Here is a 57,671-nt window from a genome sequence, read left to right as displayed (position 1 = left end):
TTTATAATTATATAATAAAAATCTTTAATCTTATACCCGCTGTAAGAGAGCGATAGCTCAAAGTTTTTTTTATTAAAATCCAATTTTTAATCCAATAACCCACCGTAGGTGTGTTAAGGGCAATCTTCGAGCCTTCATTTCATTTTAGACTTTTTAGACAATCTAAACTAAATATAATAAATTTGTGTTATAATATCATTGTAAATAGAATAACAAGGAGGAAGAATTATGAAAAGCATAGAGGATATAGCATCTGAAAAATTTGAATTATGGTTTAAATATGCTGATTCTTCTTTAAAATTAGAGATGGAAAAAATGAAAAATAATAAAGATTTAGTTTTAGATAGTTTCTTTAAAGATTTAGAATTTGGAACTGGTGGTTTGAGAGGAAAAATTGGTGTAGGAACAAATAGAATGAATATACATACTGTCGCCAGAGCAACACAGGGGTTTGCAAACTATTTAAAAAAAGTATGTAGATTTCCATCCGTAGTGATTGCATATGATACAAGAAAATATTCATTAGATTTTGCAAAGATGGCAGCGTCAGTTTTAGCCGCAAACGGTATTAACGTATATATATTTAAAGAAGTTACCGCAACTCCTATACTCTCATTTGCTGTAAGATATTTGAAAGCTACAGGGGGTATAGTAATTACTGCAAGTCATAATCCACCAGAATATAATGGTTATAAGATATATACTTCTGATGGAACTCAGGCTGTTCCAGATGTTGCAAATAGTGTAATAAAAGAAATAAATAAACTTGACTACTTTGAAGATATAAAAACAATAGAATTTAAACAGGGATTACATGATGGTAGTATTAATTGGGTATCTGAAGAGGTTTTTGATGAATATTTAAATACTCTTGAAAGTTATTTAAGATTTTTAGAACCACATTTAAAAAATAATATAAAAATTGTATATACTCCTTTACATGGTACCGGATTAAAACCTGTAAAAGAATTACTTGGTAGATTAGGTTTTGACTTAAAAGTAGTTGAAAAACAAGCTATGCCAGATCCGAACTTTTCTACAGTAAGAGTTCCAAACCCTGAAGAGAAAGATGCATTTAAATTAGCATTGGAATATGCAAAAAAAGAAAATGCCGATTTAGTAATGGCAACTGATCCTGATTCAGATAGGCTTGGTATATATATTAAAGAAAATTCAGAATATATTGATTTTACCGGAAATCAAATAGGTATTATGTTATCTCACTATATATTAACAAGAATGCAATCTTTAAATATATTACCAGAAAATGGAGTTATTATAAAAACAATAGTAACCACAGATATGATTAAATCAATAGCGAAAGATTTTAACGTGGATGTTGAAGAAACATTAACAGGATTTAAGTTCATAGGTGAAAAATTAGAAAAGCATGCGAGTTTAGGAGATAAAAAATTTATTTTTGGATTTGAGGAAAGCTATGGATATTTAGCAAATGACCATGCAAGAGATAAAGATGCGATAATTGCAGCGGGATTAGTTGCATTAATGGTTTCTCGTAATATTAATGAAGGTAAAACATTGAATAATTATTTAGAAGAATTGAGAAGAAAATATGGATATTATTTCGAAGAAAACATATCCTTCACATTTGAAGGATTAGAAGGATTAAAAAAGATAAATAACATAATGCAAAGGTTAAGAGATGTACCTCCAGCAGAAATAGGGGATTTAAAATTATTAGAGCTAAAAGACTATTTAAAAGAAAATAACGAATTTCCAAAATCTAACGTTGTTGAATTAAACTATAGTAATAAATTAAAAATTATTGGAAGGCCATCAGGTACAGAACCAAAAATAAAATTTTATTTATTGGTTAAAGGTAAGAATGAGAATGAAGTAAAAGAAATCATATATTCCGCAAAGGAAGCAATTAAGATAATGATAGAATTTTGAGGTGGAAATATGGAACCTAATCTGTTATTAATTACAAATAATGGAGATTTTTATGTTCCCAAAAAATGTGAATTTATAGATCATAAAACTATTAAAATAATATTGTATGGCGATGAAGACCTGAATAATATAAAAAACTTTAATAATGGTATTTTAGGTTATTTCATTTTAAAAGAAAAAAGAGGTAATTTAGTAGGATTAAAAAGATTTTTAAAAATTGATAAAAGAATTGCTTCATATTTAAAAGTTTCATTTGTAGATTTTCTTTCTGAGGAAATTAGAGAATTATATGGTGATTATATAGAAATAATATCAGAATTTATTGGACTTTATGAAACAATACATGAATTTAATGCGCTTATAAAAACAAAAAAAGTAAGAGAAAATTATGAAGATTGGCTTGAAACATTTGTTAAAGATATAGATGATACTCATAAAGAAACTTTGAAAATGTACATTTCTAAATTTGCTAATTTATATCTAATTAGAATATATGAAAAATTATTTTCAAAAAATATAGAATTATTGGAAAAACAGGAAAAAGAAATAGCTTATAAATTATTAGAAACAGGTGTTTTAAAAGAAAAAGGTGTATTATAATGGAGGTAAAAAATGCGAAGAGTTGCTGCAGTAGTTGCATATGATGGTACAAAATTTAACGGGTTTCAAGGACAACCTAAGGTAAGAACAGTTCAGGGAGAATTTGAAAAAACACTAAAAAGGATATTTAAGCAAAAAATTATTTCCTGGGGAGCTGGAAGAACGGATACTGGCGTTCATGGTTATGGTCAGATTATAGCTTTTGATGTTCCAAACGAAAGAATGACTTTGAAAAATATAAAAGATGCATTGAATGCCAATTTACCAGAAGATATATATGTTCGTAGTGTATTTGATGTTCGCAAAAAATTTTCTCCACGGCATGAAGCGAAAAAAAGGATTTATCATTATTATATTTATCAAAATAATGAGCCAAACATATTTTTAAGAGATAGAGTATGGTGGTTTCCATACAATTTAAATATTAATAAAATGAGAGAAGCTGCAAAATATTTAGAAGGAGAACATGATTTTACGACTTTTAAAACAGGCAATGATGAAAGAAACCCTGTAAGAACCATATATAGAATCAGAATTTTAAAAATGAAAAATAATATAATACTAATAAGAGTAGAGGGACAGTCATTTTTGAGAAGAATGGTAAGAAATATTGTAGGTGCTCTGGTAAAGGTGGGAACAGAAAGTTGGAATCCAGAATATATAAAGGAAATATTGGAGGCGAAAAGTCGATCAAAAGCGCCAGCCTCAGCACCACCGCAAGGTTTGTATTTTTATTCGGTGTTGTTTTAATTTCAATTATAATATTTTCGAAAGAAAAAATAGGGCTAATATACAAAGGCCCTACTTCTTTGTTTTCCAACATATTTTATGAAGTTTATAAATATGCTGACATTGAAACTCCTCCATCAACAAATTTAAAAAGGCTTGAAATAACCGTTCAAGCCTCAAATATTAGTATTGAATATAATAATAAACAATATAATGGATATTTAGATGAATATAAAAAAATAATAAAAAAAATTTTTAAAAACGAATTCATAAGAAGAATTTATCTAATAGCAAATGATTGTCAGATGTTTGATGAGACAGGTAATATTGTTTCTTCTGCTTTTTTTAATTGGTCAGAACAATTTAAAGTGAAAATATTAAAAGATAATTTTGAAATTGAAGTGCCGATTAAATTATCTATAGGTAATACCTTTCAAAAAATTCCTGAAAGATGGATAAAAGTTGATTTTATAGGTTATACAGGAGACGCGACATTAAATGGGAACCATATAGAAATAAATAATAAAATATCTTTACCTCCTAATATTTATACTTTAGAAACACCATATGAAACATTAAAATTTAATCTTGAAAATATTTATAATGAATACACAGTGTATCTAACTTCTGAAACTATAACAAAAAAAATAGAGTTTGAAAAAATATTGGGAATTTTTGATTTAAAAAGCGGAGTAGAAATAACTGGAAAAAATAAAAGTGTATGGATATCTAAAAGTGATGATAATATTATAGTAAAAGAAAACAGCTTATTTGTTTCTCCATATGGAATTTTAGAAAAAAATAAAGGGATTCAGTTTCATGGTATGCCGATATATGCATATGAAGATAATCACACAATATATATAATAACCTCATATGGTGAAATTCTAACGATGGGTTTAAGAAATATAATTAAAGATATGGGAAGATCTCCAGCTTCTATAACAAATGAAAATAATAAATTATTTGTAAGTACATTTGGTGGAAAAAGATATATAATTGATTTAAAAACGGGTGGATTATATAATGATAATCAAAATCTGGAAATAAAAAATACTATAAAAATTTATACAGAGAAAACTATATATCTGAAAAATAAAAGTATTATTATACAGAATAACAAAATAAAAGTAGTAAAAAAAGTAAGTGAGGAATAATGATGGAAATCAGACTAGACCAATTTTTAGTAAAAAACAATTATACAGAATCAAGAGAAAAAGCACACAGATTAATAAAAGATGGAAAAGTAAAAGTAAATGATAAAATAATATTAAAACCATCAAAAAAAGTAAAAATAGAAGATAGAGTGGAATTAATTGAACCGGAAAAATATGTAAGTAGAGCTGCTTATAAATTATTAAAAGCAATTAATGAATTTAAAATCAATGTAAATCAAAAAATATGTATGGATATTGGTTCTTCAACAGGTGGATTTACACAGGTATTACTGGAAAATAATGCAAAAAAAATATATGCAATCGATTCTGGCACTAATCAATTGCACAAAAAGTTAAGAAATAATTCAAAAATTATATTAATGGAAAATACAAATGCAAGATATTTAAAAAAAGATGACTTTGAACCAATTGATTTTTTTACATGTGATGTATCCTTTATATCTATAACAAAAATTATTGATTCTATAAAAAAAATAATAAAAGATAACGCAGAAGGAGTTGTATTAATAAAACCACAATTTGAATTGGAACCATCAAAATTAATTAAAGGTGTTGTAAAAGAAAATAAATTCAGAAAAGAAGCTATAAATAATGTTATAAAAGTATTTGAGGAAAAAGGATTTTTAATTTTAGGTATAGTTGAATCCCCAATAAAAGGTAAAGAAGGAAATATAGAATATTTAATGTATGTTAGAAATACTATATAATATTCTGATTAACCTTTTTTTAACCATAAAGAAAAGTAATCAACGTTTTTTGCTGTTATAATACATAAAAATTAATACTATGAAAAACTTTTCCTATATAATTCCAGTAATATGGACTGGAAGTCTCTACCGAATGGCCGTAAACCATTCGACTATAGGAAAGGGGGTAGGTGTATAATATACGCTCCTCTTTTCTTATAGAGGAGCGTTTTTTATTAGGAGGTGTATATGAAAAAAGTACTTATTATTGATTATGGTTCTCAATATACACAATTATTAGCACGTAGAGTGAGAGAATTGGGTATATATTCTGAAGTTATACAGCATGATGAAAAAGCAGATGGAGATATCGGAGCAATAATTTTATCCGGTGGTCCAATGAGTGTAAATGATGAAAATGCTATTTTATTATCTGAATGGATTTTAAAATCTAATAAACCCATATTAGGGATATGTTATGGATTCCAGTTATTAAGCAAAAAATTCGGGGGGAAGGTTGAAAAAACAGAAATTTCAGAATATGGAAAAACAGAAATAGAAAATTTAAAAGGCGAATTATTTGACGGAATAAAATCTAAAATAACAACATGGATGAGTCATGGAGATTCCGTTACAGAATTACCTAAAAATAGTGAAGTCATAGCTAAAACAAAAAATAATATAAATGCAGCTATAAAATTTTCAGAATATATATATGGACTTCAATTTCATCCAGAAGTTAAACACACTGAATATGGAAATAAAATTATAGAAAATTTTCTTTTTAAAATTGCAAAATTAGAAAAGAATTGGTCTTTGAATTATTTTGTTGATGAGAAAATAAAGGAAATAAAAAATGAAATAAAAAACAAAAAAGCAATAATAGCGCTTTCTGGAGGTGTTGATTCTTCTGTAGCAGCTGTACTTGTTCACAAAGCAATAGGAAATAATTTAAAAGCCGTTTTTGTAAATCATGGGTTATTAAGGCTTAATGAAGAAACAGATGTGAAAAATATATTCAAAGAATTAATGGGAATAAATTTAAACATAATTGATGCTAAAAAAAGATTTTTAGAAAAACTAAGTGGAATAATCGATCCTGAAAAGAAAAGAAAGATAATTGGAGAAGAGTTTATAAGGGTTTTTGAAGCAGAGTCAAAAGGAAAATTCGAATATTTAATTCAGGGAACAATATACTCTGATGTTATAGAAAGTGCTGCTTCAGGGAAAAATACAGCAAAAATAAAAAGTCATCATAATGTTGGCGGATTACCAGAAAATATAGATTTAAAAATAATAGAACCACTAAGAAATTTATTTAAAGATGAAGTAAGAGAACTTGGTAAAATATTGGGAATACCGGATCACATATTAAATAGACATCCATTTCCAGGTCCTGGATTGGCAATTAGAATAATAGGAGAAATTACAGATGAAAAATTGAGTATATTAAAAAAAGCAGATTCTATATTTATAGAAACATTAAAAAAATATAATTGGTATAACAATGTGTGGCAGGCATTTACTATATTAACTCCGATAAGAACAGTTGGGGTAGTTGGGGATGAAAGAAATTATGATTATGTTCTTGCTATAAGAAGTGTTGATAGTGTTGAAGGAATGACAGCAAATTGGTCAAAAATTCCATATGAAATATTAGAAAAGGTTTCTAATAGAATTACAAATGAAGTAAAAGGAATAGGTAGAGTTGTTTATGATATAACTTCAAAACCACCCGCAACAATTGAATGGGAATGAAAGGAGATAGATTATGTTTAGAGAAACATTGACTTTTGATGATGTATTATTACTCCCTAAGTATAGTGAAATTACTCCATCACAGGTGAATACAAAATCATTGCTAACAAAAGATATATATTTAAAAACTCCATTTTTATCCGCAGCAATGGATACTGTTACTGAAAGCCAAATGGCAAAATCACTGGCTCATGTAGGCGGAATTGGTATAATTCATAAAAATATGTCAATAGAAGAACAGGTGCATGAAATTGAAAAAGTTAAAAAATCGGAAAATGGTATAATATATGATCCAATAACAATATATCCTGATACCACTATTCGTGAAGCAGAAAATTTAATGCATGAGTATAAAATTGGAGGTCTTCCCGTTGTTGATAAAAAAAATAAATTATTGGGTATATTAACCAATAGAGATATGCGTTTTGAAACAAATTTATCAAAAAAAGCTAAAGAATTGATGACATCATTTAAGGAGTTAATAGTAGCCGGGCCACATATAACAATAAAAGAAGCTAAAAAAATATTACATCAAAATAAAATAGAAAAATTACCGATAATAAATGAAAAAAATGAACTAATAGGATTAATAACAATAAAAGATATACTATCAATTATAGAACATCCTGATGCATCTCGAGATGAAAAGGGGAGATTATTAGTTGGCGGGGCAATAGGGATTTCTGATGCTTTAGAAAGAGCCAATGCATTAGTAAAAGCCAATGTGGATGTATTAGTGTTGGATTCAGCACACGGACATTCGAAAAATATTATTGATATATTAAAAATGTTAAAAAAAGAATTTCCAAAGATACCAATTATTGCTGGTAATATTGCAACAAAAGAGGGAGCGTATGATTTGATAAAAGCTGGAGCGGATGCTTTAAAAGTAGGAATAGGTCCCGGGTCAATATGTACAACTCGAATTGTTGCTGGTATTGGAGTTCCGCAATTAACTGCGATCTTAGATGTAGTATCTGTTGCAAAAAAATACAATATTCCTGTAATTGCTGATGGTGGAATAAGGTATTCAGGAGACATTGTAAAAGCTTTAGCTGCAGGTGCAAATACTGTAATGCTTGGAAGTTTATTTGCTGGAACAGAAGAAGCGCCTGGAGAAACAATATTATATCAAGGAAGAAAATATAAAACTTATAGAGGCATGGGATCCATTAGCGCTATGAAAAAAGGTAGCAAAGATAGATATTTTCAAGAAAATATCACAAGAACTGATAAATTTGTTCCTGAAGGTGTTGAAGGAATGGTCCCTTATAAGGGTAAAGTGAAAGAAGTTGTATATCAACTATTAGGTGGATTAAAATCAGGTATGGGATATATAGGAGCAAAAGATATTGATGATTTACATGAGAAAGCCGAATTTATAAAAATAACCTCTTCAAGTATTAAAGAAAGTCATCCTCATGATATATCGATAACTAAAGAATCACCTAACTATTCAATAAAATAAAAAAGATAAATCCCAAATGGGATTTATCTTTTTCTAAAATTACTGAAAGATTTTTATTATAATATCTTTATGAATTATTTAGCTGGATAATATGGTTTATAAAATTTTGGATTATAATGTGGTTTATAATTATATCCAAAATAATAATTTGGATATAATGGATAGTGTTTATACATACGTAATCTTATTTCATATAATCTTCGAGCTATTTCTTTTCTTAAATCAAGTATTCTATTTTTATATTCTAATTTTACAGGTATAAAATATTTGGCATTTTTCAATTCTACATAATAGCCATATAATGCAATATTCGTTCCATTTTCAAACCAATTGAATATTCTCGGTACATTTGGAAAAACAGCTTTAAAATTTTCTTTGTCTTTAAGTGACATAAAGAAAAATCTATCATTTTTTGTTACAACAACATTTTCTATGGTTCCCTTAATTTCAAACAATTTGTTATCGTTTAGTATAGGCATTTTAGTAAAAGAAAACATAGAAACACTTAATAAACTTAAAATTAAAACGACAAGTATTTTTTTCATAAAAAACACCCCTTTTGTGATATTATTCAATGATATTTTATATTACGTTCCTTAAAAATTCCTTAGAATTGAGGGGTGATTTCAAATTTAATTTTCAAATTTCATTTTAATTTCTTCGAATCTCTTATCAATTTTTTCCTTTTCTTCTTTTGCTATTACCAACTTTTCTTTTGCCAATAATAACAAATCTAATCCTTTTTTATAAATTTCCAGAGCATATTCAATATCCAATTCACTGCCATTTTTTTGAAATATTTGAGAAATTAATTCAAGCATTTCTGTTATTTCTTTAAATGTTTTTTTCTTTAACTCTGTTTTTGTCTTTTGGATTTTTTAGAGAATACACCTTATTATTAAATATAAGAAATAAAAAATTTACTCAGATGTAATTTTTTTTTTTTTTTTTTTTTTGCTAAAATAATCGTAAACTGAATAAATGAAAATAAAAATTTTAAATCATATATAATATAAAAATAAATAAGTCAAAAAATTTTGCGGGGGTTTTAGTTAAAAAAATCACATTATTATTAAAAATAGTCTTAATTAAGGAAACAGGAGAATAATCATCTTTACTAACCCCAGAAGCATTGCTTGGTAAATGCTAAGGAAAAAGTTATAAATTAAATAAAATCATTCTGCTTATGCAGCATGATTTGAAAATTCAGAAATAATAGACCAATCAATATGATAAAAAATAATAAGGATATAAATATTATATTTATTATAAGCAAAATTAAGATAAAAGTGAATAGTTTTATTTTACCGAATTAAATAAATGTTTAATTCAATTATATTATAAGCCATGGAGGAAAACCTCTTTTCGAGACAATATGAAAGTATTGTAAACAATATAATTTTAGAAATTTTGAAGGATACTATATTAAATCATGAAAGGAGGTGGATTAAATTGTTAAAAGGATATTATTCGATATCAAAAACTCCTATTATTGCATCTGAATGTTATTTCTGCCAGGGAGCTATAGTTGTTTGTGCAATAACTTGGTAAAAATTTGAAAGGGGGGAAGGATTAATGTTAAAAGGGTATTATCTAGTTAATAAAAGTCAAGATCCTATATTAGCCTGTGCATTTTGCCAAAATGCTATAGTTGTTTGTGGAATTGTATGGTAATAATAAGTGTTCTAGAAGTTTTTTTGTGAAATTAAAAAAATCAGATGGCGTCTTCCAATAAAACTTTATTTGTTATAAAAATATAAATTGGAAGACGCCCATGGATAAAATTTAACTAAATTAAATTTATTTATACGGGGGGACAAAATGAAAAATAAAATATTGTTGTTATCTCCAAAAGTTGATTTAATAAAAACAAATAAAGGAGCTATACTGAAGTATATAGGTGGAAGTAATTTGATTTTTTTAAGTCAGACAGAAGCATTTTTTTTATCTTTATGCGATGGAACAAGAAATATAGAAGAGATAATATGTGAAATATCTAATTTGTATGAAATGCCATATGACATAGTAGAAAGTGATTTACTCAATTTGATAAATAAATTTATAGAAGCTAATATAATAAATTTTTTACCTCAAAAATTAGAAAAAAGATTATCCAGAAATAACGAAAATGAATTTATTTTTATTCCAGAAATCGATAATCCTATAATTATACCTAAAAAAATAAATAGTATAGGGTTTTCATTAACAGATTATTGCCCTTTAAATTGTAGTTATTGTTTTGGTAAATTCAGTCCTAATACATCTAAGAAATATTTACCTACTGAAAAAGTTATTTCAATAATAGAAGAAGCTGAAGAATTGGGGAAAGTTGAATATGTATCATTATCTGGAGGAGATCCCATTGCTCATCCAGGATTATCTAAAATTATTAATTTTTTAGAAGAGAAAAGAATAAATTATGAGGTTTCAACAAAAGGTACTATATTGACAAAAGAAAAAATTATTGAATTAGTTGAAGCTGGGTTAAGAAATATACAAATTAGTATAGACACATGGGATCATCAAAAATGGTCACAGTTAACAGGCTTAAAGAAAGAAGAATTTAATAAAGTAATAGAAGCATTTTATTGGTGTAATGTATTTAATATAAAAACACGTGGAAGAATTACATTAACAAAAAAAAATCTATATGATTTAGAAATTTTATTTCAAAAACTTCCATTTTTAGGAGTTGAAGAAATAAGGGTTGTTCCTTTATTGCCTGTTGGAAGAGGGAATATCTCTAACACTTTGAATGAAGAAGAATTAAATTATGCTTTATCTTTAAAGATGAAATATGAAAAAATATATAAAGGAAATATTAAAATTGTTTATGGACTGCAAAAATATACTGGTGATATAACTTGCGGCGGTGCGAAAGTCGCCATGCAAGTGTGTTCTGATGGTGAAGTTATATTATGCGATGTTGTTGAAGGTATAGATAAATCAGCGTTTAGTTATGGTAATGTATTTAAAAAATCTGTAAAAGAAATATGGTTTTCTAAAGAAGCGAATAAATTTAGGTACAATTTAGAAATAAAGGAATGTATTAATTGTAATAAATTTAGTATATGTAATGGTGGTTGTAGAGCGGTAGCATATAAATATTATGGAAATTTTTATAAACACGATCCAAGATGTTTAAAATTTTCTGATAATAAAGAAGGTGATTTATTTATATGGGAGAAAAAGGAAACATTGAAAAATTAGAAAAAAAAGAAATTTATTATTTTTTATTTACCTTATTTAAAAGATATTGGAAAAGACAGATAATAGCAATACTTTTTATAAGTTTGATGGCAGTGTCTATATTAGTCTTTCCGATATTAATAAAATATATGATAGATACAGTAATTCCAGCAAAAAACTTTCAAATATTGTTTAAATATATATTGGTGATGATTTCAGCTCTTTTAGGAATATCAATAATAACATATTTTGGAGAAGTAATATTTGAAATTAATGCATTGAAAGCAAAAAGAGATATAAGAAAGGAAATAACAATAAAATTAACAAAACTACCTTATGAATTTTTTGTGAAAATAAACTCTGGTGAATTGATTTCAAAATTAATGTCTGATCTTGAAATGGTTGGCGTTGTTGTTTCACAGGTATTTCCAGTATTTGTATTATCAGTATTACAAATATCAGGAATAATTATTATGATGTTTTATCTAAATTGGAAACTTACAATGGTACCAATATTCTTGACTTTATGTTCATTATTATTTTTGAAAATAGTAAATACAAAAGCAGAAAAGGTCTCTATTATTGAAAGAAAAAACTTCGGCGAAATATCAAGTGTATTAATAGATATTATAAATAATATTAAAACTATAAAGGTAATGTCATCATATAAATGGATAGAGAATATGATAAATAAATATCTTGATAGTCATTATAAAATAGGGAAAAAATTTGCAAAATTGATAAAATTAACCGGGGCAATAGGTAATTCTATAAATGGAGTAATAACTGTAGGTGTATTTAGTTATGGAGGATATTTAATAATAAAAGATGAGATAACTTTGGGAACATTAATAGCATTCTGGACATATATACAAACGTTAATGACACCTTTGCAATTATTAATGAAAGTGAATATGGTGCTGAGAAGTTCATGGGGAGGAATAAAAAGAGTTATTGAAATAACAAAATATAAAGAAGAAACTGTTGTAGAATCAAAAGAAGAAAAAGATATAAATTCTATTAGGCTTGAAAAAATTGAGTTTAGTTTTGATAGTGAAAAAATTTTAAATTCAATAAATTTGGATTTGATAAATGGGAAAATTACATGTATAACAGGTGAAAATGGCGCAGGGAAAACAACACTGTTCAATGTATTAATGGGCTTATATAAGACTAAAAATGGAAAGGTTATGTTGAATAACACTGAAGAAATAGATAATAATATTTTAAGAGGAAATATAGGTTTTGTTGAACAGGAACCAGTTTTATTTAAAAATTGTACAATAAGAGAAAACATATTAATGGGTAGAGAAATTTCAGAAAAGAGATTAAAAGAAATCTTGAAAATAACAGGTATAGAAAAAATGGTGTCAAAATTTGAAAAAGGTATAGATGAAAAAATTCAAAATATAAGTTTATCTGGAGGACAGAAACAATTAATTGCAATAGCAAGAGCATTAATAACTAATCCTCAAATCATATTACTTGATGAATTTACATCTGCAATGGATTCAAAAAATGAAAAATTAATACACGATATTTTGATAAAATTAAAAAAAGAAAGAAAAATAATAGTAATAATAACACATCGTGATTCTACATTAAAAATATGTGATGAAGTATATAAAATAAAAAAAGGAAATCTAATAAAAGTTTAAAAACTTCAAATGAGGCGAAAGCCTCATTTGATTTTTATGTCTAATAACATGTCCAAAAAGTAAGAGAAGCGATAACTCGCAAATTACCTTTTTTCCTTTAGATTTTTATTCATAAAAATCTAAAGTGTAAAATGAAGTCGGTCAATTTTACACGAAGGGGTGATTTCAAAGCTAATTTTCAAATTTCATTTTAATTTCTTCGAATCTCTTATCAATTTTTTCCTTTTCCTCTTTTGCTATTACCAACTTTTCTTTTGCCAATAATAACAAATCTAATCCTTTTTTATAAATTTCCAGAGCATATTCAATATCCAATTCACTGCCATTTTTTTGAAATATTTGAGAAATTAATTCAAGCATTTCTGTTATTTCTTTAAATGTTTTTTTCTTTAACTCTGTTTTTGTCATTTTCAAAATTTCATCAATATTCATTTTAGATCCTCCCTATAGTATTTAATTTCTTTTATATCACTTTTAACTTCCCCATCCTTTAGTTTAATCTCTAATTCTTTATTTTTATCCAGATCATATACGCTTGAAATTATTTTGGATTTCTGAATAATAACGCCTCCTCCACTTAAAAAAGAGCTAAAAGGACTATTTTTAGTTATTTCAACATAATAATCATTAATTTTTTTCAAATTATAAGATTCAAGTAAATCAAAATCTTTTTTTATATTTTTTTCAAAAGCAATATTTTCATTATATAGAACATTTATTTTATTATTTATATGTTCTGATACATAATTAATAAAATTTAATTCCCTGTACAACCAAGTTTCAAATGAAGATAATATATTTTGAAAATTAGTTAGTGAATTAATATAAAAGTTCATTTTATTTTTTTCTTTTTCAAACAGATGATTAATAGTTGAATTTATATTGTTTAGTATATTTTTTGAAAAAAATTCAGCATGTGAAAATATATTATTAACCATATAATAAATTTTTTGAAAATTTTCATTTATTTGATTATTAAAATTTTCTATTTGATTAACGATAGCTCTCGCTACTTCGGTAGGTGTAGAAAAATTTATATAAGAAACATAATCGGGTATAGTTATATCCTGTTCATGACCAATACCAGTTAAAACAGGTATTGTATTATTTACAATAGCGATTTTTTCTGCTAAATCATAATCATTAAAATACATTAAATCAGATTGAGCACCACCGCCTCTTATAATTACAATAATATCATAATCTATTTTAGAATTCAGGATTAAATCTAATGATTTATTAATACCTGTAGGGACTTCTACTCCCTGCATTGGTGAGGAATAAAGATGAATTAAAGGTGGTGAAGAAAGTTTATTGATGTTTTTTATAAAATCGCCATATCCAGCAGCGGTTTGAGATGAAATAATAGCAATTTTTCTTGTAGGAGGTAAATCATCTAATTTATTTTTTCTTTCCCTTAATAACCCATTTATTTTTAATTTATTTATAATAGCTTTTTTTCTTTTTTCCAGCTTAGATTCTCCAATGGGGACAAGAGATTGTAATCTTATGGCTAAAGAAGCTGAAGTAGGCCAGAAAGAAAGTTTCCCATAAAATTTCCAGTTTTTATTTTCTAATTCTTTGATATTTTTCAAACCAAGACTATTTAAAAGTGTTTTTATATGATATCTTGATAAAAATACACTTATTTTAAAAGTTTTTCCTTTGTCATTTCTTTGAGAAACTTCTATAAATAAATCACCAGCACTGCTTGTTTTTGCCTTTGAAATATCCCCATTAAATATTATAATAGAATTAAAAAGTTCTGTTTCATTCAATTCCATCTGAATCCAATTAAACAAATCTATTAAATTTTCAAAAATTTTTTTATTTTCAGATATTTTCACTTTCTCCCTCTTTTCCGGATAACACGATTGTTATTTCACCCTTAATATTTCTTTCTGAAAAATGAGCAATGGCTTCTTTAATAGTTCCTCTGAATAATTCTTGATGAATTTTTGTCATTTCTCTTGCTATAAAAATGTCTCTATTACCAACTATTTCTAATATTTCTTTTAAAGTGTTATTTAGTCTCTGTGGTGATTCAAAAAAAACAAAAAGAATTCCAAGATCTTTAATTTTTCTAAGAAGACGTCTTTTGTTTTTACCACGAGGCAAAAACCCCTGAAACATATATTTTGAACCAGGAAATCCGCTTAAAGCAATTGCAGCAGAAGGTGCATTTGGACCTGGTATGATATCTATTTCCACATTATCTTCCCAGCATTTATTTATTAATTGATAACCAGGATCAGATATTACAGGCATGCCTGCATCACTTACAAGAGAACAAATATTTTTTTCTTTAATAATTTCCAGAGCTTTTTTAAGAACTTTATTAGCGTTATATTCGCTAAAAGTAAATAATTCTTTTTTCCCAATATCAAGATTATTTAATAATTTTATAGTTACTCTTTTATCTTCTACAAAAATAATATCTGATTTCTTTAATATCTCAACAGCTCTTAAAGAAATATCTTTCAGATTTCCTATAGGTGTTCCTATTATATACAATTTTCCCATATTACCACCTTCCTTATTAAAAAAAACCCGCATAAGCGGGTTATATGGTGTCGGGGACGGGACTTGAACCCGCATGGATGAATATCCATATGATTCTGAGTCATACGCGTCTGCCAATTCCGCCACCCCGACATATTATTCCTGTAATTCATATATATTCTTATTATTAGAAACTATATCATAGGTTAAAGCTTTTAAAGAAATGGTGAAATCCACATTTTCAACAGCAATATTTTCTGGCAAACTTAAAGAAGTAGGTGCAAAATTTAATATCCCTTTTATGCCTGTTTCTACTAATTGTTCAGCAACTTTTTGTGCAACTTCTGCCGGTACCGCTAAAATAGCAATTTCTATTCCTTTTTCAGCACATATTTTTTTCATATCTTTCATATCATAGACTAAGATTCCAGCTGATATTTGTTTCCCGATTTTTGTTTTATCTTTATCAAAAGCAACTTTTATAAAAAAACCATTTTTTTCTAAACCAGTATAATTAGCAATAGCTGATCCCAGGTTTCCAACTCCAACAATAGCAACACTCCATTTTTTATTAAGCCCTAAAATAGATTTAATTGAATTCATTAGTTTATCAATATCATACCCCACACCACGTTTTCCAAATTCTCCAAAATAGGACAAATCTTTTCTAATTTGACTTGCTTTAATATGTAACGATTCTGCTAATTCTTTAGATGAAGTTCTTTGGACTCCCGATGATTTTTTATTTTCCAAACATCGATAATACATCGCGAGTCTTTTAATAGTTGGTTTTGGAATTTTTGGATTTTTCATAATTTACCTCCAATCACTTTTTAATCACTATATTAAGCAATTTACCTTTTACAAGAATTACCTTTTTTATCTCTGAATTTTCAATGTATTTTTTTACTTTTTCATCTTCAAATGCTTTATTTTTAATCATTTCTTCAGTTGAATTTGCATCAACTATTATTTTTGATCTTACTTTACCATTTATCTGAACAACAATTTCTAATTCATCAACTTCTAGAGCTTTTTTGTCTACATCTGGCCATTTCGCATTGACAACAAATGTATTATGGCCCATCATATGCCATAATTCTTCTGATAAATGAGGTGCAAAAGGAGATAAAAGAATAATAAAATCTTCTGCAACTTCTTTTAATAATTCTTTATTCCAGTCTTTTTTTGAGATATTATTTATATATGAATTAAGTTCATTAATTAATTCCATCATACCACTAATTGCAGTATTAAATTGAAAATTCTTTTCTATATCATTTGTTATTTTTCCAATCATTTGATGCAATTTTCTTCTTAAAGATTTTTCTTCTTTTGTATTTAGTTTCATATTTTTTGTGTCAACATTTTTTGTTACTTCTATTATTTTAGACATTGCAATCCATACTTTATTCATAAATCTAGCAATACCTTCTAAACCTGCATCATTCCATTCTGCATCTTTTTCTGGTGGCCCCATAAATAGCATATATAATCTTAGTGTATCTGCTCCATACTTTTCAACCATTTCATCTGGAGAAACAACATTACCTTTTGATTTTGACATTTTTGCTCCATCTTTATATATCATTCCCTGAGTAAATAGATTGGAGAATGGCTCAACAAAATTAATATACCCAAGGTCATATAATACTTTTGTTATAAATCGTGAATATAATAAATGCAAAATAGCATGTTCAACACCACCAATATATTGGTCAACTGGAAGCCAGTAATTTACATCATCTGAATCAAAAGGCTTATCATTCATCTTAGGATTAATATATCTTAAATAATACCAACTACTATCAACGAATGTATCCATTGTATCAACTTCTCTTTTTGCGGGTCTTCCACATTTTGGACATGTAGTATTAATAAATTCATCGGTATAAGTTAAAGGGCTTTTTCCTGTTGGCTCAAAAGTAACATTTGTAGGAAGTTTTACGGGTAAATCTTTTTCTGGTACAGGGACAGTTCCACATTTTTCACAATAAATTATAGGTATTGGTGCTCCCCAGTATCTTTGTCTTGATATCAACCAATCCCTTAATTTATATTGAATGCTTTTATTTCCTATATTATTTTTTTCAAGCCAATCAATAATTTTTGGCAAAGCTTCTCTATTTTTCATGCCATCAAATTTATTAGAATTTACCATTATTCCATCATCGGTAAAAGCTTCTGTTAAATCTTCTTCGAGAAAATTTTTGTTTTCTGGTTTAATAACAACTCTAATTGGCAAATTAAATTCTTTGGCAAATTCAAAATCTCTTTGGTCATGTGCAGGGACAGCCATAATTGCTCCAGTACCATACTCAAATAAAATATAATTAGCTACATAAATAGGTATTTTTTCTCCGTTTACTGGATTAATTGCATAACTTCCTGTAAAGGCCCCATCTTTCTTTGCACCTTGTGCAATTCTCTTAAATTTATCTTCTTTAGTTACTCTGTTTAAAAATTCTTCTACTTCTTTCTTTTGCTCTGGAGTTGTTAATTCTTCAACAATAGGAGATTCAGGAGCTAAAGCCATAAAAGTTACACCCCAGAGAGTATCCGGTCTTGTGGTGAAAACAGTTAATTCTTTTTCTGTACCGTCAATTTTAAACTTAACTTCAGCTCCTACACTTTTTCCAATCCAATTCTTTTGCATAATTTTAACATTTTCAGGCCATCCCTCAAGTTTTTCAAGATCATTTAATAACTTTTCAGAATAATCTGTTATTTTAAAATACCATTGTTCTAACTTTTTCATTTCTATTTCTGTACCACATCTTTCACATTTTCCATTAACAACCTGTTCATTGGCTAAAACAGTTTTACAGCTTGGACACCAATTAACAGCAGCATGTTTTTTATAAGCTAAACCTTTTTCATATAATTTCAAAAATATCCATTGGGTCCATTTATAATAATCTTCTTTACATGTTGCAATTTCTCTATCCCAATCATAACTAATTCCAATCTTTTTAATTTGCTTTTTTATAATTTCAATATTTTTAAAAGTCCAATCTCCAGGATTTACATTATTTTTTATAGCAGCATTTTCTGCTGGTAATCCAAAAGCGTCATATCCAAAGGGATGTAAAACATTAAATCCCTGCATTTTTTTATATCTAGCAACAACATCGCCAATTACATAATTTTTTACATGACCAACGTGTATAGTTCCAGATGGATATGGGAACATTGTCAAAACGTAATATTTTTTCTTATCGCTTCTTTGTGAAGTCTTAAAGATATTTTTTTCTGCCCATTTTTTTTGCCATTTTTCTTCTATATTTTTATGATCGAATTCCATTTTATAACCTCCTATATCCAAGTGATAACTTTCTCATATATTATACCAGAATTTTTAGAAAATTTAAAGTACTTAAATTATTTTCCCCTAATTGTCGGAATATATAAATTTAAATCTTCAGAAATATTTTCAAGCTTTGCTGATGGCATTTTTTTAAGTCTTCTTTGACCGGGTTCCTGTATTAAAAAAAAGATATTATCAGGATTTGCAGTTTGAATTTTTGCATTATAAGGAATATTTATCGTATAAGATGTTCTTATAGAAGGGTCCTTAAAAAAATAAAATTTATATGGAGCCAATCCCGGTTTTAACATTCCCTGAAATATATACTTGCCTTTTTCATTTTTTATACCAATCCATATTTCTCTTGAGCCTACGATATATAGCTGGAAATAACCAACATTCTGATCTTCTTGAGCAAGGGTTAATAATTTCTCTAAATCTTTTAAATGTTTTTCTAAATTGCTTTTGTAATTTATAAATTTTTCAACAATTCCATTTGGTTCAAAATATTTATTTAAATCTTCTAATTTTGTATTTAATTGGGATATTTTATCATTAACTTTAGTGTTTTGTCTATTGAATAAATTTTCCATATAATTTTGAAATTTTGAAAGTTTTATTTCACTTCCTATTGACATTATTATTGAAATAATAGATAAAGTAATAGCAATATATAACAATATTCTTGTTATTTTCATTATTTACCTCCTATATCTATAGTAGCATTAACGTATTTCATTACCCTATTTGCAATTTTTTTAAATTTTTGTATAGTATTGTCCACTTTCTTTTTTGCGACATTGAGCTTATCAGAAATTTCATCATAAGAATTGTTATCTAACCACATCTTCACAATATTTTTTTCCAGATCTTTCATTTGTTCAATTGACCTTTCAAAGATATAATTATAGACTACAGATTGGTATAAATCTGTTTCAGATGGAACTTCAAAATAATAATCTGAATCTTCAGAATAGTCTTCAAACATGGATTCTATACTAACAGCATCCGATAATACTTTATTTTTTAATCTATTTAAATAGGTTAAAAATGATTTTATTTCAGATGATATATTAAGATAGGCAAAGGTTGAAAATTTTGTTTTATTATTTTCATCAAATGAATAAACTCCCTGTATTAAACCAACAAATCCTATTTGAACAAGATCCTGAAATTCAGCCCACGCACCATAATATTTTGAAGCAATAGACTTAATCATGGGTTCAAATTTTACCATGATCATATTCATTGCTTCTTTATCGCCTGATTGAGCTAATTTAATTAGTGATTCAACACGTAAAGTTCTTAATTTATATTTACTCATTATTTCACGACCATATACATTAAATGTTCTGCTGTATCATATAAAACTTTCGAAAATTTCAGTTCCAATTCAAATACATCGGCCCAATATTTGGAAAATTCTAACTCGTTCTCCCAAGGAAAAGCCATAATTCCATATATTGATATTTTACTAAAATAGTTCGATAACAATTTTTCTAAATCATTTTTCGTATATAAAGTTGAATTAAAAGACATAAATTTTGAAATTCCAACATTTACTTTTTTTTGTTTTTTCATTACTTCTATTATATCAAAATCTTTTGAAAAAAAAGCATCGATAATAAATTTATTTAAATTATCAACAGTTCCAATTAAAATTCCACCTTTTTTTAATACTCTATTTATTTCATATAGGAATTTTTCATCGTTTTCTGAATAACTTAAAATATCACCCATAGCGAGAATTATATCAAATGATTCATTTTCAAATTTTAAATTTTCAGCAAAATCATTAATTATATTTATACTATTTTTAAATTTGCTTTTTAAGATAGAACACATTTTTGGAGATGGTTCTACAGCATATACATCAAATCCTTTATTTAAAAAGATATTAGTCCAATATCCAGTTCCAGCACCGATATCAAGAACTTTTCCGCTGACAAATTTCAAATTTTCAAAAATTATCTTTTCGGATAATAAATTATGCATTTCCCAATATGGGTCTTCATACATTTTTTCATAATCATTGGCAATTTTATCATAATATTCCCAGGATTTCATAAAGTATCCCCCTAATATAAAATAAAATCCCCGATAATTCGGGGAGTTACTGGAGCAGGTGATGGGACTCGAACCCACAACCTCTGCCTTACCAAGGCAGCGCTCTAACCTGTTGAAGCTACACCTGCAAACCCAATATATTATACAATAAAATATTAGTTTAGTCAAGTTTAAAAAATTTATTCAATTTTTTTAATATTATAAAAATCCCTCTAAAAGAGGGATTTTAAAATTCTTCAACTATAAATACTTCGTCACCTGTTTTTATTAAAGCAGCATTCGCTTCATCAGTATCAACATGAAATTCCAGAGCATATTTTGGACTTACTCTTATTAACACGTCACCAAATATTAATTTTCTATCACCTTTTTCAATAGCAACATATACTAAATCTTTATCTTTGACATTATATTTTTCAGCATCTTCAGGAAGCATATGAATATGTCTTTTAGCTAAAATTAAACCTTTTTTCGTTTCAACTTCACCTTTTGGACCAATAATTTTTATTCCAGGAGTTCCATCTAAATCACCTGAATCTCTAACAGGAGGTTTCACTCCTAATTTAAAGGCATCTGTTTGAGAAATCTCTATTTGAGTTTCTTTTCTAACAGGTCCTAAAACTCTAACTCTTTCTATTTTTCCTTTTGGACCAACTAAAGTAACAACTTCTTCTGCTGCATATTGACCTGGTTGTTTTAAATCTTTTATAGGATGCAACTCATAACCTTCACCAAATAATACCTCTAAATCTTCTTTTGATAGATGAACATGTCTGTTTGAAACACCCACTATAATTCCTGTTTTTTTTAATTTCATACCAACACCTCCGACTATATAATATTACCTCTTTTTGGTGTAATTAAAGGTTTTCTAATTATTAATTCAATATTTTTAGGTTTAACAACCTCTATATTCAAAGGGCCTCTTCTTACAGAAATCCAACCTAACCCAGGTATAGCTAATTCTTCATTTTCTTCAATTGAAATAATTTCTTTTTCATAATCAATATTTTTTAATGGATAGTCTTTTTCATATGGAGGATAAATAATTTCCCCAATATGATTTTTTAATAAATCATCTACTCTTTCCTCTTTGGTTTGATGAAAAGATATTCTTTCTGGGGCAAATATCAAGAAAATAGGTTTCAAACTATTTTTAGCTAAAGATAAAATTTTAAATCTGAAAAGTGCACTTACAAATATAACTTTACCGATATCTGGTTTAAAGGTTTTTCTACTAATAGTTTTATGAGGTATCATTTCCACCTGAGTATATATGTCAAAAAAGTCTGTAAATCTTTGTTTAGTCTCTATTCCTGGAGTATCATATAAGTATATATTATGGTTAATAATTTTTCTTTTAACAATTCCTAATGTAGTTCCGGGAAATGAACTTGTTGTAATTTTTACATCAGTCATGTTATTTAAAAGTGATGATTTACCGACATTTGTAGTACCAACTACAAGAGCTTTTTCTATCTTTTGTTCTTTTAGTAACTTTATTAATCTATTTATACCAAAATTCCTTTTCGCACTTATTAAGCGAATATTATCTTTTTTAATATTAACATTGTCTTTAACCCTGTCGTAAATCCAGTCTTTTAATTCAGTAAAAGCTACACTTTTTGGCAATAGATCAACTTTGTTAATTATTAAAAATAGATTTTTATTTTTTACTAAATTTAATATATCTTTATCAAAAGTACCTTCAAAATCAATAATATCGATAACCCATAAAACTGTATCAAATTCATAGATAATACTTTTTAATTGATTGTAAAAATTTTTGTTTATGGAAACAGGAATTAGTTCACCATAATGTTTTAATTTAAAACACCTTTGACATAAAGCTTTTTCTTCATTGCCTATGAACTTTTCATAAACATGTTCCGGTAAGAAACCAGGAATTTCCGGATTTTCTGTTTGTATTTCAACCCCACATCCATGACATTTCATAAAACCACCTCCAATTTAGCGAATCTATTTTAAGATTACGATGTCTAAAAAGTCAATTCACTCAGGCAGCTTGATTGCTAATCCTTAAAATTATTCATTCTCAGCCGTCGTTCAGATTTTTCATCCATGAAAAAGCTTCACTCAAAAAAACGTCCTGTTTTTTTGACGGCTTTCATTCATAATTTTAAGGGCAATCTTCGAGCCTTCGTTTCATTTGAGACTTTTTAGACAGCCTATTTTAAGATAGAAAAAAATATTAATCCCAGATATTCATGTATTGCCATAGCATTTGCTCGTAAAGAATCTATATCAGGTTTAAAATCTATCCATGTAATTTTATCCCGTGTTATTAGATAATTTGAAGGAACTGGAACTATTTCGATATTACTATTAATAAAGTTTTTAAAAATTTTGTATGATCTTGGCAAATGAATAGCAGAAGTAACTAAAAATATTCTATTTATTTTCATATTATTAATTAAAGATTTTACATATTTTGCATTTTCCTCGGTTGTTTGTGCATCTGGTTCGATAAAAATATTTGAGGGATTAACACCAAATCTAACAAGATAATCTCTCATTACTAAAGCCTCTGGAATATAATCTGTATTTGGTGGTTTTCCGCCAGAAATAACAATAGGGTAATTTGTTTTTTTATATAATTCATAGCCTGCAAAAATTCGTTTAAAGGCTTGATCTGACATTTCACCTAAAGAAGGTGAAATAGGTGTTTTAGGTATAGCTCCTCCACCTAAAATTACAATGATAGAAGGGATATTAACTTTGTTTTCTTTATATGGCTCAAACGCATTTTCTAAAGGATAAACTAATATTCTTGAGGTTATTTGAATAGAAAAAAGATAAATTATTATAGAAGTAAATATAATCATTTTATTTGATTTTTTCGATTTTTTTATTCTGAAATTTAATAAAATAATTAAAGTAATAAACAGGCCCGGCAATTCGATAAATGATTGAATGATTTTTCTAATCCATAGCATATTACTACCTCCATTAAAAATCAAGTATCATCTCGTAAAATCCATTTATATCAAAATATTTTTTCCATAATAGTGGGATTTTATGAAATTTAATAGTTTTAAAACCTAATTTTTCATAAAGTTGTTTTGCTCTTATATTCTTTTTTATAACAAATAATTTAACTCCTTTTAATTTTTTCTTTTTAGCGTAATCAAGCAAATAATATATGATTTTTGTCCCGATACCCAAACCTCTTTTATCTGGAATAACAACAATATCATCTAATAATAAATACTCTCCACATTTTTGCGTATTAAGTAAACAAATACCTCTAAAGATGACTTTTAAAGTTTCAAATTTATATTCTTTTAAAATATCAATAAATTCTAAATTCAACCATGAAAAACCTTTATATTTTATAGCAGCTATTCCCATTATATTATTATTGTCATCTCTTGAAATAAGAATTTTATCGAATAATATATATTTTTTGAGTAATTTTAAAGATTTTGTTTTAGTTAAAAAAACAGGTTTAAATTTTTCATAAAAGGTATTATATAGTAAAGTTACTATATAATTCTTTTCCTCTTCATTATGAATACCAAATGATATTTTTACTTCTTTCATAATTTCACCTCATGGTAAAAAGAAATATACCATCATATATTAATTATATCATTATTATGTTTATTTATTTTAAAATTTTGTGTTCAAAAATCCAATATAATCAGAAAAGAATAAAATCAATTTGTGGTATAATATAAATGAATTTCAAATTAAAAATTTGGAGGGGATATGAATGAAAAAGGGATTTGTATTGGTTTTGGCCATTTTTATGTTTTTTCTAACTTCTTGTAGTATAATGAATTCAACCCCTTTTTCTCAACCTGAAAATCAAAAAGGGGCCGCTTACCATGATTTTAAAGGATTTGGGATTATAGATTATAAAGCTTTCCCTCAGGTTGCACAAGCTAAATTAGCTGCTCTTGAAGCTGCAAGGCAAGATGCTTATTCTAAAGCTGTAGAATATATTTATGGAGTTTATATTGATTCAAAAACAACAGTTAAAGATTTTGTTTTAAAAGAAAAAAATATTGAATCATCGTTATGGGGAGTAATTAGAGGAGCCCAACAAATAGATGAAGGTTTTAATATGACAGAGGGAATGGCATATGTAACTATTAGAATATTTAGAAAAGATATTGAAGAACTATTAGGTAAAAAATTAAAAAATTTCTAATATGGGAGTGAGTTTTTTTGAAATTCTTATTTTTACACAAATTTAATTCATATTGGGATAAAAAATTAAATGAATTAAAGTTAGATTATCCTGATATTGAGATTATTTTTCCAGAAAAAGAAAAATTATCAAAAGAAGAATTATTAAAAGATGTGGATGCAATAATCGGCGGATTTATTACAAAAAAAGAGCTTGAATTTGCTAAAAAATTAAAAATTATTTTTGTCCCTTTTGCTGGTGTTGAACAATTACCATTAGATGATTTAAAAGAACGAAATATTATTATTTCAAATGCTCATGGAAATGGAAAGTATGTTGCAGAAAGAGCTGTCGCTTTAGCATTAGCTTTGCTTGGAAAAATTATTTATTTTCATAATGATTTAAAAAAAGGAATTTGGCATGGTTTTACTGTTGGTGAGTCTATTTTTGAATCATGGAATTCAATTCAAGGAAAGAAAATTGGAATCATGGGATTTGGGGCTATAGGTCAAAATATAGCTGAATTTTTAAAACCGTTTAATACAAAAATTTATATTTTAAAAAATAATAAAATTGCCAAATTACCGAAAAACGTAGATAAAATTTATTATAATGTTGATAAAATTATTGAAGATAGTGAAATATTATTTTTAACTCTTCCTTTAACAGAGAAAACTTATGAGATTATTAACGAGGAACGATTGATGAAAATGAAGGATAAATTTTTAATAAATGTGGGTAGAGGGAAATTAATTCATGAGGAAGGTTTATACAACGCTTTAAAAAATAGAATTTTAAAAGGCGTTGCTTTGGACGTATGGTTTAATTATCCAACTTCAAAAAACAAAAATGTAATGCCTTCAAACTATCCTATTTGGGAGTTTGATAATGTAATTCTTTCACCTCATGTTGGTGGATATTCATATCATGCTACTACTGCAGGAATTAATTATACGATAGATAGTATAAAAAAATATTTAAAAGAGGGTATGCCGCTTTCAATTGTTGATTATAATAAAAAATATTGATAAATTAAGAGGTGATTTTTATTAAAGAATATATACCTGTCCCCAAAGATATTGAATTAATTGAAATATTCGGTACGCATGATAGCAGAATTAAATATTTGAAAAATAAATTTGATGTAAAAATATCTTATGTGGAGAATAAAATTGTTCTTAATAGTGAAAAAAAGAAAAATATAAATAAGGTAAAAAAAATTTTAAAAGAGGTTGTTGATATTACTTCCAATGGTCATTTGCTTGATTGGACAGAATTTCAATATATTGTTTCTTTATACGAAACTGAAAATGATTTGACAAAATCACAAAAAACAAATTACAATCAAGTTGTTAATACAACAGTGAGTGGTGTGCGAGTGCAGGCAAAAACTCATGGACAATCAGATTATATAAAAATCATGAAAGAAAACGATATAGTTTTTTGTATTGGTCCAGCTGGAACTGGAAAAACCTATTTGGCAGTTGCAATGGCAGTAGAATTTTTAAATACTGGAAGAGTTCAAAGAATAATATTAACAAGACCGGCTGTTGAAGCAGGCGAAAAACTTGGGTTTTTACCGGGAACATTATATGACAAAGTTGATCCTTACTTAAGACCTTTATATGATTCACTTATGGATTTTATAAGTGCTGATAGAATTATAGAATATAAGGAAAAAGGTATTATTGAGGTTGTGCCCCTGGCTTATATGCGAGGAAGAACTTTAAATAATGCGTTTATTATACTTGATGAAGCTCAAAATAGTACGTATTATCAAATGAAGATGTTTTTAACAAGAATAGGTTTTAATTCAAGAACGGTTATTACAGGGGATATTACTCAAATTGACCTTGATAATAAAAAAGATTCTGGATTGCTAATTGTTCAAAAGGTATTAAAAAATATTAAAGGGATCTCTTTTATAGAACTAACTGAAAATGATGTTGTAAGAAATCCTTTAGTTAAAGAAATAATAAAAGCTTACGATAAATATGAGAAAACTAAAGGTGAAGAATATGGAAAAAAATAAACTATATCAAAATTTTTTCTTTTTTGCCAATTTTATGTTTTTATTTTTGATTACAGAAATTTTATTATGGCGTGATTTTACATGGAGTTTTTTATTCAACTTCATAATAGTTTTTTTTCCTTTTTGGTATTTAATAATTATGTATTTAATAAGAAAAGATAGAACTTTTAATTTACACCCGTTAAATTATTGGTTCGCATTTATTATAATCCTGGATTTAGGTATAATTTTAAACATATTTTCATTAAAATATTTTTCCGATCCTGCAGTAACACCTTTATTTATTGTTGTAACAATTACACTTATGATGAATTTTTATATAGGCTTTTTATCTTCTTTAGTTTTTTCTTTTTATTTTTCATTTTTGTTTGGGTTTCCTTTAAAAACATTTATTACACTTTTTGTTATAGGAATAATAAGTGCATATTTAAGTAAGAATTTATATTCAAGAGTAAGAATGGTAATTCCTTTTTTGGGCGCAACTATTTCACAGATTATAATATATTTAATTTATAATAATTTTGATTTTGAAGCTATTCCACAAGTTTTTATATCAAATTTGATACAGATGCTTTTTCTTTTAGGTGTATTGCCATATCTTGAATATATTACACGTGTTTATTCCGATATAGGCCTTTTGGAATTAGGAAATTTGAATCACCCATTATTACGAAAATTATCTTTGAATGCATCTGGTACGTATTATCACAGTTTAATTATTGCTAATCTAGTTGAAAGTGCATCTGAAGCAATAAATGCTAATCCTATACTATTGAGAGTAGGTGCATATTTTCATGATATAGGTAAATCATTAAGACCTTTATTTTTTACAGAAAATCAAAAAGGTTTTAATCCACATGATAGAATAAACCCAAAACTAAGCGCTTTAATTCTCAATCTTCATGTAATAAAAGGTAAAGAATTAGCAAGAAAATATAAACTACCAATTTTGATTGAAGATCTGATTGTTCAGCATCATGGAACAAGAATAAAACGCTATTTTTTTCATAAAAGTATAGAATTAAAAGAAAACCTTTCACCCGATTTATTTAAGTACCCCGGTCCTATACCTCAATTTAAAGAAGCTGCAATATTAATGATTGCAGATAATATTGAAGCAATGACCAGGAGTATGCAAAAAATAAATAAAAAAAATATTGAAGAAAAAATTGATAATTTGATACAGGATTTATATTTTGAAGGACAATTAGATGATTGTGGACTAACTTTAAAAGAAATCAACAAAATTAAAAATGCTATGGTTAATACAATTTTAAACATGAATCATTCAAGAATTAGTTATCCAGAAATTCCAAAAGAACTTCTAAAAGAGGTGTCAAAAAATGAAAATTAATATTTTTGATAATCAGGAAATTGAAAATATTGATATAAAAAAAGTAGAAAATATCACAAAAAAGGTTTTATTATCTGAAATTGGTGAAGGAGATTATGAGTTAAATATAGTTATTACAGATAACGAAACTATAAAAGAATATAATGAAAAATATAGAAATAAAATTGGGCCAACAGACGTTTTATCCTTTGAATACGGTGTAAATGAAGATATAATAGGTGAAATTATTATTTCAGTTGAAAAAATAAAAGAACAGGCTCCAGAATTTAATAATACTTTTGAAGAAGAATTTTTTTATATATTAATTCATGGAATATTGCATATCTGTGGTTATGACCATTTAAAAGAAGAAGAAAAGAAAAAAATGTTTAAAATACAGGATGAATATTATAAAAATTTATTTAAAACCATATAAAAAATAATGAAAAATTTTCAATATACGCTGTTTAAAAAGTCAAATTCACTCAGGCAGCTTGATTGCTTATCCTTAAAATTATTCATTCTCAGCCGTCGCATCGATTTTTCATCCATGAAAAAGCTTCACTCAAAAAAACATCCTGTTTTTTTGACGGCTTACACTCATAATTTTAAGGGCAATCTTCGAGCCTTCATTTCATTTTAGACTTTTTAGACAGCGCATTTTAATATATTACATGAAAAGAATGATGATTTTTTTACTTAATTGAAGTTATTTAACTGCTAATACCTTAGTTTTGAAAAGAATATATTTGATGATTGACAAACTAATTGTTATAATAAACTCGGAAATAGAAAAAGGAGGTAAAAAAATGTCGTTAATAAGACCATTTAAAGGGTTGAGACCAAAAAAAGAATTAGTTGAAGAATTTTCATGCCCTCCATATGATGTTCTTGAAGAGGAAGAGGTTAAAGAAATTGTTACTAAACATCCTAATAGCTTTTTGAAAGTAACAAGAGCGGAAGTTGAATTTGATGAAAATATAGATCCGCATAGTGAAATTGTTTATAAAAAAGCTAAAGAAAATTTAGAAAATTTTAAAAAAGAAGGTATTTTAATAGAAGAAGAAAAACCAGCCCTTTATTTATATCGAGAGACTTGGAATGGTCATTCTCAAACAGGGATTTTTGCAACTTTTTCGGTTGATGAATATCAAAAGGGTTTAATTAAAAAACATGAGTTAACAAGACAGGATAAAGAAGACGATAGAACTAAACATATAATGATTTTAGAAGCTCAAACAGGTCCTGTATTTTTAACCTTTAAATCAAAGGAAAATATAAAAGAACTAATAAATACAGGAATTGATAAAGCAGAAAAAATTTATGATTTTAAAGATGAAAAAAATGTTTATCATGAATTGTGGGTTTTAAGTGATGAAAATTTAATTAAAGAATTAGAAAAAGCATTTAGTGAGGTTGAAGCATTATATATTGCAGACGGACATCATAGGGCTGCAGCAGCTTCAAGAACAAAAGAAATTTTGAAATCAAGAAACCCACAACATACAGGAAATGAAGAATATAATTTCTTTATGGCTGTTGTTTTTCCGCATGATGAATTGAAAATTCTTGATTACAACAGAGTTGTGAAGGATTTAAATGGATTAACAGATGAAGAATTTATTGAAAAGTTATCTGAAAATTTTGAAATTTTTGAAGTTAAAGAAACACCATATAAACCAAAATCAAGACACGAATTTGGAATATATATAAATAAAAAATGGTATTCACTAAAAGCCAAAGATTCTATTATAGAAGAAAATGATCCTGTAAAACAATTAGATGTATATATTCTGCAAAATTATTTATTATCTCCTATATTAGGCATAGAAAATCCAAGAAAAGATCCAAGGATACATTTTATTGGAGGTATTAGAGGAGTAAAAGCTCTGGAGGAATGGATAGATGGCAAAGATTGGAAAGTAGCATTTTCAATGTATCCGACATCAATAGAAGAATTAATGGCTGTTGCAGATGTAAACAAAACAATGCCTCCGAAATCAACGTGGTTTGAACCAAAATTAAGATCAGGATTGTTAATACATGAAATATAAAATAACCCCTATCAGGGGTTATTTTATATTTAAATATATATTTTTGGAATTTATATAGGAAATATTTTTCTCAGGCCTTTTGTTATTGGAGTAAAACAATTTTTCTATTTTTGATTTATGATAAGATGCACTAAAAGAAAATAATTTCTTTGCAAAATGTTTGTTTTTTATATTGGAGGTTTCAAGTGTGTCTAATATATTTTTTATTGAATAGTCTATTATAAAGTTTATAAATTCTTTATTTTCTTTGTCTAAATCGTTTAATTTGTCTATATGAAACACCCTTTTAAAAGGATTAAAGTTCTTTTTTTTGATATCTTTTTCAAGATCATATATAGCGTCGAAAAGATAAATTAATGTTCCTATATAAGTACTAAAGTCATCTGAAAAAAAATTTTGATGTTTATTTAAAATCATCTGGATAATTTTTATTGATGGAATAAAATACTCTTCAAATTCTAATGTTTTATTCTCTATTTTAAATTGCTCATTTAATATGTTTTCATACGTTTCAATAAAATCTTTTCCATAATAATATATAAGTTTTCTTTTTAAAAGTTTTATAAAAACAACCAAATTATTTAAATTACTATCATGCAATTTATCATATATTTTACCATATATAATTAAAGCATTTAAAAATGAAAATTCATCGAATATTTCAATATTTTTATAAATATACCGTTTTTTAAAACCTACCCATGGGCATGTAATTTCTTCAATATCTTTTTCATTAAATTCTACTTTTAATAAAGAAAAAAATGAAACTTCTCTTATAATAAACATCCTGTAAAAATTGCCAAAATTTCTTTTTAAAGAATGACAAATCGAACAATAATGACTTATATAGTTTAGTCTTTCTATTTTATTTGGCTTAAAATAAAGTGATATATATCCATACAATTTTATTACCTTCCTTATTTTGAAATTCCAACATATAAATCCATACTTCTTTCAATTGTATTTTCGTTGGACTTGACAGCAAATATTAACTTGTAATTACCAGGAATCGATAGTTTGACTGGTGGATTAGATGAAATAAAATGGATAATAGATTTCCCACCAGCACTTATATAAACTCTTTTTTTCTCATCATTTTCATAGTTAAAAACTATGACATTATTTTCTAGATTAATCAATCTAATAGTATATCCTTCAATTTCTAAAAATTTTTCTTTTTTAAAATTAAGATTGTTTATATAAAAATATCCTTCAAATAAATGATTTATCGGATAAAAAAGGTAAGTATCTACAGATAAATTTATATTTTTCAATCTTTTTTCAACATTATCAGTTATCGCTAAAGGAATATATACTGCCTGATTAAGCTTATCATTAATAAAATATAATTCATATATACCTTTTTCTATGGGAGGAATATTTATTTCATATGATTTAGTTTCTAAAGTTTTTAATAATGTATAACCAAGGTTTATTGGAATCTCTTTTTTTAATTTTCTATTTTTTGTAAAAATTTTTAATTTTCCAATAATATTAACGTTTTTTGTTTCTGCAGAATAATTTTTAACTTCAATATATAATTTTGGATATTCATTTGTTAAATAAAAAGCTTTGTCCAGATAAATATTATATTTGATAGTATGTATATATTCAATCTCTTTTTTTAATTTAATTTTTTTTCCATTATAATTAAATTGTGTTTCTATGATATAATTTCCATTTGGTATTTTTGATATGGGATTGATAGAATTTAAATCGAAAATTTTTTTATTTCCAAGAGGTTGTAATTTATAAGAAATTATATTGTTATATTCAAATTTATAAAAAGTCGTACTTGCAGAATTTGTCATTTTGTATATAATAAATTTAAATGAATCTATTTTTATATCTTTTACTGTACTACCAGTGTTAAACATATTAACAGTAATTTCTAAATTATCAGGAAAAGTGTATTTATTCGATGCTAAAATTGAAAAAGAAATACTATTTATAATTACAGAATCTCCAAAATTATATCTTGGAAAGTAATACTTAGAGGATATTATTACGATAATAGCAAATAAGGATATAAAAATTATGATTAAGTTGTTAATTCGTTGTCGCCTTTTTTGAATTTTTCTTAAATTATCCTTTTTTTCTTTTTCTTCATCATATTTTTTCCACTCTTCAGGTGTTTTACTATAATATTTCATAAAAATCACCTCTAATTCGTGTTCATATAAGATTTAAATTCTTTTTGAGAAATTAATCCTTTAACAAGCAGATTATTCAATTCACTTTCATAGGAAGTGTAAAAAGTTGTATTTTTGATTTTTGAGATATCATCTTCTCTGAAAAATTCTTTGATAAATTCATTGATTTCAAGAATTTCAAAAATAGGTTTTATTGATTTATAACCAGTATAATGACATTTTTGACATCCTTTATTATTTTCATCAATATAGCAGTCACACAACAACCTTACAAAATTCTGATTAAATATTATTTTTACAGAATCAAGAATATCATTTAATGCTATACCCTTTTCAGTAAGACGATTTATTACGTTAAAAACATTATTAGAATGTATGGTTGAAAATACTAAATGACCAGTCATTGCAGCTTCAATAGTTAATTTCGCCATTTCTTCAGTTCTAATTTCTCCAGTCATTAAAATGTCAGGATCATGTCTTAGTATATTTTTTAATATAGTTGTTTTTTCAGAATCATCTTTTATTTCAATTTGTTGTGCTCCAGGAATATTGTATTCAAGTGGATTTTCAATAGTTATAATTTTCTTTTGAGAGTCTTTTAATAAATTAATTAAAATATAAGCTAATGCTGTAGATTTTCCACTTCCAGTTGGACCAGAAAACAATACAAGACCATTTTTTAATAATTTAATTTTTTCCACATATGAAATAAAAATTTCTGGATAATTTAAATTTTCTTTGATTAAATCAGAAATATCTTTAAGCTTTCTAATTACACAGTTTATGCCATTTATATTTTTTATTAAAGAAACTCTAAAGCGATGATTATAAAAAGTAAAGGACCCATCTGACGGATCCCTGTCGTTGATAATATCTATTCCTGAGAGTATTTGAATCTTAGTTAGTATATTTTCATAGTTTTTTTTAGAAATTTTATCAAATTCAATTAATGAAGTATTGAATCGATAAGATACAAGAGAAAAATCTTTATATGCTAAAAAATGCAAATCTGTAATCTTCTCTTGAAGAAGAAGATTTAAATAATTTTCTAATAAAATTTCTTTGTTATATTCAGTTGATATAAATTGTCCGTGTATCTTTTTATTAGAATAAAGCTGTTGAATAGCAATTTCTTCTAAATTATTCTTCATAATCTCCCTGCTGTGCTTCTAAATATTTTTCTAATTTTATTCGTTCTTCATTTAATACATTATTTCCGAATAATCTATAAATTGCAGGTGTTTCATATATATTTTCCCCATCAAAATCATTTAATATTTTATTATATCCTGCAGCAACAATAGTTACTTTTAATTCATCTGGTTGCATATCATCTACTTCTGTAATACCATATTTCAAATTAACTTCATCAGTTGAATAAGAATGGAGTATAGATGTAACGGTTTTTAAATCCTTTAATGTTGGGTTCTTACCAGAAACATTTACCAAAGCTGCAGTAGCATTTTGTACAGAATTTTCCAAAAATTTTGAATTTAATGCATTTTTAGCGGCCTCTTCTGCTTTGTTTGGACCTTTTCCCCAACCAATTCCTAACATAGCAGAACCACGTCTTTTTAATACAGATTCAACATCGGCAAAATCGGTATTTACCAACCCTTTTTTAGTAATTAAATCAGAGATTCCTGTAATTCCCTGATACAATATATCATCAGCTTTTGCAAAAGCTTGTCTAATAGGAATATCATCATTATCTTCTAATAACTTATCATTAGAGATTTTTATTAAGGTATCAACATATGGCTTTAATTTGTTTAATCCGCTACTTGCAATCTTCTGTTTTGTCGAACCTTCAAAATGAAAAGGAATAGTTACAACAGCAACTGTTAATATACCTAATTCGCGTGCTACTCTGGCAATTACAGGAGAAGCTCCAGTTCCAGTTCCACCACCAAAACCAGCGGTAATAAAAAGTAAGTCGGTTCCTTGAATTGTTTCTCTAATTTCATCTACGCTTTCTTCAGCGGCCTTTTCGCCCTTCTCTGGATTACCTCCAGCTCCTAACCCTCTTGTTAATTCTTTGCCAAGTTGTAGTTTGAATTTTGCACTACTTGCTTCTAATACCTGAACATCTGTATTAGCAGCAATTAAATCAACATCAGATACTCCTAATCTTATCATTCTTTCAATTGCATTATTTCCGGCACCGCCAACCCCTATAACCTTAATAACATATTTTGGTCTTTTATGAAATATTTCTTTCGGTTCATTTTCAATAGGTAAATTAAATGGCATCTTCATTACCTCCTAATAGGATTCTTCCCAATCTTGAAAAGAAACCACCCTTTTTCTCAACTTTTTCTTCTGTATAAGTATTCTCATTATATGTTTTTGCATCTTCTATGTATAATTTTGGTATATTTGTTCCACTAAAATATAAATTTATAGTTCCTATAATTGGTGAATATAAAGGATCTTTATATAACTCATCAGCATTATCAATGTAAAAATTATTGATATTATTTGAAGCAACACCTAATCGAGCTTGGCTTCCCATAAAATCGGAAATAGTTTTTTCAATATTCTTAATTCTTGCCCCACCACCTGTATGAATAATTCCAGCTTGAAGACCTCCTGCTATTTCAAGAGTATTTTCATATTCTAATTTTGCAAGATCGCTATTTAATTTATTGATTATTTCTCTCGTTCTTGCAAAAACAATCTTATTAAGTAAATTCTGTGTGGTATATTCATAATGATCACCAACCAGACTTAAATAATCTACTTTTTTTACTATTTTTGTGTCCTGCAAACATACTGCATGTTCTTCTAATAATCTTAAAGCTTCATTTTCTGAAGTTTTTAATACATGCATAATATCTTTTAAAACATATTCTAATCCAACTTCAAAGTCTAAATAAAATTTTGGAATACCATCTTTAAAAATAAGCATTCTTGCTTTAGAATGACCAAGGTCTATAATTCCAACTCCAAGATTTCTATCTGACGTATTTGTAACGCCATAAGCTGAAGCAAGCGTTGAGTCATATATTGGAATTTCTCCTTCAATTAAATTTTTTATTGTATTTCTAATTGGAGCAAAAGAATTTTCAGAAACCCATACAACATTTATAACAGCATTTAAACTATAATTTGCTACGAATGCAACAGGATTTTTCACCTTTTTGTCGTCAACTTCAAAATTTACAAATTTAATATCTAAAACTTCCTTATTTAATTCTGAATATTTTTGTTGAATGTTGGATTTTATTTTTTCTAAATCGCTTTCTGTAATTTCTTTAGGTTCAGAAAATTCCAATGTATAACTTTCTCTTGAAATTTTTAATTCATTGGTAGCATATGATAAAACTATTTCTATTTCTTTAGCTTTGCTATTTTCCCCTTCTAATGTAAATATTACATTTTCAATTTTCCTTCTTAATGCTTTAACATCCTGAATTTGTCCTTTTATAATTCCTTCGGCTTTTTCTAATGCTTTTGAAATAAGTTGATATTTTCCTTTATTCTCTTCTAATGCTATTCCTTTGATGAAGTAATTCCCAACATCAATTGCATAAATAACCTTTTTGGCCATTTTATCCCTCCTAATAAATGCTAATTAAACTACCTCCAGAGAGAAGAAAATAATTCCCCGGTTCTTTTTTTATTAATTTTGTTATCGTATTATCAAAATGATTCAAAACATCTTTCCATGAATTAAAGAATAGTTTATAACCAATATTAATATAAATAATTTTTTGTTTAAAGTCAATTTTTGAAATATAACTTAGTTGTTCTATTGATAATTTTGCAAGATCATTTTTATAAATAAAATAATCATTGAAATATATAATTGGATAACCAGCAATTGGAATATCTGAAATTTTAAAAATTATTTCATCTTTATTTAAAAGAAGATATCTACTATTAAATTTTACCACACATATGGGTTGTTGTATTACAAATTGATTTCTCGCACCTTTGCTTTTTGTAACGAAAAATTGAAATATTATATAAAAAAATATGAATAAATACAACATAATCAGCACAAACAATATGTTACGAGATGTATTCATATTAAATATCTAACTCCTTGATTTTTAAAGCATGTTCTTCTATAAACTCTCTTCTGGCAGATGGATCATTTCCCATTAATATTTCTAAAATTTCTTCTGTTTCTATAAGATCATCTATATTTATTTTAATCAATTTTCTTTTTTGAGGATCCATTGTTGTATCCCATAATTGATCTGAATTCATTTCTCCAAGACCTTTATATCTTTGAAGTGTGTATTTTGGATATTCATTTTTTAACTTCTCCAGTTCTTCATCACTATACAAATATGTTTCAAATTTGCCTGATTTAAATTTATATAAAGGAGGTTGTGCAGCATATATTTTACCTTCTTTAATAAGTTCAGGCATAAATCTAAAAAATAAAGCTAATAGAAGAGTTCTTATATGTGCTCCGTCAACATCAGCATCAGTCATAATAATTATTTTACCATATCTTAATTTTTTAATATTAAAATTGTCACCAATTCCTGTACCAATAGCTGATATTATATTTGAAACTTGTTCATTTTTCATTAATCGCTCAATATCATGTTTCTCAACATTAATAATCTTTCCTCTTAACGGAAGAATTGCCTGAAAATTTCTATCTCTTGCCGTTTTAGCATTCCCGCCAGCTGAATTACCTTCTACAATGAATAATTCAGTTTCGTCTAGATTAGTTGAAGTACAATCCGCTAATTTTCCCGGTAAAGGTGAGTTTTCAAAGATAGATTTTCTTTTAACCTTATCTCTAGCCTTTTTCGCATTTATACGTGCTCTTGCAGCTTCTTTAATACGTTCAAAAATCATTTTTGTATCTTTAGGATGTGAATCCAAAAACTTTATTAAATATTCAGATAGTACCTCATTTACCGCAACTCTTACTTCTTTGCTACCTAATTTAGCTTTTGTCTGACCTTCAAATATAGGATCTGGTAATTTGATACTTAATATAGCAATTAAACCTTCCCTTACATCTTCTCCGGTAAAATTGTCCTCTTTTTCTTTCAAATAACCATTTTTTCTGGCATATTCATTCATTAATCTGGTTAAAGTGGCTTTAAATGCTGATTCATGTTCACCACCTTCAATTGTTCTGATATTGTTTACATAACTATATATATGCGGAAAATCATTACGTGTGTACATCATTGAAAACTCAACAAGGATATCGGAGAACCCTTTACCTCTTGGATTTTTAACACTTCCTGTTCCGAAAATAGGGTTTTCGTGAATAGGTGTTTTTTTATTTTTTTTAACTAAAAAGTCTAAAAATTCTGATATACCTTTTTCGTATTTGAAGACGCTTTTTTTATTTCTTTTTTCATCAATGAATTCAATTTCAAGTCCTGGGTTTAAAAATGCCAATTCCCTTAATCTATTTTCAATAATTTGCCCTTCTACTTCAATATCACCATTTTCAAATATTTCAGAATCAGGTTTAAATTTAATATGAGTTCCTGTTTTATTAGTTTCACTTAATATTTCTACCTCAGTTACCTTATTTCCTCTTGAATATTTTTGATAATAAATTTTTCCATTTCTATGAACCCAAACCTCAAGAAATTCAGATAAAGCATTTACTACAGAGGCACCAACTCCGTGCAATCCACCACTTATTTTATAGGTAGCATTATCAAATTTTCCTCCAGCGTGTAAAGTTGTAAATACAACTTCAAGAGTATCTTTTTTTTCTGTAGGATGAGGTCCAACAGGAATACCTCTTCCATTATCAATAACTTCTATTGTATTGTCAGCATTTATTTTTACGATTATTTTTGTACAGAATCCGCTCATATATTCATCAACACTATTATCAACAATTTCATATACTAAATGGTTTAATCCAGGTTTTCCAATGGAACCTATATACATACCAGGTCTTTTTCTTACTGGCTCTAAACCTTTTAAAACTTTTATATTATCTTGAGAATATTTATTCATTGATTAACACCTCCGGAAAATTTCAAATTTTTTATTTTATCCTGTTCAAGTATATTATTAATATCTTCTAAAATTTTTTTCTTTTTAAAGATAATTTCCTGTTTAATATAATTATTATCAACATACAAAAAAAGTGTGGAGGTTTTTAGATCCACATTAACTACCTCCACTGAGGTTAAACCATGTTTTTCAAAAACTTTTTGTACGATAAGTTTTAAATCTTTTATTAATAAAACTTTTTTTAGTATATTGTTTTTGTTACTTAATTCTTTAAATAATTCATTGAAATCTTTCATTTTCATTCCCAATAATTATTATTACTAATAATAAAGTCATTCCAATAATTAATAAGTGTTTCAGTAGTTATTCCAGGAGCATTAAAAGTAAAATTAGGAATAATTCTTCTAACAGGAATAATACCTACACTTGTATGAGTTAAAAAAACTTCATCAGCTGATAGTAATTCCCATACTTCGATATTTCTTTCTTCAAAATCCATATTAAAGCTTTCTATTAAATCTAAAACTATCTTTCTTGTTACACCAGGCAATATTCCAGAAGATATGGGGGGAGTAGTTATAACTCCGGCAGTAACTATAAAAATATTTGATTTTGTTCCTTCAGTTACATATCCAAATTCATTTAATACAATGGAATCATAATATGCATTATATTTTTGTCTTAGATAAAGGCTATAACCATTTAAGTTTGTTTTAACATAATAAGGAATAACAGGATTTTTTGGTTTTCTTTCACGAGAAATAGTTAATACAACACCACTTTCTCTTAAATCATCGATTTCAATTATAGGTTCTATAAATGCATAAAAAGATTTTTTTCGCGATGTATATTTATTTACTAATACTTTTATTCGAACATCACTTTTGCAATTTATTTTTTTTATACCATCATTTAATATATTTTTTAATTTATCATATTCAGGAATTTCCAGACCAAGAAACATAGCAGATTTGTTCAATCTTTCAAAGTGGAATTTAAGAGCAAATATATTTTTATTGTAAGTTCGTAATGTTTCATATGTTGAATACCCGTTAAAAAGTTCGAAATCCTCATTCATATAATTTTCTTTTTCAATCCATTTTTCTGAATCATAAAACATGAGAAATCACTCCAGTATTATTTATATTTTTTATTTTAACATCGTAAAATTCATTATCATTTAAAATATTATTTATTTTATGATAAACATAAAATTCATCATACCCATAACTAAAACTATTTTTTTTATCAACTTTTTCAATTAGCACAGTTACTTTTTTATTTTTTAAATGCCCCAGATATTTTTTAGATGAATTTTGTATATGCTTTTGTAATACTTTCATTCGCTCTTTTTTTATATTTCCAGGAATTTGTTCCTTCATTCGAGCAGCTTTTGTATTAGGTCTACTTGAGTACCTAAAAGCATGAATGCGAGAAAAATTATATTTTTCTAAAAAATTAATTAACTTTTGAAAATCATTATTGCTTTCTCCAGGAAATCCTACTATTAAATCTGCAGATATCGAAAAAAATGAATTTATAGAATATATTTTATCAAATAACATATGTAAATATTTTTCATTATATTTTCTGCCCATATTTTTTAGAATATTATCAGAAATATGCTGAAGGGATAAATGAATATGTTTTTCAAAAATACTACTATCATTCAGCAATTTAATAAACTCTTCATCAATAAAATCAGGATACAAAGAACTTATTCTAAATCTAATATTTTTTTCTCCATATTTTTTATTTATATCAAAAATTAATTTTTTTAAATTATAATCTGTACCATAACCAAAATAAGATAAATTAATGCCTGTAAATATAATTTCCTTTATATTTTGAGATAATATACTATCAATACTTTCAAAAATTTGCTCTTTTTCGACACTTCTTATTTTATTTCCTCTTGCAAATATAATTCTACAATATGAACAGAACTCAAGACATCCTTCTTCAATTGGAAGAAAATACCTTGAATATGAATTATATGGTTTAGATGGTATAAATACCTTCTCTTTTGTATTATTCCAATAACTTTTATCGACAAAAACGCCTTCTTTATCAATATACTGCTCAATATATTTTTTTTCTAAGTTGCCAAGGATTAAATCTGCTCCTGCTTTTTTTAATTCTTCGACATTAGTATGAGCATAACATCCAACCACAATTATTTTTTTAGACATATCTTTCCTTTTTATGCTTCTAATTAACTGTTTTATTTTCCTTTCCGCTTCAGAAGTAACCGTACATGAATTTATTAAAATATAATCACAATTATCCTTTTTATTATCATAAGTTATTTCGAAATTTAATTGTTTTAGTTTTTCACCGATAAATTCACTTTCAGCTTGATTTAATTTACATCCATAAGTAATAATATCTATTTTTTTCATTTCCACGTTTCTTCCAAAATCCCCTTTGCTGCAAGACTTAATAATTTTATTCTTCTAACTATTCCAACTAATCTATTATCATAATCAACAACAGGAACAATTTTTAAGCTGTTTTTTATTATTACATCTGCAACATGTAAAGCTGTATCATCATAATAAACTTTTGTTGGACTTTTATCCATAATTTCCGATACAGGTTTATGTAAAATATTGCTTAAACCTTTAATAAATTGTTGTGAATCGGGTATAAATGATGTGGACTGCATTAAAGAGAGATATCCTGGAATAGATGATTTTATTACCATGGATTCACTTAATAGTCCCACAAGATGAAATTCTTCATCTACAACAGGTAAAGCGGAATAGCCATGTCTTTCACATAAAGTTATAAATCTTTCAATAGTCACATCTATCATCAAAGAAGTCACATCTTTTAACATTATATCTTCTACCCTCATCATTTCACCTTCTTTGTTTCAAAATAATTAAAGTATTTATATATTTCGTCTATATTTTCTATGTATTTTTCAACATGATGTACTTTCGCAATAGCCGTTGCCATACCAAACTTTGCAGATTCAAGAAAGTTTTTTCCATTTTTTAGCATATAATATATTATTCCTGTCATAAAGGAATCACCAACACCAAACAAATGGGATCTATCAACTGTTTCATTCACTTTAAAAAGCCATATTCCATCATTTGTTGCTATGATATCTCCTTCAACATGATAGCTTAAAACAGCTAATTTAGCTCCATGCTTAATTATATCTTCCGCTGCATAAATATAATCTTTTATATCATTTAACTCATTATCAAAATATTTTTTTTCTTTTCTTAAATCAACCCTTACAACTTCAGGACATGCATTTTTAACAGCAAGATTAAAATGACTCCCGTTTGCTTCCATATAAGTTGTTATATTTCTTTCGTGAGCTAAAGAGAACATTTTTGCATATACATCATCTGGTGTATATGGCGGAACGCTACCAGAAATCAAAACGTGATCTACCAGAGATAGAGAATTTATATATCTTTGCATAAAATGTTCGATATCTGTATCAGTTAATTTTGGTCCACTGGAATTAATTTGAGTAATTGTATGATTTTTTAAATCCAATATTGCTATATTTTCACGAGTTTCTTCCTCTACAAAAATGAAATTAGCTGTAATATTTCTGTCTTCCAAAAGTTTTTCTAAAAAAACTCTTCCAACAAAACCACCTAAAAAACCTAAAGCCATATTTTCAATTCCTAATTTACTAAGCATTTTCGATACATTTACACCTTTTCCGCCTGGTTCCATGAGAGCATTTGAGGGATTTGAAATTCTAAACATTTCTCCGCTTTTAAAATTTTCTATTATAATTTCTCTATCAAGAGATGGGTTTAAGGTTACTGTCATTACATCCATATTCGAGCCCCCTAATAATAAATTATTTTTCACTATAATTATACCACAAATCATTTAATTATATATAAATTTTAATTTAATTCGTTTCTCTAAATAATTACCGTGTCCGAAAACAAAGTAAGAAAACTCAAAAATTGCATAGATGAAGAATTGAATAAATCTGCTTATAGTGAATTTGGGATGGTCAAACCCTTCATTTTATTTTTGTATGAATTGAATAAAATCTTTTAAATATTTTATTCTGAAAACATATGAAGAAATAAAATAAATAAAAATTCCATCAAAAACTAAAAAAATTGTATATAAATTAGAAGAGTGAATATTTTTTAGAATAAATAAACTTAAAATCATAATAATTGTCGAAATAATAATTTTAAAAATTTCTATATAGTCATATTTATTAAAATGAATAAAAAATTCCCAACCTAAAATCAGCATACCAACAAATCCTGAAATACTCGTAGCCAGTCCGATACCAGCAACACCCATATATTTTGCTAGAATAATATCTAGAATAATATTTATAAAAACCATAATAAATGAAATTCTGGTAGGTTTTTTTGTGTTTAGTTTTGAATAATAATTTCTAACTAAAATTCCGTGGATAGAATAAAATATTATTCCTATTGAATATGTTATTAGTGTAAAAGCAGTTATTATAGTATCTTTTTCTGTGAATGTACCTCGCTGATAAATTAATTTTATAATATCGTTGCTTAAAAAAATCAAACCAGATGAAGCAGGAATAGTTAAAAACAGAGAAATTAATATGGCTTCTTTAAATTCAAATATAAATTTTTCTTTTTGTTTATTATGCGATAATTTGGACAATCTGGGTAAAATTACATTTGCGATACTAACCGAAAAAATTGCCAGAGGTAATTGGTATAATCTTAAAGCGTATTGTATGGTTGCAACACTTCCCTTGCCTGTCCATGTTGCTATGTTAGTATCAACAATACTGTTGATATGGGATATTGCAACTCCAAAAAAAGCAGGAATAAACATATTCATAATTTCATTAACATAATCTTTTTTTAAAGTAAAATAATAGTGAAAGAGTTTTTTCTTTTTTATATAAATAAATAAAAAAAGTAGTTGAAAAAACCCTCCAAAAAAAAAGCCAATAGTTGGTCCATAAATCTTTACTGAAAAATACGAAGAAAAAATTATACCAAATATGGTAAAAATATTTGTAATAGCTGGTGAAACAGCAGAAATAAAAAAATTATTTTCATTATACAATATTCCGGAAAATATTGACCATATAGAAATGAAAGTAATAAAAGGAAATGTTATTTTTATAAGATTTGAAGATAATGATATATATTCAGCATTCATACCGCTACCAAGAATTTTTACAAAAGATTGTGAGAAAAAAAGAACAAGAATATACAATGATACTGTAATAATAAGTAAAAGATTAATAGCAGTACTTGCGAAGATGTCTGCGTCTTTTCCTTTTTTTCTTGAATATAAAGGAATGAATACAGTTGAAAATGCTCCTTCTGCAAAAATTCTTCTTAAGAAAAATGGTAATAAAATAGCAATTATATAGGCATCATATTCGCCACTTCTACCAAAATAATATGCAAACAACATATCTCTAAATAATCCTAAAAATCTGCTAACCATAGTAGCTGAAGCAAATATCGCAGTAAATTTCATTATATCAGACATAATTCATCCTCCAATATTAAAAAAGCCCATACGGGCTTTTAGATAGTTTCAACCATTATACACTTATAAAATAAATATTCCACTTCGGAATCATTTAATGACTCAAGATATTTTTTTATTTCTTCTGATTCAGCTCCAGGTTGATACCAAAATTTTTTAAACCCGTGTTTATATGCTCCTTTTGTGATTTCTAAACCAATTTTTGGGGGAACTACAAAATTCAAAATGTCTACATTTGGTAAATCTTTTACACTTTTATAAGTTTTAATACCCTCGATTTGTTCATAATTTGGTGTTACTGGTAAAACCTCATATCCTTTTGAAATTAAATCTTTTAAAATTTTATAGCCATATTTAGATTTATTTGTAGTTGCACCAATCAAAGCAACTTTCTTGATTTTTTTCATATCAAACATTTTATCCCTCCATTCTAAATCATATTAATTAAATAATATAATAATGGTACAGTCAATATTGATAATAATGTGCTCACAAAAACCAGCAAATTACCAAGTGCAGGATTTATTTTTAATTCTTCTGTTATAAAAGAAACATTCATACCAACAGGCATTCCAACTTCAATAACAAAAACACCAGCTAATATGGGATCCAAATTCATAAATTTAACCAGAAAAACAGCGATTATTGGAAAAATAACTAATTTGAAAATAGTAGTTAATATAGTATCATATAAATCATAAATTTTAATCTTAATTCTTGATAAAGAAACGCCAATATTAATCAGAATAATAACAATACTGGCATCTTTTATCATTTCTATAGGTCGTGATAAAAAAAATGGTAAATTATTCCAATACAAATCATTTGCTCCTAAAACCCATCCTATTAAAAACCCCCATAACATAGGAAGTTTTAGCATATTTGTTAAACCTTTTCGAATATTTCCTGTTAATATTATTATACCAATAGAAAAAGATAGTAAGGTCATAACTATAACATAAATAACAGCTTTAGATATATATTCTTCACCAAATAAAGCTTCAACTACAGGGTATCCTAAATATCCACCATTAGAAAACATTAATGCAAAAGAAATGATACCTTTTTCAGCTTTTATTAAATTAAATTTTTTTAAAATAAAAGGAATTAAAATTGATAAAACAAATATTACTAAATATCCCATAAAATATGATTTTAATTCTTTAAATAAAGGGGGATGAGAGTTAATCGCGGTAAATGCCAGTACATTTCCAGCAATCCATATAGTTATTTTATTTAATATAGTATTATCCAGGTCAAAAAAAGCCTTTCCAAAAACATATCCCAATAAAATTATTAAAAACAAAGGTAAAATTTTAAATAGGGTTAAAAGAAAAAGCAAACTAAATCACCTCGCAGATTTTAAAGCATAAACCTCTGTTCCAATTCCGGTTAAAAAGTCTAATAGTTCAACATCTTGATTAAAAAGTCTAATACATCCATGAGATATTCTTTTTCCAATTTCCCATGGTTTAGTAGTTCCATGAATTCCATATTGTTCTTTGGACAATTGCAACCAACGGCTACCAACTCCATTAATGATTGAGCCAGGTTTTATGTATTCTCCATACCAGTATAAAGCGGGTTCTTTTTCTTTATACATTATTCTATAATAGCCTGGAGGTGTAGCATCACTTCTTCCAACAGCAGCTGGAAAAGTTAAAACTTTTTTTCCTAAATAATATAGATTAAGAATAGATTTATCAAGGTCTATGGTAATAATCAAAGGGCTTTCTCCAAATTTTAATTTTCCTATTTTTAGTAATTGTCCCGGATATATGGTTTTTGGATCAGAAATGTTATTATATAGTATAATTTCACCAGGTTTAACATTAAATTTTCTGGCAATTTTATATATTGAATCTCCCTTTTTTACTAAATAATTATCAATAAATCGAACTTTATATGAGGCGCCCTTTATATTTGAAGATGCATAAAACCATCCTTTTTTAAAAAATCTAATTGTTTTTTTTCTTTCAATCATATATTTATTTAAATAAGTAATATTAATTTCATGAAATCCATCTTCAAGTTTTTCTGGAAGATAATATAAATTATTTTCGCTATTATAAATTTTTATTTTCCTATCAATAAAAACATTTTTTATTTTAAAGTCTCTATTAGAATTGTTTACTAAAACACCCCTCCAACCATCAAGTGTTTCAATAGTAGAAACTTCTAAATTTATTTCTTTGGAAAATTCTCTTAAATCGAGGAAATTATTAATAATAACCTTTTTTCTTCCTGATAAAGAATCATATTCTAGTTCTAAAGTTAAAATATCATTTTTACTAAAATCATTAATATTTACTCTTATATCGATATACGTTGGACTATAATTATATTCTGGTCTTACTCTAAACCCCGTATCAAACAAAAAGATTTTAGGATTTATTATCCTTTCTTCTGTAATTAATCTAAAATAAATAATATTATTCTGAAACTTTAAAAAAGTTATATTAGCTTTTGCCATTATAATTATCGGAAATATAATCAATAATCCTAAAAGCAATATATTTTTTAGAATTTTTTTCAACATGGGTAACATCTCCCATTTTATTTATTATGTAAATTTCATTTAATTCAGAATCAAATCCTATCTCTTTTTTTGAAATATCATTGGCTACGATTAAGTCACAATTTTTCTCTATTAATTTTTTCTTTGCATAATCAATTAAATTATTTGATTCAGCAGCAAAACCTACTAAAAACTGATTTTTGTTTTTTATCTTCCCCAATTCTTTTAAAATATCCGGATTTTTGATTAACTCAAGAGAAAAGTTGGAAAGGTCTTTTTTTATTTTTTCTTTAGAATAATTTATCACTTTAAAATCAGAAACTGCTGCTGCCATGATAATAATATCAAAATCTTTATACAATTTCATAACTTCATTTTTCATTTCAAAAGCTGTATTTACTTTAATAAGTTTTTTCAATATATATGGTGGTTTAATATGTGTTGGACCAGAAATTAATGTAACTTCAGCACCTCTATATGAAAAAGCTCTTGCTAACTCATATCCCATTTTCCCGCTGGATTTGTTGGTAATATTTCGAACAGGGTCTATAGGTTCAATTGTTGGTCCGGCAGTTATTAATACATTTTTTCCATTCATATCTTTTTTTGTTAATGAATATTCTAAAAATTCTAATATCATATTATTTTCCGGATATCTCCCTTTTCCAATTTCTCCACAGGCCAGATGTCCAACTTCTGGTTCAACAATCAACCATCCATCGTTTTTTAAAGTTTCTAAATTTCTTTTTAATGCTGGGGATTCATACATTCTTGTATTCATTGTTGGAACAAGTATTTTAGCTTTTTTTCTAAAAGCCAGAGCTATCAAAGATAAAAGATCATCTGCAAAACCATTGGCAATTTTAGCTATTATATTAGCAGTAGCTGGAGCAATGATTAATGCATCAGCATTCATTGAAAGTTGAGTATGAGGTATCCAGCCATTATTTACATCATTCAAATCTGTATAAACGGGACAGTTTCCAACAGCTGAAAAAACAACAGGAGATACTAATTTTTTTGCATTTTCTGTTAAAACAACGCTTAGATTAGCGTTTGATTTTCTCAATTTAGAAGATAAATCTACAGCTTTATAAATCGCAATTCCGCTACTAACACCTAAAATAATATTTTTATTTTCTAAAATGTTCATATATAAACACCTCTGCTTTTTTAAAACGCGATAAAGTTTTTTCTTTACCTAAAATTGCTATAGATTCAAATAAGCCTGGTGTGACTAACTTTCCTAAAACAATGCCTCGTATAGTTTGAAATGTATTCTTTTTAGAAGTTATTTTTAAATCTGCAATATTTCTGATAACATTTTCAACATTTTCAACTGTATAATCTTCTAAATTTTCAAATTTTTTCTGTGATATTTTTATTAAATCAATTGCCCAATCTTTTTTTAAAAACTTATCGAGAAACTTATCTTCATAATAAAAATCATCGATAAAGAAATTATATGAAAAATCCTTTAACTGTTTTAAAGTATTAACTTTCTCCCTACAAATCGATAAAACATTTAAAGAATATTCTTTATCTTCTTCGATTTTATTCTTTAAAGAAAAATCTTTTTGATAATCTAACCATTCAATAAATTCAAAGTATAGACTTTCAATTTTTTTCATTCGCAAATGTTTTCCGCACATCCATTCCAACTTTTCATAATCAAATACTACACCTTTATTTGAAATTTTTTGTGGAGTAAATAATGAAACTTTATCTTTAAAATTAAAAATTTCTTCTTCTACAGTCCATCCTAACAAAGCGAGATAATTCATTAAAGCATCACTTAATATACCTTCATTTCTGAAGTATTCGACAGTAGTACCGCCATGCCTTTTACTTAAGGGTTTTTTATCATTACCAAGAATCAAAGGAATATGCATAAATTCTGGTACTTTCCATCCAAAAGCTTTATATAACATTATTTGTTTTTGAGTATTAGAAATATGGTCCTCACCTCTAATAACATGGGTAATATTCATAAAGTGATCATCTATTACAACAGTGAAATTATATACAGGAATACCATTAGAACGCAAAATTATAAAATCATCTAATAAATCATTTCTGAACTTTATATTACCTTTCAATAAGTCATTGAATTCAGTATAACCTTTTTTATCAACTTTAAACTTAACAACAATACTATATTCTTTATAATTTTCCGGATAGCTATTTGAAACAAAAAATTCTTCATTATTATTATTATAAACAGCATAGTATGCCATATTTTTTTCGATTAATAAATTAATATATTTTCTGTATAATTCTAATCTTTCACTCTGCCTATACGGACCATAATTTCCATTAATATCCGGGCCCTCATCCCAATTTAAGTTACACCATTTTAGGGCTTCTATTATATTATCTTCAAACTCTTTTTTTGATCTTTCAGTATCTGTATCTTCTATTCTTAAAACAAATTTACCGTTATTTTTCTTGGCAAAAAGCCAGTTAAACAAAGCAGTCCTAACACCACCAACATGTAAATTCCCGGTGGGGCTTGGTGCAAATCTCAATCTAATCATAATATTCCTCCTGTAATTTTTTTAATAGTTCTTCCAATTTGTTTAAATCATTAACAATATAAACTTCTGACAATTTTCTATTATCAAGATATTTTCCATCAATAAGAATTTTTTGAATTCTATCAGTCCATCCACCAGTACCACTTAATAAAATTACAGGTTTTCTATTTGCATATGCTCCTAAAATCTCTATACCAGTTCCAATTTCACCACCAATACTAATAACAATATCAACGCTTTTAACCAGTACATAAGACCTCATAGAAAAGTCAAGGCCTGTTTTTATTGAAATATCAAGATAATCATTTCCATTAATTTCCCACGGTAATATTCCAACAGTTTTTCCTCCATGCTCCTTAACAGATTTGGAAATTAATTCCATAACTCCATCTCTGCCACCGCTAAATAATGTCCAATTATTTTTAGATATAATTTTACCTAATTCAAATATAATGTTTTGAAGAGTTTTAATTGGTTCTTTTTCTGGATCTCCGGAATAACCTATAACAGCTATATTCATAAACTCACCAACCTAAGTAATTTTCTATTACAAGTTTATTATTTAAAACAGTTTCTGGTTCTCCAAAAGCTATAACATTACCTTTATGCAAAACATATAAAATATCAACGACTTCAGCAATTTCGTCAACGTTATGATCTGTCACTATAACTCCAAGATTTTTTTTAGATAAAGATTTTATAATTTTTTGTATATCTTTTACAGTTATTGGATCAATCCCTACAAATGGTTCATCAAGCAAAATAAATTTTGGATTTGTTAAAAGCGTTCTGGCAAATTCTAATCTTCTTTTTTCCCCGCCAGAAAGTGAATCAGCGATTTGATTTTTTAAGTCAAAAATACCAAATTCCATTAAAATATTTTCAATAATCATATGTTTGTTTTCTATATTTAGCATAGTTCCTATTAATTCCATATTATCCCAAACGGTTAAATTTCTAAAAACAGAAGGTTCCTGAGGAAGATATGCTATCCCTTTTTTAGCTCTAACATGAACTGGCAAATGAGTAATCTTTTCATTGTCGAGAAAAATATCTCCGCTTTTAGGAACCACTATTCCCAAAATTGATTTAAATAATGTAGACTTGCCAGCACCGTTAGGACCTAAAATCCCAACTATTTTTCCAGTGCTGGCTTCAAAATCGACATTATTTAATACAATCTTTCTTCCATATTTTTTTGTAATCTTTTTACATATCAAATTATACATATTATTTTTTTAACATTTCGATTATTTGTTGCGTAATGTCTACTAATTCATCTGCATATAAAACCGATGGTTCATAAAGTACCAGATTATAACCATTATCTTTGGCATAACTGATAATTTTTGTTTTTATTTCATCCAAAATTTCATTTGTTTTTTTGGTATATTCGTCCTGAATAGCTTTTTGATATTCTGAAACTCTTGTTTGTAATTCTTTTTGTTTTTGAACTAAAGTTTCCTGTGAAGCTCCAGAATTTTTGAGATTTTCAAAATCCTGTTGCAATTTGTTTATTTTGTTCTGATAATATTGAAGATCGTTTTTATATTTTTCCTGTAGGTCAACCCATTTATAATAATTTTGTGTAACCTTTTCCATTTGAACAAATGCAATCTTTAAGTTTTTTCCTGTTTCTTTTGAACCTTCAGATATCCCTATTTTAGGAATAAATAAAAATGCCATTAAAACAATTACTACAATAAAATATTTTGAAAAATGCTTCACCAAAAAACACCTCCTGAAATGTATTCTTGTTATATTATATCATTAATTTCTATTTTTTTAAAAAATTTTTCATAACTATTTTGTTTTGCTTTTCTTAATTTATAATACATATTTTTGAATAATTAATGGATTTTTATTTAACATAATAGTGGTATTATAATAATACCCCTATCCTCCTTAAAATAAACTAAGGAATTTGCGGAGCTATAAGCTCCGTTTTTTTTATTCTTAACCTTTCCGAATATATTTAAAAATTTTTATTAAAATAATATCTAAAGATAACTTAATTTTTTCAACAAGAAAAAAGAATCATAAAAAAGCCCCTTTTGGGGCTTTTTTATGATTTTAAAATATTTTTCCTTTATATAAAGGGAATTTTTCACATAATTCTTTAACTTTGAATTTAATCGATTCTTTAAATTCATCATCCAGACTACCATCTTCGTCTTTTATATTTATAATAACCTCATTGATTAATTGAGCAATAATTTTCATTTCACTTTCTTTCATTCCTCTTGTTGTAACAGCAGGTGTTCCTATTCTAATTCCACTTGTAACAAATGGTGATCTTGTTTCTTTTGGTATAGTATTTTTATTAACAGTAATACCAGAAGCTTCTAAAGCTTTTTCAGCAGCTTTACCCGTTACATTTTTTTCTGTTAAATCAACTAAGAAAAGGTGTGAATCTGTGCCCCCAGAAACTATTCTGAACCCTAATTTTTCCATTTCTTCTGCTAATTTTTTGGCATTTTTAACAACTTGAGCTTGGTATTCTTTAAATTCTGAAGATAGAGCTTCTTTGAAAGCTACAGCTTTTGCAGCAATAACATGCATTAAAGGGCCACCTTGAATTCCTGGAAATATACTTTTATTGATTAATTTATATATTTCTTTATCATTAGTTAAAATCATACCACCACGAGGACCTCTTAATGTTTTGTGTGTAGTAGTAGTAACAACGTGTGCATATTCCAAAGGATGGGGATATAAACCAGCAGCAACTAAACCTGCAAAATGTGACATATCAACAACTAAATAAGCTCCTACTTTATCTGCAATATCTCTAAATCTCTTAAAATCAATAATCCTCGCATACGCACTTCCGCCAGCTACTATAATTTTCGGATTATGTTCAATAGCTAGCTTTTCAACCTCGTCATAATCGATAACCTCTGTTTCTTCGTTAACTCCATACTGAACTACATTGAATATTTTACCAGAAAAATTAACAGAAGCTCCATGTGTCAAATGTCCGCCATGACTTAACGACATTCCCATTAATGTTTCTCCTGTTTCCATTAACGCTAAATAAACACCCATATTTGCCTGAGAACCTGAATGTGGTTGAACATTAGCATATTTTGCCCCAAATAATTCTTTAGCTCTTTTTCTTGCTAAAGTTTCAGCTTCGTCAACAAATTCACAACCACCATAATATCTTTTTTTAGGATAACCTTCTGCATATTTATTTGTTAATACACTCCCCATTGCTTCCATTACAGCCTGAGATGCAAAATTTTCTGAAGCTATTAATTCTAATCCGAACTCCTGCCTTTTTAATTCTTTCATAACAATATCATAAATTTCAGGATCAACGGTTTTTAAGTTTTCCCACATTTTTATTCCTCCTCTTAAATAAAAATTTCTACCCCTATTATACAATATATTATAATGAAAAGCCAACAACATTATTGAAAAAAATTTCGTGAAAAATTTTTCACACAGCATATAATCACATATAATTCTATATAACTCGATATATACCCCCATAATCAACTTTGTAAAAATATATTTAAAAGTGTAAAATAAAAATGAGAAAAAAACTAAATTCGGAGGGGTGAAATGTATGAAATTTGAAAGTAAATATTCTGTAACAGTAAACAGAATTAAATCAAACATCATTAGAGAATTGTTAAAAACAGCAACAGCAGAAGGAATTATTTCTTTTGGTGGTGGAATACCAGATCCTGAAACGTTTCCAGTAGAAAAATTATCTAAAATAGCAAATGATGTAATAATGAATGAATACAAGGTTGCGTTGCAATATGGTTCAACTGAAGGTGATCCTGAATTGATAAAACAGTATATTAGATTATTAAAAAAATACGAAGACATACATTGTTTAAATGAAGAAAATATAATGATTACAACAGGTTCTCAACAGGCATTATTTATATTGGGGACAGTATTTTTAGATGAAGATAGTTATTGTGCAGTAAGTAAGCCAATTTATCTAGGCGCTGGAAGTGCATTTAATCAGAGAAATCCTAATTATATAAGTATTCCGTTAGAAAAAGATGGTATGAATTTAGATATTTTAGAAAGTGAATTAAAAAAACTTGAAAAAGAAGGAAAGATTGATAAATTTAAATTTGTATATACTGTAAGTAATTTTCACAATCCTGCAGGAATAACCTTGTCATTAGAAAAAAGAAAGAAATTAATAGAATTAGCAGAAAAATATGACTTCATAATTATTGAAGATGATCCGTATGGCGCACTAAGATTTGAAGGAGAAAAACTTCCAAGTATTTTTAAATTAAATGAAGGAAAAAGGGTAATATTATTAAATACCTTTAGTAAGGTTTTATCTCCTGGTTTAAGGATTGGTGTAATAATTGCAAATGAAGAATTAATTAGAAAAATGGTCCTTGCAAAACAGGGAATGGATCTTTGTTCATCGACATTAACCCAGAGAATAGCTGCAAGATTTATGGAAAAACACGATTTATTCGAAGAAATTCAACCAACGATAAAATTATATAAAGAAAAGAAGGATAAATTTATGGAAGCATTGGATAAATATTTAGGGGATATTGAAGATATTGAATGGATACATCCTGAAGGTGGATTATTTTCCTGGATAATATTGCCAGAAGGTTTTGATACAATGGAAATGTTTGAGATTGCAAAAGAAAAGAAAATAATATATATTCCTGGGGAAACATTCTATGTAGAAGAACCAGAAAGAAACACAATGAGAGTTTCCTTCTGTCTTCCTTCATTTGAAGAACTTGAAGAAGGAACAAAAAGATTAAGGGAAACTATTGAAGAATATGCAAAGAAAAAAGGAATTAATTTAAAAATAAAATAATTCTATGCGAGGTGGAAAAATGTATCGAATATTAGTAATTAATCCTGGCTCCACATCAACAAAAATAGCTGTATTTGAAGAAAATAAAATAATTGTTTCAGAAGAAGTTACACATTCTACTGAAGAATTAGATAAATATAATAGATTAATGGATCAGATAGAATTAAGAAAAAATGAAATCGTAGAATTTATAGAAAAGTATGGATATAAAATGATAGATTTTGATGCTATTGCTGCTAGAGGAGGTGTTTTGCCACCACTTGAAAGTGGTACATATAAAGTTAATGAAGAAATGGTTGATTATTTAAAAAATAAAACAAAAATAGAACATGCATCAAATTTAGCCGCAGTAATCGGGTGGGAATTGGCAAATAATGAAATTCCTGTTTTTATAACAGACCCTGTATCAGTAGATGAATTTATACCAGAATCAAGAATATCTGGTATCCCAGAAATAGAAAGAAAAAGTTTATTTCATGCATTAAATATGAAAAGTGTAGCTCGCAAAGCAGCAAATGAATTGAAAAAAAATTATGAAGAATGCAATTTTATTATAGTACATCTTGGTGGAGGTATATCTATAGGTGCTCAAAGAAAAGGTAAAATGATAGATGTTAATAATGCAAATGATGAAGGCCCATTTAGTCCAGAAAGAACTGGAGAATTACCAGTTGGCGATCTAGTTAAAATAGCTTTTTCCAAAAAGTATGATAAAAGAGAATTGAAAAAAAGATATATTGGTAAAGGTGGTTTGGTTGCATATTTAGGTACTAATGATTTGAGAGTAGCAATGAAAAAAGCCGAACATGATGATTATGCTAAAAAAGTGGTTGAAGCTATGGCATATCAAATTTCAAAAGAAATAGGTGGAATGGCAGCAGTCTTAAAAGGGGATGTTGATGCGATAATTATTACCGGCGGAATGGCAAGAAATGAGATTTTTATTGACATGATAAAACAAAGAGTTTCAAAAATAGCTTTAATAATGTTATACCCAGGGTCATTTGAAATGGAAGCTTTAGCTGAAGGTGCTTTAAGAATTTTAAAGTCTGAAGAAAAAGCTAAAGAATGGGAAATGTGAGGTGATAATATGAGAATCAATAAAATAATACAATTAGCACAGAATCTTGAAAATAAAAAAACGGTTGGTGTTGCTGCTGCAGAAGATGACGTTGTATTAAAAGCAGTAAGTAGAGCTGTTAAGGAAAATATATGTAATGTAGTATTATATGGAGATGAAAAGAAAATAAAGGAGATTGCAGAAAATAATGATATAGATATTTCAGAAATGAAAATCATTCATTGCAATACAAACAAAGAAGCAATAGTAAAAACAATAGAGGATGTTTCATCAGGAAAAATTGATTTACCAATGAAAGGCCATATAACTACAGGAGAATTACTATCTGTTTATTTAAAAGAAGAATATGGGTTAAGAACAAAAGGAACAATTAATTTGGTTAGCGTATTTGATATTGAGAATTACCATAAATTATTAATTGTAACTGATGCTGGTATGGTAATTGCACCAACACTAGAACAAAAAGTTGATTCTATAAACAATGCAGTAAAGGTCGCGAATGCCCTGAAAATCGAAAATCCTAAAGTTGCTATTGTAGGTGCTCTTGAAAAGGTAAATACAAAAATGCCAGCCACTGTAGATGCTGCTATTATTACTCAGATGAATAGAAGGGGACAAATTAAAGATTGTATTGTTGATGGCCCTTTTGCAATGGACAATGCTATTTCAAAAGAAGCCGCAGAGCATAAAGGTATAAAAAGCGTGGTTGCAGGAGATGCAGATATTATAATAATGCCAGATATTGAGGCAGGAAATATTTTTTATAAATCTATGGTATTTCTTTCCAAAGCAGGAGTTGCTAGTACAATTTTAGGTGGAAAAAAACCTGTAGTATTGACTTCAAGAGCAGATTCGGATGATGCAAAATTATTATCAATTGCATTATCTGTACTCTTGGCATAGGAGGTAATAATATGTACAAAATATTAGTTATAAATCCTGGATCCACATCAACTAAATTAGCAATATATGAAGATGAAAATTTAGTTTCCAAAGAAACTGTACGACATACATCTGAAGAATTGTCTCCTTTTAATCATATAGCAGAACAATATGAATTCAGAAAAGAAGTTATAAAAAAGTTTTTAGAAAAAGAAGGTCATCAAATATCTTCATTTTCAGCTATTATAGGTAGAGGTGGTCTTTTAAGGCCTATTCCGGGTGGTGTGTACAAAGTAAATGAACTAATGAAAGAGGAATTAAGAGAAGGAAAGTACGGAGAACACGCTTCCAATTTAGGTGCTTTAATAGCTCATGAATTAGCATCAGAATATGATATTCCATCATATATTGCGGATCCAGTAGTTGTTGATGAAATGGATGAAATTGCAAAATTTTCAGGGCATCCTGATTTTGAAAGAAAATCTATTTTTCACGCTTTGAATCAAAAAGCTGTAGCAAGACTTATAGCTGAAAAAATGAATAAAAAATATGAAGAAATTAATTTAATAGTGGTTCACATGGGTGGTGGAATTTCAATTGGTGCCCACAAAAAAGGAAAAGTTGTTGATGTAAATAATGCACTGGATGGTGACGGCCCTTTTACCCCTGAAAGGTCTGGAACATTACCTATGACACAGATAATCGATTTAGCCTATTCAGATAGTATTACTTTAGATAAAATGAAAAAAAGAATAAAAGGTAAAGGCGGATTGGTAGCTTATTTAGATACAAATGATGCTCTTGAAGTTCAAAAAAGAGTAGAAAATGGTGAAGAATACGCAACATTAATTTATAAAGCTATGGCTTTACAAATTGCAAAATGGATTGGAAAAATGGCAACGGCTTTAAATTTTGAAGTTGATGGAATTATTTTAACTGGTGGATTAGCTTACGATAAAAATAATATGGTTAAGTGGCTTATTGAACACACAGAATTCATAGCTCCTATTTATGTTGTTCCAGGTGGAGATGAAGAAAAGGCTTTAGCTGAGGCTGCATTAAGGGCTTTAAAAGGAATAGAAAAAGTTAAGAGTTATCCTCCAACGGAGGGGAAATATGCTTAATACAGAATATAAATGTCACGTAATTATTGGAATGTTTGGATCTGGAAAAACGGAAATTGCCTTAAATTCTTCTATATATTTAAAAGAAAAATATGAAAATGTTGCAATTGCGGATATTGATGTAATAAGTCCATATTTCAGAACACGAGATGAAATTGACATTTTAGAAAATATGGGAATAAAGGTTATAACTCCTCCGAGAAAATTTATGCATGCTGATTTACCTATAATTCCTCCACAGGTTGGTGGTTATATAGTAAATCCTGAATTCCAAACAATAATTGATGCCGGTGGAAATGAAGATGGTTCAACGGTAGTTGGGTCTTTAAAAAATTTTCTTGATCAAACTAAAACAGCAACATATTTTGTTGTTAATACAAAACGACCTTTTATGAATAACGTTGATGACATTATATATTATATTGAAAGGCTCAGTGCTAAGGCTAGAAGAAAGATAGATTATCTTATT

At 27.1% G+C, this 57,671-nt stretch carries 57 protein-coding genes, 2 tRNA genes and 1 riboswitch (1 of these 60 only partly in view); of the genes, 21 read left to right on the top strand and 38 right to left on the bottom strand.

Going from position 1 to position 57,671, the window contains the following annotated elements:
• The first annotated feature begins 228 nt into the window (after nucleotides 1-228).
• From X275_RS10235 to guaB, 7 genes are all read left to right on the top strand, one after another.
• Nucleotides 229-1,914, top strand: a complete 1,686-nt coding sequence (locus X275_RS10235) for a phospho-sugar mutase (RefSeq protein ID WP_047268706.1) — start codon at nucleotides 229-231, stop codon at nucleotides 1,912-1,914.
• Nucleotides 1,915-1,923: 9 nt separating this feature from the next.
• Complete coding sequence (locus tag X275_RS10230) at nucleotides 1,924-2,514, top strand: hypothetical protein (RefSeq protein ID WP_047268705.1); 591 nt, start codon at nucleotides 1,924-1,926, stop codon at nucleotides 2,512-2,514.
• A 12-nt stretch (nucleotides 2,515-2,526) separates the two neighbouring features.
• Nucleotides 2,527-3,264, top strand: coding sequence for a tRNA pseudouridine(38-40) synthase TruA (gene truA, locus X275_RS10225; protein WP_047268704.1), 738 nt, complete (start codon nucleotides 2,527-2,529; stop codon nucleotides 3,262-3,264).
• A 59-nt stretch (nucleotides 3,265-3,323) separates the two neighbouring features.
• The gene (locus tag X275_RS10220; RefSeq protein ID WP_047268703.1) at nucleotides 3,324-4,400 is read left to right on the top strand and encodes a hypothetical protein; all 1,077 of its coding nucleotides are present in this window, start codon (nucleotides 3,324-3,326) and stop codon (nucleotides 4,398-4,400) included.
• A gap of 2 nt (nucleotides 4,401-4,402) precedes the next feature.
• Complete coding sequence (locus X275_RS10215; protein ID WP_047268702.1) at nucleotides 4,403-5,128, top strand: TlyA family RNA methyltransferase; 726 nt, start codon at nucleotides 4,403-4,405, stop codon at nucleotides 5,126-5,128.
• Between the two features lie 73 nt (nucleotides 5,129-5,201).
• A riboswitch (purine riboswitch) is annotated at nucleotides 5,202-5,303 on the top strand.
• Between the two features lie 53 nt (nucleotides 5,304-5,356).
• On the top strand, nucleotides 5,357-6,865 hold the full coding sequence (gene guaA / locus X275_RS10210) for a glutamine-hydrolyzing GMP synthase (RefSeq protein WP_047268701.1): 1,509 nt from the start codon (nucleotides 5,357-5,359) through the stop codon (nucleotides 6,863-6,865).
• A gap of 13 nt (nucleotides 6,866-6,878) precedes the next feature.
• Nucleotides 6,879-8,333, top strand: coding sequence for an IMP dehydrogenase (gene guaB, locus X275_RS10205; RefSeq protein WP_047268700.1), 1,455 nt, complete (start codon nucleotides 6,879-6,881; stop codon nucleotides 8,331-8,333).
• A 74-nt stretch (nucleotides 8,334-8,407) separates the two neighbouring features.
• Here the strand turns inward: guaB and X275_RS10200 are convergent, their stop codons facing one another.
• Together X275_RS10200 and X275_RS10195 are read right to left on the bottom strand one after the other, a co-directional pair.
• Complete coding sequence (locus tag X275_RS10200; RefSeq protein WP_047268699.1) at nucleotides 8,408-8,878, bottom strand: hypothetical protein; 471 nt, start codon at nucleotides 8,876-8,878, stop codon at nucleotides 8,408-8,410.
• 87 nt (nucleotides 8,879-8,965) lie between these two features.
• Complete coding sequence (locus X275_RS10195) at nucleotides 8,966-9,154, bottom strand: hypothetical protein (protein ID WP_231588324.1); 189 nt, start codon at nucleotides 9,152-9,154, stop codon at nucleotides 8,966-8,968.
• A 526-nt stretch (nucleotides 9,155-9,680) separates the two neighbouring features.
• On the opposite strand from X275_RS10195, the gene X275_RS11590 reads away from it, so the two are divergent.
• The 3 genes from X275_RS11590 to X275_RS10185 all read left to right on the top strand — a co-directional run bounded on the left by X275_RS11590 (nucleotide 9,681) and on the right by X275_RS10185 (nucleotide 13,180).
• Nucleotides 9,681-9,884 (top strand): hypothetical protein, encoded by a 204-nt coding sequence (locus X275_RS11590; RefSeq protein WP_156168784.1) that lies wholly within the window; start codon nucleotides 9,681-9,683, stop codon nucleotides 9,882-9,884.
• 270 nt (nucleotides 9,885-10,154) lie between these two features.
• Nucleotides 10,155-11,543: a radical SAM protein gene (locus X275_RS10190; RefSeq protein WP_047268697.1), complete on the top strand. Its 1,389-nt coding sequence runs from the start codon at nucleotides 10,155-10,157 to the stop codon at nucleotides 11,541-11,543.
• Nucleotides 11,513-13,180, top strand: coding sequence for an ABC transporter ATP-binding protein (locus X275_RS10185; protein WP_052913871.1), 1,668 nt, complete (start codon nucleotides 11,513-11,515; stop codon nucleotides 13,178-13,180). The genes X275_RS10190 and X275_RS10185 overlap by 31 nt, the downstream gene beginning before the upstream one ends.
• A gap of 171 nt (nucleotides 13,181-13,351) precedes the next feature.
• On the opposite strand, the gene X275_RS10180 is transcribed toward X275_RS10185, so the two are convergent.
• The 14 genes from X275_RS10180 to X275_RS11205 all read right to left on the bottom strand — a co-directional run bounded on the left by X275_RS10180 (nucleotide 13,352) and on the right by X275_RS11205 (nucleotide 24,620).
• Nucleotides 13,352-13,612, bottom strand: a complete 261-nt coding sequence (locus tag X275_RS10180; protein ID WP_047268696.1) for a hypothetical protein — start codon at nucleotides 13,610-13,612, stop codon at nucleotides 13,352-13,354.
• Nucleotides 13,609-15,027 carry an exodeoxyribonuclease VII large subunit gene (gene xseA, locus X275_RS10175; protein ID WP_052913869.1) on the bottom strand — a complete coding sequence of 473 codons (1,419 nt, stop codon included), beginning with the start codon at nucleotides 15,025-15,027 and terminating at the stop codon, nucleotides 13,609-13,611. Before xseA ends, X275_RS10180 begins: the two co-directional genes overlap by 4 nt.
• The gene (gene rsmI, locus X275_RS10170; protein WP_047264870.1) at nucleotides 15,014-15,703 is read right to left on the bottom strand and encodes a 16S rRNA (cytidine(1402)-2'-O)-methyltransferase; all 690 of its coding nucleotides are present in this window, start codon (nucleotides 15,701-15,703) and stop codon (nucleotides 15,014-15,016) included. The genes xseA and rsmI overlap by 14 nt, the downstream gene beginning before the upstream one ends.
• Before the next feature lie 45 nt (nucleotides 15,704-15,748).
• Nucleotides 15,749-15,835: transfer RNA gene (locus tag X275_RS10165), tRNA-Leu, on the bottom strand.
• A gap of 3 nt (nucleotides 15,836-15,838) precedes the next feature.
• Nucleotides 15,839-16,495 (bottom strand): redox-sensing transcriptional repressor Rex, encoded by a 657-nt coding sequence (locus X275_RS10160; RefSeq protein WP_047268695.1) that lies wholly within the window; start codon nucleotides 16,493-16,495, stop codon nucleotides 15,839-15,841.
• A gap of 13 nt (nucleotides 16,496-16,508) precedes the next feature.
• Nucleotides 16,509-18,986, bottom strand: a complete 2,478-nt coding sequence (gene leuS, locus X275_RS10155) for a leucine--tRNA ligase (RefSeq protein ID WP_047268694.1) — start codon at nucleotides 18,984-18,986, stop codon at nucleotides 16,509-16,511.
• Between the two features lie 77 nt (nucleotides 18,987-19,063).
• Nucleotides 19,064-19,687: a hypothetical protein gene (locus X275_RS10150; RefSeq protein WP_047268693.1), complete on the bottom strand. Its 624-nt coding sequence runs from the start codon at nucleotides 19,685-19,687 to the stop codon at nucleotides 19,064-19,066.
• Nucleotides 19,687-20,313, bottom strand: a complete 627-nt coding sequence (locus tag X275_RS10145; RefSeq protein ID WP_047268692.1) for a sigma-70 family RNA polymerase sigma factor — start codon at nucleotides 20,311-20,313, stop codon at nucleotides 19,687-19,689. Before X275_RS10145 ends, X275_RS10150 begins: the two co-directional genes overlap by 1 nt.
• A complete protein-coding gene (locus X275_RS10140) occupies nucleotides 20,313-21,056 on the bottom strand; it encodes a class I SAM-dependent methyltransferase (RefSeq protein WP_052913866.1) in 744 nt (247 codons plus the stop codon). The genes X275_RS10145 and X275_RS10140 overlap by 1 nt, the downstream gene beginning before the upstream one ends.
• Nucleotides 21,057-21,106: 50 nt before the next feature.
• Nucleotides 21,107-21,184: transfer RNA gene (locus X275_RS10135), tRNA-Thr, on the bottom strand.
• A 98-nt stretch (nucleotides 21,185-21,282) separates the two neighbouring features.
• Nucleotides 21,283-21,873, bottom strand: coding sequence for a phosphate propanoyltransferase (gene pduL / locus X275_RS10130; RefSeq protein ID WP_047268691.1), 591 nt, complete (start codon nucleotides 21,871-21,873; stop codon nucleotides 21,283-21,285).
• A 14-nt stretch (nucleotides 21,874-21,887) separates the two neighbouring features.
• On the bottom strand, nucleotides 21,888-23,012 hold the full coding sequence (yqeH, locus tag X275_RS10125) for a ribosome biogenesis GTPase YqeH (protein WP_047268690.1): 1,125 nt from the start codon (nucleotides 23,010-23,012) through the stop codon (nucleotides 21,888-21,890).
• A 233-nt stretch (nucleotides 23,013-23,245) separates the two neighbouring features.
• Entirely contained in the window at nucleotides 23,246-24,013 is a 768-nt protein-coding gene (locus X275_RS10120) for a YdcF family protein (protein WP_047268689.1), read from the bottom strand.
• Nucleotides 24,014-24,026: 13 nt separating this feature from the next.
• Nucleotides 24,027-24,620, bottom strand: a complete 594-nt coding sequence (locus X275_RS11205) for a GNAT family N-acetyltransferase (RefSeq protein WP_052913864.1) — start codon at nucleotides 24,618-24,620, stop codon at nucleotides 24,027-24,029.
• Nucleotides 24,621-24,792: 172 nt separating this feature from the next.
• On the opposite strand from X275_RS11205, the gene X275_RS11200 reads away from it, so the two are divergent.
• The 6 genes from X275_RS11200 (at nucleotide 24,793) to X275_RS10085 (ending at nucleotide 30,631) form a co-directional block, all read left to right on the top strand.
• The gene (locus tag X275_RS11200; protein ID WP_052913862.1) at nucleotides 24,793-25,233 is read left to right on the top strand and encodes an LPP20 family lipoprotein; all 441 of its coding nucleotides are present in this window, start codon (nucleotides 24,793-24,795) and stop codon (nucleotides 25,231-25,233) included.
• 17 nt (nucleotides 25,234-25,250) lie between these two features.
• Nucleotides 25,251-26,240, top strand: coding sequence for a 2-hydroxyacid dehydrogenase (locus X275_RS10105; RefSeq protein WP_047268688.1), 990 nt, complete (start codon nucleotides 25,251-25,253; stop codon nucleotides 26,238-26,240).
• 20 nt (nucleotides 26,241-26,260) lie between these two features.
• Entirely contained in the window at nucleotides 26,261-27,244 is a 984-nt protein-coding gene (locus tag X275_RS10100; RefSeq protein ID WP_047268760.1) for a PhoH family protein, read from the top strand.
• Nucleotides 27,245-27,278: 34 nt separating this feature from the next.
• Nucleotides 27,279-28,598 (top strand): HDIG domain-containing metalloprotein, encoded by a 1,320-nt coding sequence (locus X275_RS10095; RefSeq protein ID WP_231588321.1) that lies wholly within the window; start codon nucleotides 27,279-27,281, stop codon nucleotides 28,596-28,598.
• Nucleotides 28,588-29,013: an rRNA maturation RNase YbeY gene (gene ybeY / locus X275_RS10090; RefSeq protein ID WP_047268686.1), complete on the top strand. Its 426-nt coding sequence runs from the start codon at nucleotides 28,588-28,590 to the stop codon at nucleotides 29,011-29,013. Before X275_RS10095 ends, ybeY begins: the two co-directional genes overlap by 11 nt.
• A 373-nt stretch (nucleotides 29,014-29,386) precedes the next feature.
• Nucleotides 29,387-30,631 (top strand): DUF1015 domain-containing protein, encoded by a 1,245-nt coding sequence (locus X275_RS10085; protein WP_047268685.1) that lies wholly within the window; start codon nucleotides 29,387-29,389, stop codon nucleotides 30,629-30,631.
• Between the two features lie 18 nt (nucleotides 30,632-30,649).
• Here X275_RS10085 and X275_RS10080 read toward each other — a convergent pair whose 3' ends face one another.
• From X275_RS10080 to glyA, 22 genes are all read right to left on the bottom strand, one after another.
• Nucleotides 30,650-31,534 carry a DUF5685 family protein gene (locus tag X275_RS10080; protein ID WP_047268684.1) on the bottom strand — a complete coding sequence of 295 codons (885 nt, stop codon included), beginning with the start codon at nucleotides 31,532-31,534 and terminating at the stop codon, nucleotides 30,650-30,652.
• Between the two features lie 14 nt (nucleotides 31,535-31,548).
• Nucleotides 31,549-32,784 carry a hypothetical protein gene (locus X275_RS10075; RefSeq protein WP_047268683.1) on the bottom strand — a complete coding sequence of 412 codons (1,236 nt, stop codon included), beginning with the start codon at nucleotides 32,782-32,784 and terminating at the stop codon, nucleotides 31,549-31,551.
• Between the two features lie 11 nt (nucleotides 32,785-32,795).
• The gene (locus X275_RS10070; protein WP_047268682.1) at nucleotides 32,796-33,935 is read right to left on the bottom strand and encodes a GspE/PulE family protein; all 1,140 of its coding nucleotides are present in this window, start codon (nucleotides 33,933-33,935) and stop codon (nucleotides 32,796-32,798) included.
• Nucleotides 33,925-35,037 carry a cell division protein FtsZ gene (gene ftsZ, locus X275_RS10065; RefSeq protein ID WP_047268681.1) on the bottom strand — a complete coding sequence of 371 codons (1,113 nt, stop codon included), beginning with the start codon at nucleotides 35,035-35,037 and terminating at the stop codon, nucleotides 33,925-33,927. Before ftsZ ends, X275_RS10070 begins: the two co-directional genes overlap by 11 nt.
• The gene (locus X275_RS10060) at nucleotides 35,027-36,337 is read right to left on the bottom strand and encodes a cell division FtsA domain-containing protein (protein WP_047268680.1); all 1,311 of its coding nucleotides are present in this window, start codon (nucleotides 36,335-36,337) and stop codon (nucleotides 35,027-35,029) included. Before X275_RS10060 ends, ftsZ begins: the two co-directional genes overlap by 11 nt.
• A gap of 10 nt (nucleotides 36,338-36,347) precedes the next feature.
• Nucleotides 36,348-36,683, bottom strand: coding sequence for a DUF4894 domain-containing protein (locus X275_RS10055; protein ID WP_197072647.1), 336 nt, complete (start codon nucleotides 36,681-36,683; stop codon nucleotides 36,348-36,350).
• Nucleotides 36,684-36,819: 136 nt separating this feature from the next.
• Complete coding sequence (locus X275_RS10050; protein ID WP_047268678.1) at nucleotides 36,820-38,742, bottom strand: DNA gyrase/topoisomerase IV subunit B; 1,923 nt, start codon at nucleotides 38,740-38,742, stop codon at nucleotides 36,820-36,822.
• On the bottom strand, nucleotides 38,739-39,044 hold the full coding sequence (locus tag X275_RS10045) for a DciA family protein (protein ID WP_084825191.1): 306 nt from the start codon (nucleotides 39,042-39,044) through the stop codon (nucleotides 38,739-38,741). The genes X275_RS10050 and X275_RS10045 overlap by 4 nt, the downstream gene beginning before the upstream one ends.
• The gene (locus X275_RS10040) at nucleotides 39,041-39,862 is read right to left on the bottom strand and encodes an aminotransferase class IV (protein ID WP_047268676.1); all 822 of its coding nucleotides are present in this window, start codon (nucleotides 39,860-39,862) and stop codon (nucleotides 39,041-39,043) included. Before X275_RS10040 ends, X275_RS10045 begins: the two co-directional genes overlap by 4 nt.
• Nucleotides 39,852-41,144 (bottom strand): tRNA (N(6)-L-threonylcarbamoyladenosine(37)-C(2))-methylthiotransferase MtaB, encoded by a 1,293-nt coding sequence (gene mtaB, locus X275_RS10035; protein ID WP_047268675.1) that lies wholly within the window; start codon nucleotides 41,142-41,144, stop codon nucleotides 39,852-39,854. Before mtaB ends, X275_RS10040 begins: the two co-directional genes overlap by 11 nt.
• On the bottom strand, nucleotides 41,141-41,602 hold the full coding sequence (locus tag X275_RS10030; protein WP_047268674.1) for a CBS domain-containing protein: 462 nt from the start codon (nucleotides 41,600-41,602) through the stop codon (nucleotides 41,141-41,143). Before X275_RS10030 ends, mtaB begins: the two co-directional genes overlap by 4 nt.
• Entirely contained in the window at nucleotides 41,602-42,558 is a 957-nt protein-coding gene (locus tag X275_RS10025; RefSeq protein ID WP_047268673.1) for a 1-phosphofructokinase family hexose kinase, read from the bottom strand. The genes X275_RS10030 and X275_RS10025 overlap by 1 nt, the downstream gene beginning before the upstream one ends.
• A gap of 198 nt (nucleotides 42,559-42,756) precedes the next feature.
• Entirely contained in the window at nucleotides 42,757-44,238 is a 1,482-nt protein-coding gene (gene murJ, locus X275_RS10020) for a murein biosynthesis integral membrane protein MurJ (RefSeq protein WP_047268672.1), read from the bottom strand.
• A gap of 38 nt (nucleotides 44,239-44,276) precedes the next feature.
• Complete coding sequence (locus tag X275_RS10015; protein ID WP_047268671.1) at nucleotides 44,277-44,654, bottom strand: CoA-binding protein; 378 nt, start codon at nucleotides 44,652-44,654, stop codon at nucleotides 44,277-44,279.
• Nucleotides 44,655-44,668: 14 nt separating this feature from the next.
• A complete protein-coding gene (locus X275_RS10010; RefSeq protein ID WP_197072646.1) occupies nucleotides 44,669-45,544 on the bottom strand; it encodes an AEC family transporter in 876 nt (291 codons plus the stop codon).
• Nucleotides 45,545-45,586: 42 nt separating this feature from the next.
• Nucleotides 45,587-46,777 carry a L,D-transpeptidase family protein gene (locus X275_RS11195; RefSeq protein WP_052913860.1) on the bottom strand — a complete coding sequence of 397 codons (1,191 nt, stop codon included), beginning with the start codon at nucleotides 46,775-46,777 and terminating at the stop codon, nucleotides 45,587-45,589.
• Nucleotides 46,698-47,909: a bifunctional phosphopantothenoylcysteine decarboxylase/phosphopantothenate--cysteine ligase CoaBC gene (coaBC, locus tag X275_RS10000; protein ID WP_047268669.1), complete on the bottom strand. Its 1,212-nt coding sequence runs from the start codon at nucleotides 47,907-47,909 to the stop codon at nucleotides 46,698-46,700. The genes X275_RS11195 and coaBC overlap by 80 nt, the downstream gene beginning before the upstream one ends.
• Complete coding sequence (gene gltX / locus X275_RS09995) at nucleotides 47,890-49,293, bottom strand: glutamate--tRNA ligase (RefSeq protein ID WP_047268668.1); 1,404 nt, start codon at nucleotides 49,291-49,293, stop codon at nucleotides 47,890-47,892. Before gltX ends, coaBC begins: the two co-directional genes overlap by 20 nt.
• Entirely contained in the window at nucleotides 49,286-49,813 is a 528-nt protein-coding gene (locus X275_RS09990; RefSeq protein ID WP_047268667.1) for a TIGR00725 family protein, read from the bottom strand. Before X275_RS09990 ends, gltX begins: the two co-directional genes overlap by 8 nt.
• Nucleotides 49,814-49,817: 4 nt before the next feature.
• Entirely contained in the window at nucleotides 49,818-50,522 is a 705-nt protein-coding gene (gene lptB, locus X275_RS09985; RefSeq protein ID WP_047268666.1) for an LPS export ABC transporter ATP-binding protein, read from the bottom strand.
• A 1-nt stretch (nucleotide 50,523) separates the two neighbouring features.
• Nucleotides 50,524-51,021 carry an OmpH family outer membrane protein gene (locus X275_RS09980; RefSeq protein ID WP_052913104.1) on the bottom strand — a complete coding sequence of 166 codons (498 nt, stop codon included), beginning with the start codon at nucleotides 51,019-51,021 and terminating at the stop codon, nucleotides 50,524-50,526.
• Between the two features lie 345 nt (nucleotides 51,022-51,366).
• Nucleotides 51,367-52,638: a serine hydroxymethyltransferase gene (gene glyA / locus X275_RS09975; protein WP_047268759.1), complete on the bottom strand. Its 1,272-nt coding sequence runs from the start codon at nucleotides 52,636-52,638 to the stop codon at nucleotides 51,367-51,369.
• Between the two features lie 229 nt (nucleotides 52,639-52,867).
• On the opposite strand from glyA, the gene X275_RS09970 reads away from it, so the two are divergent.
• The 5 genes in view from X275_RS09970 to X275_RS09950 are tightly spaced (at most 19 nt apart) and all read left to right on the top strand, a layout consistent with a single transcriptional unit that may run on beyond the window.
• The gene (locus X275_RS09970; RefSeq protein WP_047268665.1) at nucleotides 52,868-54,115 is read left to right on the top strand and encodes an aminotransferase-like domain-containing protein; all 1,248 of its coding nucleotides are present in this window, start codon (nucleotides 52,868-52,870) and stop codon (nucleotides 54,113-54,115) included.
• Between the two features lie 19 nt (nucleotides 54,116-54,134).
• Nucleotides 54,135-55,196, top strand: coding sequence for a butyrate kinase (gene buk / locus X275_RS09965; protein WP_047268664.1), 1,062 nt, complete (start codon nucleotides 54,135-54,137; stop codon nucleotides 55,194-55,196).
• Between the two features lie 9 nt (nucleotides 55,197-55,205).
• Nucleotides 55,206-56,099, top strand: coding sequence for a bifunctional enoyl-CoA hydratase/phosphate acetyltransferase (locus tag X275_RS09960; protein ID WP_047268663.1), 894 nt, complete (start codon nucleotides 55,206-55,208; stop codon nucleotides 56,097-56,099).
• 11 nt (nucleotides 56,100-56,110) lie between these two features.
• On the top strand, nucleotides 56,111-57,202 hold the full coding sequence (gene buk / locus X275_RS09955) for a butyrate kinase (protein ID WP_047268662.1): 1,092 nt from the start codon (nucleotides 56,111-56,113) through the stop codon (nucleotides 57,200-57,202).
• Nucleotides 57,195-57,671, top strand: partial view of a hypothetical protein gene (locus tag X275_RS09950; protein ID WP_047268661.1) — the 5' portion only. 192 nt of this gene lie beyond the right edge of the window; only the first 477 of its 669 coding nucleotides appear in the window; the start codon lies at nucleotides 57,195-57,197; the stop codon falls past the right edge of the window. The genes buk (X275_RS09955) and X275_RS09950 overlap by 8 nt, the downstream gene beginning before the upstream one ends.

The organism is Marinitoga sp. 1197 (genome assembly GCF_001021165.1).
In the GTDB taxonomy this organism is placed as follows: Bacteria; Thermotogota; Thermotogae; order Petrotogales; family Petrotogaceae; genus Marinitoga.
This window is presented reverse-complemented; position numbering and strand designations above follow the sequence as displayed.

What these genes read in the sequence shown, in the direction of transcription:
- gltX (WP_047268668.1), bottom strand. Translation starts at nt 49,293, where the DNA reads ATGATTAGATTGAGATTTGCACCAAGCCCCACCGGGAATTTACATGTT.
- X275_RS10025 (WP_047268673.1), bottom strand. Translation starts at nt 42,558, where the DNA reads ATGGATGTAATGACAGTAACCTTAAACCCATCTCTTGATAGAGAAATT.
- X275_RS10160 (WP_047268695.1), bottom strand. Translation starts at nt 16,495, where the DNA reads ATGAAAAATCCAAAAATTCCAAAACCAACTATTAAAAGACTCGCGATG.
- ftsZ (WP_047268681.1), bottom strand. Translation starts at nt 35,037, where the DNA reads ATGCCATTTAATTTACCTATTGAAAATGAACCGAAAGAAATATTTCAT.
- X275_RS10180 (WP_047268696.1), bottom strand. Translation starts at nt 13,612, where the DNA reads ATGAATATTGATGAAATTTTGAAAATGACAAAAACAGAGTTAAAGAAA.
- X275_RS11200 (WP_052913862.1), top strand. Translation starts at nt 24,793, where the DNA reads ATGAAAAAGGGATTTGTATTGGTTTTGGCCATTTTTATGTTTTTTCTA.
- X275_RS10075 (WP_047268683.1), bottom strand. Translation starts at nt 32,784, where the DNA reads ATGAAATATTATAGTAAAACACCTGAAGAGTGGAAAAAATATGATGAA.
- X275_RS10040 (WP_047268676.1), bottom strand. Translation starts at nt 39,862, where the DNA reads ATGTTTTATGATTCAGAAAAATGGATTGAAAAAGAAAATTATATGAAT.
- pduL (WP_047268691.1), bottom strand. Translation starts at nt 21,873, where the DNA reads ATGAAATTAAAAAAAACAGGAATTATAGTGGGTGTTTCAAACAGACAT.
- X275_RS10060 (WP_047268680.1), bottom strand. Translation starts at nt 36,337, where the DNA reads ATGGCCAAAAAGGTTATTTATGCAATTGATGTTGGGAATTACTTCATC.
- leuS (WP_047268694.1), bottom strand. Translation starts at nt 18,986, where the DNA reads ATGGAATTCGATCATAAAAATATAGAAGAAAAATGGCAAAAAAAATGG.
- X275_RS10120 (WP_047268689.1), bottom strand. Translation starts at nt 24,013, where the DNA reads ATGCTATGGATTAGAAAAATCATTCAATCATTTATCGAATTGCCGGGC.
- X275_RS10085 (WP_047268685.1), top strand. Translation starts at nt 29,387, where the DNA reads ATGTCGTTAATAAGACCATTTAAAGGGTTGAGACCAAAAAAAGAATTA.
- X275_RS10045 (WP_084825191.1), bottom strand. Translation starts at nt 39,044, where the DNA reads ATGAAAATGAAAGATTTCAATGAATTATTTAAAGAATTAAGTAACAAA.
- X275_RS10030 (WP_047268674.1), bottom strand. Translation starts at nt 41,602, where the DNA reads ATGAGGGTAGAAGATATAATGTTAAAAGATGTGACTTCTTTGATGATA.
- buk (WP_047268662.1), top strand. Translation starts at nt 56,111, where the DNA reads ATGTACAAAATATTAGTTATAAATCCTGGATCCACATCAACTAAATTA.
- X275_RS10215 (WP_047268702.1), top strand. Translation starts at nt 4,403, where the DNA reads ATGGAAATCAGACTAGACCAATTTTTAGTAAAAAACAATTATACAGAA.
- ybeY (WP_047268686.1), top strand. Translation starts at nt 28,588, where the DNA reads ATGAAAATTAATATTTTTGATAATCAGGAAATTGAAAATATTGATATA.
- X275_RS11205 (WP_052913864.1), bottom strand. Translation starts at nt 24,620, where the DNA reads ATGAAAGAAGTAAAAATATCATTTGGTATTCATAATGAAGAGGAAAAG.
- guaB (WP_047268700.1), top strand. Translation starts at nt 6,879, where the DNA reads ATGTTTAGAGAAACATTGACTTTTGATGATGTATTATTACTCCCTAAG.
- X275_RS10190 (WP_047268697.1), top strand. Translation starts at nt 10,155, where the DNA reads ATGAAAAATAAAATATTGTTGTTATCTCCAAAAGTTGATTTAATAAAA.
- rsmI (WP_047264870.1), bottom strand. Translation starts at nt 15,703, where the DNA reads ATGGGAAAATTGTATATAATAGGAACACCTATAGGAAATCTGAAAGAT.
- truA (WP_047268704.1), top strand. Translation starts at nt 2,527, where the DNA reads ATGCGAAGAGTTGCTGCAGTAGTTGCATATGATGGTACAAAATTTAAC.
- X275_RS09970 (WP_047268665.1), top strand. Translation starts at nt 52,868, where the DNA reads ATGAAATTTGAAAGTAAATATTCTGTAACAGTAAACAGAATTAAATCA.
- mtaB (WP_047268675.1), bottom strand. Translation starts at nt 41,144, where the DNA reads ATGAAAAAAATAGATATTATTACTTATGGATGTAAATTAAATCAAGCT.
- X275_RS10150 (WP_047268693.1), bottom strand. Translation starts at nt 19,687, where the DNA reads ATGAAAATAACAAGAATATTGTTATATATTGCTATTACTTTATCTATT.
- X275_RS10015 (WP_047268671.1), bottom strand. Translation starts at nt 44,654, where the DNA reads ATGTTTGATATGAAAAAAATCAAGAAAGTTGCTTTGATTGGTGCAACT.
- X275_RS10200 (WP_047268699.1), bottom strand. Translation starts at nt 8,878, where the DNA reads ATGAAAAAAATACTTGTCGTTTTAATTTTAAGTTTATTAAGTGTTTCT.
- X275_RS10050 (WP_047268678.1), bottom strand. Translation starts at nt 38,742, where the DNA reads ATGAATAAATATTCTCAAGATAATATAAAAGTTTTAAAAGGTTTAGAG.
- X275_RS09990 (WP_047268667.1), bottom strand. Translation starts at nt 49,813, where the DNA reads ATGAATATAGCTGTTATAGGTTATTCCGGAGATCCAGAAAAAGAACCA.
- X275_RS11590 (WP_156168784.1), top strand. Translation starts at nt 9,681, where the DNA reads ATGGAGGAAAACCTCTTTTCGAGACAATATGAAAGTATTGTAAACAAT.
- X275_RS10185 (WP_052913871.1), top strand. Translation starts at nt 11,513, where the DNA reads ATGGGAGAAAAAGGAAACATTGAAAAATTAGAAAAAAAAGAAATTTAT.
- coaBC (WP_047268669.1), bottom strand. Translation starts at nt 47,909, where the DNA reads ATGAACATTTTAGAAAATAAAAATATTATTTTAGGTGTTAGTAGCGGA.
- guaA (WP_047268701.1), top strand. Translation starts at nt 5,357, where the DNA reads ATGAAAAAAGTACTTATTATTGATTATGGTTCTCAATATACACAATTA.
- X275_RS10235 (WP_047268706.1), top strand. Translation starts at nt 229, where the DNA reads ATGAAAAGCATAGAGGATATAGCATCTGAAAAATTTGAATTATGGTTT.
- yqeH (WP_047268690.1), bottom strand. Translation starts at nt 23,012, where the DNA reads ATGAAATGTCATGGATGTGGGGTTGAAATACAAACAGAAAATCCGGAA.
- X275_RS10230 (WP_047268705.1), top strand. Translation starts at nt 1,924, where the DNA reads ATGGAACCTAATCTGTTATTAATTACAAATAATGGAGATTTTTATGTT.
- X275_RS10070 (WP_047268682.1), bottom strand. Translation starts at nt 33,935, where the DNA reads ATGAAGAATAATTTAGAAGAAATTGCTATTCAACAGCTTTATTCTAAT.
- X275_RS11195 (WP_052913860.1), bottom strand. Translation starts at nt 46,777, where the DNA reads ATGTTGAAAAAAATTCTAAAAAATATATTGCTTTTAGGATTATTGATT.
- X275_RS09960 (WP_047268663.1), top strand. Translation starts at nt 55,206, where the DNA reads ATGAGAATCAATAAAATAATACAATTAGCACAGAATCTTGAAAATAAA.
- murJ (WP_047268672.1), bottom strand. Translation starts at nt 44,238, where the DNA reads ATGTCTGATATAATGAAATTTACTGCGATATTTGCTTCAGCTACTATG.
- buk (WP_047268664.1), top strand. Translation starts at nt 54,135, where the DNA reads ATGTATCGAATATTAGTAATTAATCCTGGCTCCACATCAACAAAAATA.
- X275_RS10195 (WP_231588324.1), bottom strand. Translation starts at nt 9,154, where the DNA reads ATGCTTGAATTAATTTCTCAAATATTTCAAAAAAATGGCAGTGAATTG.
- X275_RS10145 (WP_047268692.1), bottom strand. Translation starts at nt 20,313, where the DNA reads ATGAGTAAATATAAATTAAGAACTTTACGTGTTGAATCACTAATTAAA.
- lptB (WP_047268666.1), bottom strand. Translation starts at nt 50,522, where the DNA reads ATGTATAATTTGATATGTAAAAAGATTACAAAAAAATATGGAAGAAAG.
- glyA (WP_047268759.1), bottom strand. Translation starts at nt 52,638, where the DNA reads ATGTGGGAAAACTTAAAAACCGTTGATCCTGAAATTTATGATATTGTT.
- X275_RS10095 (WP_231588321.1), top strand. Translation starts at nt 27,279, where the DNA reads ATGTTTTTATTTTTGATTACAGAAATTTTATTATGGCGTGATTTTACA.
- X275_RS10140 (WP_052913866.1), bottom strand. Translation starts at nt 21,056, where the DNA reads ATGAAATCCTGGGAATATTATGATAAAATTGCCAATGATTATGAAAAA.